The organism is Streptomyces sp. NPDC052036, from assembly GCF_040680495.1.
Lineage (GTDB): Bacteria > Actinomycetota > Actinomycetes > Streptomycetales > Streptomycetaceae > Streptomyces.
On record NZ_JBFAWW010000030.1, the window covers coordinates 1 to 55,920 of the forward strand.

At 70.7% G+C, this 55,920-nt stretch carries 52 protein-coding genes, 2 tRNA genes and 3 pseudogenes (1 of these 57 only partly in view); 11 read left to right on the plus strand and 46 right to left on the minus strand.

The window, feature by feature from the left end:
• Positions 1-240: 240 nt before the first annotated feature.
• The 16 genes from nusB to AB0L95_RS30820 form a co-directional block, all read right to left on the minus strand.
• Positions 241-669, minus strand: a complete 429-nt coding sequence (gene nusB / locus AB0L95_RS30745; protein ID WP_365167142.1) for a transcription antitermination factor NusB — start codon at positions 667-669, stop codon at positions 241-243.
• A 2-nt stretch (positions 670-671) separates the two neighbouring features.
• On the minus strand, positions 672-1,238 hold the full coding sequence (efp, locus tag AB0L95_RS30750; protein ID WP_365167144.1) for an elongation factor P: 567 nt from the start codon (positions 1,236-1,238) through the stop codon (positions 672-674).
• A gap of 45 nt (positions 1,239-1,283) precedes the next feature.
• Positions 1,284-2,390, minus strand: coding sequence for an aminopeptidase P family protein (locus tag AB0L95_RS30755; RefSeq protein WP_365167146.1), 1,107 nt, complete (start codon positions 2,388-2,390; stop codon positions 1,284-1,286).
• A 238-nt stretch (positions 2,391-2,628) separates the two neighbouring features.
• The gene (locus tag AB0L95_RS30760) at positions 2,629-3,495 is read right to left on the minus strand and encodes a Pro-rich N-terminal domain-containing protein (RefSeq protein ID WP_365167148.1); all 867 of its coding nucleotides are present in this window, start codon (positions 3,493-3,495) and stop codon (positions 2,629-2,631) included.
• A 175-nt stretch (positions 3,496-3,670) separates the two neighbouring features.
• Complete coding sequence (aroB, locus tag AB0L95_RS30765; protein ID WP_365167150.1) at positions 3,671-4,762, minus strand: 3-dehydroquinate synthase; 1,092 nt, start codon at positions 4,760-4,762, stop codon at positions 3,671-3,673.
• Positions 4,759-5,241, minus strand: coding sequence for a shikimate kinase (locus AB0L95_RS30770; protein ID WP_365167324.1), 483 nt, complete (start codon positions 5,239-5,241; stop codon positions 4,759-4,761). The genes aroB and AB0L95_RS30770 overlap by 4 nt, the downstream gene beginning before the upstream one ends.
• Before the next feature lie 32 nt (positions 5,242-5,273).
• Positions 5,274-6,458, minus strand: a complete 1,185-nt coding sequence (gene aroC / locus AB0L95_RS30775; protein ID WP_365167152.1) for a chorismate synthase — start codon at positions 6,456-6,458, stop codon at positions 5,274-5,276.
• A gap of 275 nt (positions 6,459-6,733) precedes the next feature.
• On the minus strand, positions 6,734-7,570 hold the full coding sequence (locus AB0L95_RS30780) for a shikimate dehydrogenase (RefSeq protein ID WP_365167154.1): 837 nt from the start codon (positions 7,568-7,570) through the stop codon (positions 6,734-6,736).
• Positions 7,567-9,333 (minus strand): endolytic transglycosylase MltG, encoded by a 1,767-nt coding sequence (gene mltG, locus AB0L95_RS30785; protein WP_365167156.1) that lies wholly within the window; start codon positions 9,331-9,333, stop codon positions 7,567-7,569. Before mltG ends, AB0L95_RS30780 begins: the two co-directional genes overlap by 4 nt.
• Before the next feature lie 123 nt (positions 9,334-9,456).
• The gene (ruvX, locus tag AB0L95_RS30790) at positions 9,457-9,921 is read right to left on the minus strand and encodes a Holliday junction resolvase RuvX (protein ID WP_365167158.1); all 465 of its coding nucleotides are present in this window, start codon (positions 9,919-9,921) and stop codon (positions 9,457-9,459) included.
• A gap of 13 nt (positions 9,922-9,934) precedes the next feature.
• Complete coding sequence (alaS, locus tag AB0L95_RS30795) at positions 9,935-12,607, minus strand: alanine--tRNA ligase (RefSeq protein ID WP_365167160.1); 2,673 nt, start codon at positions 12,605-12,607, stop codon at positions 9,935-9,937.
• Positions 12,607-12,954 (minus strand): hypothetical protein, encoded by a 348-nt coding sequence (locus tag AB0L95_RS30800; RefSeq protein ID WP_365167163.1) that lies wholly within the window; start codon positions 12,952-12,954, stop codon positions 12,607-12,609. The genes alaS and AB0L95_RS30800 overlap by 1 nt, the downstream gene beginning before the upstream one ends.
• 7 nt (positions 12,955-12,961) lie before the next feature.
• Positions 12,962-13,429: a DUF948 domain-containing protein gene (locus AB0L95_RS30805; protein ID WP_365167165.1), complete on the minus strand. Its 468-nt coding sequence runs from the start codon at positions 13,427-13,429 to the stop codon at positions 12,962-12,964.
• 292 nt (positions 13,430-13,721) lie between these two features.
• Complete coding sequence (gene rpsD / locus AB0L95_RS30810) at positions 13,722-14,336, minus strand: 30S ribosomal protein S4 (protein ID WP_365167168.1); 615 nt, start codon at positions 14,334-14,336, stop codon at positions 13,722-13,724.
• A 387-nt stretch (positions 14,337-14,723) separates the two neighbouring features.
• Positions 14,724-16,079, minus strand: coding sequence for a replication-associated recombination protein A (locus AB0L95_RS30815; protein ID WP_365167170.1), 1,356 nt, complete (start codon positions 16,077-16,079; stop codon positions 14,724-14,726).
• Between the two features lie 75 nt (positions 16,080-16,154).
• Positions 16,155-16,811: a vitamin K epoxide reductase family protein gene (locus AB0L95_RS30820; protein WP_365167173.1), complete on the minus strand. Its 657-nt coding sequence runs from the start codon at positions 16,809-16,811 to the stop codon at positions 16,155-16,157.
• 140 nt (positions 16,812-16,951) lie between these two features.
• On the opposite strand from AB0L95_RS30820, the pseudogene AB0L95_RS30825 reads away from it, so the two are divergent.
• The 3 pseudogenes from AB0L95_RS30825 to AB0L95_RS30835 form a co-directional block, all read left to right on the plus strand.
• Positions 16,952-17,443, plus strand: a pseudogene (locus AB0L95_RS30825) (ABC transporter ATP-binding protein); the annotation flags it as partial.
• 1 nt (position 17,444) lies between these two features.
• Positions 17,445-18,289, plus strand: a pseudogene (locus AB0L95_RS30830) (ABC transporter permease).
• A gap of 44 nt (positions 18,290-18,333) precedes the next feature.
• Positions 18,334-18,474: pseudogene (locus AB0L95_RS30835) on the plus strand (DNA-binding response regulator); the annotation flags it as partial.
• A gap of 106 nt (positions 18,475-18,580) precedes the next feature.
• Here AB0L95_RS30835 and hisS read toward each other — a convergent pair.
• The gene (hisS, locus tag AB0L95_RS30840; protein WP_365167176.1) at positions 18,581-19,843 is read right to left on the minus strand and encodes a histidine--tRNA ligase; all 1,263 of its coding nucleotides are present in this window, start codon (positions 19,841-19,843) and stop codon (positions 18,581-18,583) included.
• Between the two features lie 10 nt (positions 19,844-19,853).
• Entirely contained in the window at positions 19,854-20,564 is a 711-nt protein-coding gene (locus AB0L95_RS30845; RefSeq protein ID WP_365167178.1) for an MBL fold metallo-hydrolase, read from the minus strand.
• Positions 20,565-20,732: 168 nt separating this feature from the next.
• Here AB0L95_RS30845 and AB0L95_RS30850 point away from each other — a divergent pair, with 168 nt between their 5' ends.
• Both AB0L95_RS30850 and AB0L95_RS30855 read left to right on the plus strand, forming a co-directional pair.
• Positions 20,733-21,581 carry a peptidylprolyl isomerase gene (locus AB0L95_RS30850; protein WP_365167180.1) on the plus strand — a complete coding sequence of 283 codons (849 nt, stop codon included), beginning with the start codon at positions 20,733-20,735 and terminating at the stop codon, positions 21,579-21,581.
• 135 nt (positions 21,582-21,716) lie between these two features.
• A complete protein-coding gene (locus tag AB0L95_RS30855) occupies positions 21,717-22,946 on the plus strand; it encodes a DUF349 domain-containing protein (RefSeq protein ID WP_365167182.1) in 1,230 nt (409 codons plus the stop codon).
• A gap of 99 nt (positions 22,947-23,045) precedes the next feature.
• On the opposite strand, the gene AB0L95_RS30860 is transcribed toward AB0L95_RS30855, so the two are convergent.
• The 15 genes from AB0L95_RS30860 to pgsA all read right to left on the minus strand — a co-directional run bounded on the left by AB0L95_RS30860 (position 23,046) and on the right by pgsA (position 38,624).
• Complete coding sequence (locus tag AB0L95_RS30860) at positions 23,046-25,577, minus strand: RelA/SpoT family protein (protein ID WP_365167185.1); 2,532 nt, start codon at positions 25,575-25,577, stop codon at positions 23,046-23,048.
• A gap of 238 nt (positions 25,578-25,815) precedes the next feature.
• Positions 25,816-26,364, minus strand: a complete 549-nt coding sequence (locus AB0L95_RS30865) for an adenine phosphoribosyltransferase (RefSeq protein ID WP_365167188.1) — start codon at positions 26,362-26,364, stop codon at positions 25,816-25,818.
• A complete protein-coding gene (secF, locus tag AB0L95_RS30870) occupies positions 26,361-27,461 on the minus strand; it encodes a protein translocase subunit SecF (RefSeq protein ID WP_365167191.1) in 1,101 nt (366 codons plus the stop codon). Before secF ends, AB0L95_RS30865 begins: the two co-directional genes overlap by 4 nt.
• Positions 27,462-27,464: 3 nt before the next feature.
• Entirely contained in the window at positions 27,465-29,300 is a 1,836-nt protein-coding gene (gene secD / locus AB0L95_RS30875; protein ID WP_365167326.1) for a protein translocase subunit SecD, read from the minus strand.
• A gap of 141 nt (positions 29,301-29,441) precedes the next feature.
• Entirely contained in the window at positions 29,442-29,993 is a 552-nt protein-coding gene (gene yajC / locus AB0L95_RS30880; RefSeq protein WP_365167194.1) for a preprotein translocase subunit YajC, read from the minus strand.
• 162 nt (positions 29,994-30,155) lie between these two features.
• Complete coding sequence (ruvB, locus tag AB0L95_RS30885; protein WP_365167196.1) at positions 30,156-31,265, minus strand: Holliday junction branch migration DNA helicase RuvB; 1,110 nt, start codon at positions 31,263-31,265, stop codon at positions 30,156-30,158.
• A gap of 37 nt (positions 31,266-31,302) precedes the next feature.
• Complete coding sequence (ruvA, locus tag AB0L95_RS30890; RefSeq protein WP_365167198.1) at positions 31,303-31,908, minus strand: Holliday junction branch migration protein RuvA; 606 nt, start codon at positions 31,906-31,908, stop codon at positions 31,303-31,305.
• The gene (gene ruvC / locus AB0L95_RS30895) at positions 31,905-32,435 is read right to left on the minus strand and encodes a crossover junction endodeoxyribonuclease RuvC (RefSeq protein ID WP_365167200.1); all 531 of its coding nucleotides are present in this window, start codon (positions 32,433-32,435) and stop codon (positions 31,905-31,907) included. Before ruvC ends, ruvA begins: the two co-directional genes overlap by 4 nt.
• 148 nt (positions 32,436-32,583) lie before the next feature.
• Positions 32,584-33,336, minus strand: a complete 753-nt coding sequence (locus AB0L95_RS30900; RefSeq protein WP_365167202.1) for a YebC/PmpR family DNA-binding transcriptional regulator — start codon at positions 33,334-33,336, stop codon at positions 32,584-32,586.
• Positions 33,337-33,384: 48 nt separating this feature from the next.
• The gene (gene pdxT, locus AB0L95_RS30905) at positions 33,385-33,993 is read right to left on the minus strand and encodes a pyridoxal 5'-phosphate synthase glutaminase subunit PdxT (RefSeq protein ID WP_365167204.1); all 609 of its coding nucleotides are present in this window, start codon (positions 33,991-33,993) and stop codon (positions 33,385-33,387) included.
• A 55-nt stretch (positions 33,994-34,048) separates the two neighbouring features.
• Positions 34,049-34,960, minus strand: coding sequence for a pyridoxal 5'-phosphate synthase lyase subunit PdxS (pdxS, locus tag AB0L95_RS30910; RefSeq protein WP_365167206.1), 912 nt, complete (start codon positions 34,958-34,960; stop codon positions 34,049-34,051).
• A 210-nt stretch (positions 34,961-35,170) separates the two neighbouring features.
• Positions 35,171-35,716, minus strand: a complete 546-nt coding sequence (locus AB0L95_RS30915) for a hypothetical protein (RefSeq protein WP_365167208.1) — start codon at positions 35,714-35,716, stop codon at positions 35,171-35,173.
• Positions 35,717-35,765: 49 nt separating this feature from the next.
• Complete coding sequence (locus AB0L95_RS30920) at positions 35,766-36,974, minus strand: glycosyltransferase family 4 protein (RefSeq protein ID WP_365167210.1); 1,209 nt, start codon at positions 36,972-36,974, stop codon at positions 35,766-35,768.
• Complete coding sequence (locus AB0L95_RS30925) at positions 36,971-37,909, minus strand: phosphatidylinositol mannoside acyltransferase (RefSeq protein WP_365167212.1); 939 nt, start codon at positions 37,907-37,909, stop codon at positions 36,971-36,973. The genes AB0L95_RS30920 and AB0L95_RS30925 overlap by 4 nt, the downstream gene beginning before the upstream one ends.
• 28 nt (positions 37,910-37,937) lie before the next feature.
• The gene (pgsA, locus tag AB0L95_RS30930; protein ID WP_365167214.1) at positions 37,938-38,624 is read right to left on the minus strand and encodes a phosphatidylinositol phosphate synthase; all 687 of its coding nucleotides are present in this window, start codon (positions 38,622-38,624) and stop codon (positions 37,938-37,940) included.
• A 309-nt stretch (positions 38,625-38,933) separates the two neighbouring features.
• Here pgsA and AB0L95_RS30935 point away from each other — a divergent pair, with 309 nt between their 5' ends.
• Entirely contained in the window at positions 38,934-41,132 is a 2,199-nt protein-coding gene (locus AB0L95_RS30935) for an elongation factor G-like protein EF-G2 (protein WP_365167328.1), read from the plus strand.
• A gap of 195 nt (positions 41,133-41,327) precedes the next feature.
• On the plus strand, positions 41,328-42,986 hold the full coding sequence (locus AB0L95_RS30940) for a hypothetical protein (protein ID WP_365167216.1): 1,659 nt from the start codon (positions 41,328-41,330) through the stop codon (positions 42,984-42,986).
• A gap of 90 nt (positions 42,987-43,076) precedes the next feature.
• Here the strand turns inward: AB0L95_RS30940 and AB0L95_RS30945 are convergent, their stop codons facing one another.
• From AB0L95_RS30945 to AB0L95_RS30960, 4 genes are all read right to left on the minus strand, one after another.
• Positions 43,077-43,637, minus strand: a complete 561-nt coding sequence (locus AB0L95_RS30945; RefSeq protein WP_365167218.1) for an HIT domain-containing protein — start codon at positions 43,635-43,637, stop codon at positions 43,077-43,079.
• A 216-nt stretch (positions 43,638-43,853) separates the two neighbouring features.
• Positions 43,854-45,830 (minus strand): threonine--tRNA ligase, encoded by a 1,977-nt coding sequence (gene thrS / locus AB0L95_RS30950; protein ID WP_365167221.1) that lies wholly within the window; start codon positions 45,828-45,830, stop codon positions 43,854-43,856.
• Between the two features lie 100 nt (positions 45,831-45,930).
• Positions 45,931-47,157, minus strand: coding sequence for a hypothetical protein (locus AB0L95_RS30955; RefSeq protein WP_365167224.1), 1,227 nt, complete (start codon positions 47,155-47,157; stop codon positions 45,931-45,933).
• The gene (locus AB0L95_RS30960) at positions 47,154-47,720 is read right to left on the minus strand and encodes a DUF4365 domain-containing protein (RefSeq protein ID WP_365167226.1); all 567 of its coding nucleotides are present in this window, start codon (positions 47,718-47,720) and stop codon (positions 47,154-47,156) included. The genes AB0L95_RS30955 and AB0L95_RS30960 overlap by 4 nt, the downstream gene beginning before the upstream one ends.
• Positions 47,721-47,888: 168 nt before the next feature.
• Between AB0L95_RS30960 and AB0L95_RS30965 the strand changes: the two genes are divergently transcribed.
• On the plus strand, positions 47,889-48,614 hold the full coding sequence (locus tag AB0L95_RS30965; RefSeq protein WP_365167228.1) for a 3'-5' exonuclease: 726 nt from the start codon (positions 47,889-47,891) through the stop codon (positions 48,612-48,614).
• 92 nt (positions 48,615-48,706) lie between these two features.
• Here AB0L95_RS30965 and AB0L95_RS30970 read toward each other — a convergent pair.
• The 4 genes from AB0L95_RS30970 to AB0L95_RS30985 all read right to left on the minus strand — a co-directional run bounded on the left by AB0L95_RS30970 (position 48,707) and on the right by AB0L95_RS30985 (position 50,425).
• Positions 48,707-48,778 (minus strand) — tRNA-Val (locus tag AB0L95_RS30970).
• Between the two features lie 39 nt (positions 48,779-48,817).
• Positions 48,818-49,264: an SRPBCC family protein gene (locus AB0L95_RS30975; RefSeq protein WP_365167231.1), complete on the minus strand. Its 447-nt coding sequence runs from the start codon at positions 49,262-49,264 to the stop codon at positions 48,818-48,820.
• 597 nt (positions 49,265-49,861) lie between these two features.
• A tRNA-Val gene (locus AB0L95_RS30980) sits at positions 49,862-49,933 on the minus strand.
• Positions 49,934-49,987: 54 nt separating this feature from the next.
• Positions 49,988-50,425, minus strand: coding sequence for a TIGR02611 family protein (locus tag AB0L95_RS30985; protein WP_365167234.1), 438 nt, complete (start codon positions 50,423-50,425; stop codon positions 49,988-49,990).
• 191 nt (positions 50,426-50,616) lie between these two features.
• On the opposite strand from AB0L95_RS30985, the gene AB0L95_RS30990 reads away from it, so the two are divergent.
• Both AB0L95_RS30990 and AB0L95_RS30995 read left to right on the plus strand, forming a co-directional pair.
• Positions 50,617-51,030, plus strand: coding sequence for an SsgA family sporulation/cell division regulator (locus AB0L95_RS30990; RefSeq protein WP_003959770.1), 414 nt, complete (start codon positions 50,617-50,619; stop codon positions 51,028-51,030).
• A 294-nt stretch (positions 51,031-51,324) separates the two neighbouring features.
• Positions 51,325-51,882 carry a CGNR zinc finger domain-containing protein gene (locus AB0L95_RS30995; RefSeq protein WP_365167236.1) on the plus strand — a complete coding sequence of 186 codons (558 nt, stop codon included), beginning with the start codon at positions 51,325-51,327 and terminating at the stop codon, positions 51,880-51,882.
• 145 nt (positions 51,883-52,027) lie between these two features.
• On the opposite strand, the gene AB0L95_RS31000 is transcribed toward AB0L95_RS30995, so the two are convergent.
• Together AB0L95_RS31000 and AB0L95_RS31005 are read right to left on the minus strand one after the other, a co-directional pair.
• Positions 52,028-52,180: a hypothetical protein gene (locus tag AB0L95_RS31000; protein ID WP_311699471.1), complete on the minus strand. Its 153-nt coding sequence runs from the start codon at positions 52,178-52,180 to the stop codon at positions 52,028-52,030.
• A 162-nt stretch (positions 52,181-52,342) separates the two neighbouring features.
• Positions 52,343-52,783, minus strand: coding sequence for a hypothetical protein (locus tag AB0L95_RS31005; protein ID WP_365167239.1), 441 nt, complete (start codon positions 52,781-52,783; stop codon positions 52,343-52,345).
• A gap of 271 nt (positions 52,784-53,054) precedes the next feature.
• Here AB0L95_RS31005 and AB0L95_RS31010 point away from each other — a divergent pair, with 271 nt between their 5' ends.
• Positions 53,055-53,579, plus strand: a complete 525-nt coding sequence (locus tag AB0L95_RS31010) for a DsbA family protein (protein WP_365167242.1) — start codon at positions 53,055-53,057, stop codon at positions 53,577-53,579.
• A gap of 16 nt (positions 53,580-53,595) precedes the next feature.
• On the opposite strand, the gene AB0L95_RS31015 is transcribed toward AB0L95_RS31010, so the two are convergent.
• From AB0L95_RS31015 to AB0L95_RS31025, 3 genes are all read right to left on the minus strand, one after another.
• Positions 53,596-54,420 carry a GNAT family N-acetyltransferase gene (locus AB0L95_RS31015; protein ID WP_365167244.1) on the minus strand — a complete coding sequence of 275 codons (825 nt, stop codon included), beginning with the start codon at positions 54,418-54,420 and terminating at the stop codon, positions 53,596-53,598.
• Positions 54,421-54,472: 52 nt separating this feature from the next.
• A complete protein-coding gene (locus AB0L95_RS31020) occupies positions 54,473-55,294 on the minus strand; it encodes an aminodeoxychorismate lyase (protein WP_365167246.1) in 822 nt (273 codons plus the stop codon).
• Between the two features lie 127 nt (positions 55,295-55,421).
• On the minus strand, positions 55,422-55,920 hold the 3' portion of the coding sequence (locus tag AB0L95_RS31025) for a chorismate-binding protein (protein ID WP_365167249.1). 548 nt of this gene lie beyond the right edge of the window; 499 of the gene's 1,047 nt are visible here — the last part of the coding sequence; its start codon lies off the right edge, out of view; the stop codon is at positions 55,422-55,424.

Consider the following 55,920-nt stretch of genomic DNA (forward strand, 5'->3'; position numbering starts at 1 on the left):
GGCCCGGGGGGGGGGCGCCCCCGCGGCCGCCCGCCCCCCCCCGGCGGCGTTCTCGGGGCCCGTGACGGCCGCCCCGGGACCGGATACGCCGGAGGGCCCGCAGCACGCGTGCTGCGGGCCCTCCGGCGTATGTGGGGCGTCTTCGCTCCGGGGTGCGGCCACGCGCGAGGGAACGCACGGGACCGCGCGGCCCGCGGACACCTCCGCGCCCCGGGCGGGCGGCGCGGCGCGTCCGCGGAACTACTCGCGGCGCAGCGAGGGCTTCAGGTCCTTCAGCCGGCCGAGCAGCCCGTTGACGAACGCGGGCGACTCGTCCGTGGAGAACTCCTTGGCGAGCTGCACCATCTCGTCGAGCACCACGGCGTCCGGCGTCTCGTCGACCCAGATCAGCTCGTAGGCACCGAGGCGCAGGATGTTGCGGTCGACGACCGGCATCCGGTCGAGGGTCCAGCCGACCGCGTACTGCGCGATCAGCTCGTCGATGCGCCGCACGTGCTCCGCATATCCCTCGACCAGCTGCATCGTGTACTCGCTCACCGGCGGCTGCCGGGTGTCGGTCCGCGAGAGCCGGATCCAGTCCGCGAGGACCGTGAGGACGTCGGCCCCGCGCTGGTCGCCCTCGAAGAGGATCTGGAAGGCGCGCTTGCGGGCCGTGTTACGAGCAGCCACGGTTAGCTGTTCACCCGGCCGAGGTAGTCGCTGGTACGGGTGTCGACCTTGATCTTCTCACCGGTGGTGATGAAGAGCGGGACCTGGATCTGGTGGCCGGTCTCCAGGGTGGCGGGCTTGGTGCCACCGGTGGAGCGGTCGCCCTGGACGCCCGGCTCCGTCTCGGCGATGATCAGCTCGACAGCGGCGGGCAGCTCGACGAAGAGCACTTCGCCCTCGTGCTGCGCGACGACGGCCGTGAAGCCCTCGATGAGGAAGTTCGCGGCGTCGCCGACGGCCTTCGGGTCGATGTGCAGCTGGTCGTACGTCTCCATGTCCATGAAGACGAAGTACTCGCCGTCCTTGTACGAGAACTGCATGTCGCGCTTGTCGACGGTGGCCGTCTCGACCTTGACACCGGCGTTGAAGGTCTTGTCGACGACCTTGCCGGAGAGCACGTTCTTGAGCTTGGTGCGCACGAAGGCCGGGCCCTTGCCGGGCTTGACGTGCTGGAACTCGACGACGGACCACAGCTGGCCGCCATCGAGCTTGAGCACCATGCCGTTCTTGAGGTCGTTCGTGGAAGCCACGGTTGCGGAATCTCCTGGACTGACGTGACGACCCCGGCGCTCGCGTCACAGCGCGAGCAGCTCCTTGGTCGTGATGGTGAGTAGCTCGGGTCCGCCGTCCGCCTCGGGGCGTACGACGAGCGTGTCATCGATCCTGACACCGCCCCGGCCCGGGAGGTGAACCCCGGGTTCGACGGTGACCGGCACGCAAGCGTCCAGTTTACCCATGGCTGCCGGGGCCAACTGCGGGTCCTCGTCGATTTCGAGTCCCACACCGTGCCCGGTCCCCGGCGCGAGACCGCTGCCGTAGCCCGCGGAGTCCAGTATCTGACGTGCGGCGCGGTCCACATCCCGGTACGCGACCCCGGGTGCCAGGGCCTGCCGGCCGGCGCGCTGAGCAGCGAAGACCAGATCGTACAACTCGATCTGCCAGTCCGCGGGCGAGGTGCCGATCACGAAGGTACGGCCGATCTCGCAGCGGTAGCCGCGGTAGGTGGCCCCGAGGCAGACGGAGAGGAAGTCGCCCTCCTCCACCCGCCGGTCGGTGGGGCGGTGACCTGGGCGGCCGGAGTTCGGGCCGGTCCCGACGGAGGTGGGGAAGGCGGGCCCGTCGGCGCCGTGGTCGATCAGACGGCGCTCCAGTTCGAGGGCGAGATGGCGTTCGGTGCGGCCGACGAGGATCGACTCCAGCAGCTCGCTCAGCGCCTGGTCGACGATCTCCGCCCCGATGCGCAGCAGGGAGATCTCGTCCTCGCCCTTGACCAGACGCAGTTGCTCGACCGCGCCACCGAGATCGAGCAGCCGCAGCCGGGGGGCGACCGAGGTCAGGGTGCGATGCCGGGCCACCGTGAGGTGGTGCTCCTCGATCGCCAGGGATTCGACGCCCTGCGCGGCGGCCAGATCGGCGCCGGCCACGGCGGGGTCGCCACCGGGCAGCGGCAGCACCTGGACCCGTACCGACTCGTCCGGCCGTCCGTCGATCAGCTCGTCGTCCGGCGGTCCGGCGCACAGCAGCACGTCCTCCCCCGTGCCGACCAGCAGGACGGCGCCCTGGGGCGCGGCGCCCGCGAGATAGCGGACATTGGCGGGGCGGGTGACCAGCGCCGCCGCACTGCCACCCGCGCTGCAGCGATCCCTCAACCGCTCCCGGCGGGCCGCGTACACCTCTGGCATGACCCGAGCCTACGAGCGGCGGCCGGATGTCGCCGTTCCAACGGGGCCGGACGGGCGGCCGGGCACGCTCCGGAGGCGACCCGAGAGCCCGCTGCGGCGGGCCGGGACGCCCCTGCCTCAGGGCCCCGAGCAGCCCGTGGAAGGGACCGGGAGCGGACGCTTCGGCTCGCGGTCACCGCTTCGTACCGCGTCACGGCCACGGCGGCCGACCTGTCACCCGGATGGCCGCCCGGACCGGTCACCACTGCGGCGGGCTGGCGATCGAGCGGGCCAGGACCTCGTCCAGCGCCCTGGCCGTTGCTGCCACGTCGAGCTGTGAGTTGTCGATGATCGGCAGCCCTGAGCCGTACCAGCCGGCCATCCGGCCGTGGATCCGGGCGACCTCCTCGTCGGTGAGGCGGCGGTTGCCGGTGCGCTCCGCGTTGCGCTCCAGGACTATCTCCAGGCCGGGCAGCAGGACGACCGGGAGCAGACCCGGTCCCACATGCCGCTTCCAGCCACCGAGACCCACGACCGGGCGGTCCGGGAAGACGGCGTCGTCGAGGATGCACGAGATGCCGTTGGCCAGGAAGTTGCGGGCCGCGAAGCCGCAGGTGCGGCGGGCGAGACGATACTGCGCCTCCGAGTGGTCGTTCCACCCCGACTGGGGGTCGGCGAAGCCGGAACGCACCCATTCGCGGACGTCGTCGAGGCTGATGTGGGCCGTGGGGACACGGCGGTGGTCGGCCCAGTACTTCGCGACGCTCGTCTTGCCCGCGCCCGCCGGGCCGATGAGCAGCACCGCGAGCGTGGCGCACGAAGGGTCCGGTGCGGGCGCGGCGGGGGGCGTGCCCGGCATGCCGTCCGGGGCGCCGGGCGGACGCCCGACCTGGCCCGTGGTGTCCGGCGCGGGCAGGACGGGCGCGTGGTGCGGGGGGACATGGGTGTGCGGGGAACCGGGCGGCACCGGGGGGCCCGCGAAGCCGGGCGCGGGCGGGATGTGCGGTGCGGGACCCGGGTGGGCGCCCGGCTGTCCCGGGTGGTGTGCGACCGGTGACCAGGCGGTCGCCGGTTCCTGCCCCGGCTGGTGGGGCGGCGGCAGCGGAGCTCCCACTGCGTGCTGCATCCGGTGCCACTCCGTCTCGTCGTCTCGGGCTCGCTCCCCACCGAACCGTACCTTCCCCGGCCGTTGTTGTGTGAACGGCCGGGGACGGCCCGAAGTGCCCGTCGTCGCAGGCGAATCGGGGGCAACCGGTGCCCGGCGGAGCGAGTCGCCCGCCGATCGGACCCGGGAGCGCGGGCTACTGACCCACTTCGCCGTACGCGGCCAGCAGCACCGCCGGGTCCGGGCCCTCCAGCACGGTCGGCCTGGCCAGACCGTCCAGCACGATGAAGCGGAGCAGATCGCCACGGGACTTCTTGTCGACCTTCATGGTCTCCAGCAGCCTGGGCCACTGGTCGTAGCGGTAGTGCAGCGGCAGCCCGACGGCCTCTAGAACCGTACGGTGGCGATCGGCCGTGGCGTCGTCCAAGCGGCCCGCCAGCCGCCCGAGTTCGGCGGCGAAGTGCATGCCGACGGCGACGGCGGCGCCGTGGCGCCACTGGTAGCGCTCGTTCTTCTCGATCGCGTGGCCGAGCGTGTGTCCGTAGTTGAGGATCTCCCGCAGACCGGACTCCTTCAGGTCCGCCGAGACCACCTCGGCCTTGACCCTGATGGAGCGCTCGATCAGCTCGGCGGTGTGCGGGCCGGCCGGGGTGCGGGCGGCGCCCGGGTCCTCCTCGATCAGGTCCAGGATCACCGGGTCGGCGATGAAACCGGCCTTGATCACCTCGGCGAGCCCGGAGACGTAGTCGTGGACCGGCAGGGAGTCCAGGGCGGCGAGGTCGCACAGCACACCCGCGGGCGGGTGGAATGCGCCCACCAGGTTCTTGCCCTCGGCCGTGTTGATCCCGGTCTTGCCGCCGACCGCCGCGTCCACCATGGCCAGCACGGTGGTCGGGACGGCGATCCAGCGCACTCCGCGCAGCCAGGTCGCGGCCACGAACCCGGCCAGGTCGGTGGTCGCGCCGCCGCCCACGCCGACGATGACGTCGGTGCGGGTGAAGCCGGACTGGCCGAGCGCCTTCCAGCAGTAGGCGGCGACCTCGACGGTCTTGGCCTCCTCGGCGTTCGGGATCTGGATGGCGATCGCCTCGAAGCCCTGCCCGGCTAGGTCGGCGCGCAGCGCCTCGCCCGTCTCGGTCAGCGCCTCGGGGTGGATCACGGCGACCCGCTTGACCCGGTCACCGATCAAACCCGCCAGCTCGCCCAGGAGTTGACGGCCCACCAGGACCTCGTAGGGGTCGGTGCCCGCGGTGCCGCCGATCTGGATCCGCGTCACTGACTCGCTCATGCTTCCTTCAACTCCACTGCGTCCAGGACGGCTCGGGTCACCTCTTCGGGGCTCCGGGCGTCGGTGGGCACGACGGCCGTCGCGACCTCTTCGTACAGATGGCGGCGTGCCTCCATCAGCTCACGCCACTGGCGGCGCGGGTTGACGGCGAGCAGCGGGCGGGCCTTGTTGAGGCCGGTGCGCCGCACCGCCTCCTCGACGTCCATCGAGAGATAGACCACGCGCTGTCCGGCGAGCAGTGTGCGGGTGTCCTCGTCGAGGATCGCGCCGCCGCCCAGGGCCAGCACACCGGGGTGCTCGGCGACCGCCCGCCGTACGGCCTGCTTCTCGAGCGCGCGGAAGAAGGGCTCGCCCTCGTCCACGAAGATGTCCGCGATGCTGCGGCCCTGCTCGGCCACGATGTCGTCGTCCGTGTCGCGGTAGCCGACGCCCAGCTGCTCGGCCAGCAGCTGCCCGACGGTGGACTTTCCCACCCCCATCGGGCCGACGATGACGACCGCGGGCGCCGGGCTCACCGGATCTCCAGGGCGTCGAGGTAGGACCGCACGTTGCGGCGGGTCTCCGGCACGCTGTCGCCGCCGAACTTCTCCGCCACCGCGTCCGCGAGGACGAGGGCGACCATCGCCTCGGCGACGATGCCGGCCGCCGGGACCGCGCACACGTCGGAGCGCTGGTGGTGCGCCTGCGTCGACTCGCCCGTGGCGACGTCGACGGTCCGCAGCGCGCGGGGCACGGTCGCGATGGGCTTCATCGCGGCGCGGACGCGCAGCAGCTCACCGGTGGACAGTCCGCCCTCGGTGCCGCCGGAGCGGCCGGTCGCCCGCTTGATGCCCTCGGCCGTCGTGACGATCTCGTCGTGGGCCTTGGAACCCGGCACCCGGGCCAGCTCGAAGCCGTCGCCGACCTCGACGCCCTTGATCGCCTGGATGCCCATCAGAGCGGCCGCGAGCCGCGCGTCGAGCCGGCGGTCCCAGTGGACGTGCGAGCCGAGGCCGACGGGCACCCCGTAGGCGAGGACCTCGACCACGCCGCCGAGGGTGTCGCCGTCCTTGTGGGCCTGGTCGATCTCCGCGACCATCGCCTTCGACGCGTCCGCGTCCAGGCAGCGCACGGGGTCGGCGTCCAGCTTCTCCACGTCGGCCGGGGTCGGGTAGACGCCGTACGGGGCCTTCGCCGACGCCAGCTCGACGACGTGCGAGACGATCTCGATGCCCGCGGTCTCCTTCAGGTACGACCGGGCCACCGCGCCGAGCGCGACACGCGCAGCCGTCTCACGGGCCGACGCGCGCTCCAGGATCGGCCGCGCCTCGTCGAATCCGTACTTCTGCATGCCCGCGAGGTCGGCGTGCCCGGGCCGCGGCCGGGTCAGCGGCGCGTTGCGCGCCAGTCCCGCGAGCACCTCGGGGTCCACCGGGTCGGCCGCCATGACCTGTTCCCACTTGGGCCACTCGGTGTTCCCGACCATGACCGCCACCGGGGAGCCCAGGGTGAGGCCGTGCCGGACACCACCCAGGAAGGTGACCTCGTCACGCTCGAACTTCATGCGCGCACCGCGGCCATAGCCGAGCCGCCGCCGCGCCAGGTGATCCGCCACCATCTCCGTGGTGATCGGCACGCCGGCGGGAAGGCCCTCCAGCGTCGCGACAAGTGCGGGACCGTGGGACTCCCCCGCGGTCAGCCAGCGCAACCTGCTCAACGGTGCTCCTCAGTGCTCGCGCCTGGTACTGCCCTGCGTACGCGCGTCCTCGCGTACGGCGACAGCGCGACCGGGTGCGCGGCCCCGGCCCGCCACCACCGATCCTCCCACGTCCGGCCGTGTGAACCGGTCCCAGGTCCAGCAGACGGACGACGGCGCACGGGGTTCCCGCTCGCGGGGGCGGTCGGAGACGGGGGCCAAACGGGCTGTTCCGAGGGCCCTGGCTTAGTGCTGTGGCCGGAAAGGTCTGCCGGTGAACCTTTCCGGTCGCAGCACTAGCGAGCCGCCAGCGCGTGCTCCCCCGCCTTGCGCATGGCGTCCACCGGGACCGGGGAGCGGCCCGTCATCTGCTCGACCTGGAGCACCGCCTGGTGCACCAGCAGGTCGAGGCCGCTGACGACGGCGCCGCCATACGCGGACCAGCGTGCCGCGAGGGCGGTGGGCCAGGGGTCGTAGAGCACGTCGAAGAGGGTCGCGGGGCGCTCCGGTACGGCGGCGGCGAGCACGTCCGTGGTTCCGGCCGGGGTGGTGGCGACGACCAGCGGGGCGTGCAGCGCCCGCGCGGCCTCCGACCAGTCGGCCGTTCGGACGTCGATGCCGATCCGCTCGCCCCACTGCCGCATCTCGGCGGCCCGTGCCTCGCTGCGGACATAGGCGACGACCTCGCCGGTGCAGATGCGGGCGAGGGCGGCCAGCGCGGAGGACGCGGTCGCGCCCGCGCCGAGGATCGCGGCGGAGTCGACCTGCTCAACGCCTCGTTCGCGCAGCGCGGCGACCATCCCGGGGATGTCGGTGTTGTCACCGATGCGCCGCCCGTCCTCGGTGAACACCACCGTGTTCACCGCCTCGACACCGGCCGCGGTGTCGCTGATAGCGTCGAGCAGGGGGATGACGGCCCGCTTGAGCGGCATGGTCAGCGAGAGTCCGGCCCATTCGGGTCCGAGGTCCGCGAAGAACCCCGGCAGCGCCGCCTCGTCGATCTCGAACCGGTCGTAGGACCAGTTCGTCAGTCCCAGCTCGTCGTACGCGGCGCGGTGCAGCACCGGGGAGAGGGAGTGGGCGATCGGGGAGCCGAGGACGGCGGCCCGGCGCTTGCCGACAGTGCTTGTCATTGTCCCTTCTTCTGCTCTTCGAGGTACTTCTCGCGGTTGCGGTTCTGCTCTGCGTTGGTCTCGGCGAACAGCGTCTCGTTGTCGCTGATCGAGACGAAGTAGTACCAGTTGCCCTTGGCCGGGTTGAGCGCGGCCTTGATCGCCACTTCGCCGGGGTTGTCGATCGGGCCGGGGGGCAGGCCCTGGACCCGGTAGGTGTTGTACGGGTTGTCGATCTTCCGGAGATCGTCGACGGAACCGGTGGCGAGCTTGGACTGGCCACGCAGGTAGTTCACCGTCGAGTCGAAGTCGAGCCGACCGGCGGTCTCTGTGTTGTTCGGCTTGAGCCGGTTGTAGACGACCGTGGCGACCTTCTCGAAGTCGTGTTTGGACTTACCCTCGGCCTGGACGAGGCTCGCGACCGTCAGGACCTGTAGCGGGTTGTCCAGGTTGAGGCTCTTCGCCTTGGCCTGGAGGCCGTATTCGGCGTACTTCTCCTTGGCCATGTCGACCATCTGTTTGAGGACGTCCTCGGGCTTCATGCCCTTGGCGACCGGATAGCTGGACGGGTAGAGGAACCCTTCCAGCGGATCCTTGATGCTGCTGTTGCTGTCGGCCCAGTCGGGCAGCCCGAAGCTCTTCCACTTCTTCGCGGCGAGGGCCTCGGTGGTGCCCGCCTTGAGCTGCAGACGGCTGTCGATCGCCGCGTAGACCTTCGCGTTGCGCCAGCCCTCGGCGATGATCAGGTTGTTCTTGCTCGCCGGGCTGAGCATCAACTGCACGGCCGCCGCCGCGGACATGTGCTTCTTCAGCGTGTACGTGCCCGCCTGGAGGGTCTTGCCGTTCGGGTTCTGCTCCTGCGCCGCGACGAACGCGTCGACGCTCTTGACGACACCGGCCTGCTTGAGTACCTGGCCGATGGCATAACCGCCGGACCCCTTGGGGATGGTGACGGTGACCTGCTCGCCGCTGCCCTCACCGGCATAGTCGGGCGCCGCGCCGAAACGATTTTGGTAGAACTGCCATCCGAAGTAGCCGACTCCGCCGATACCGCCGCCGAAGACCAGGACGACGACCAGGCAGGCGCATCCGTTGCGGCGCTTCTTGCCCTTGCCCTTGCCGCCGCGCCCCCGGCGGTCGCCGCGGCCACGGCTGTCCTCGTCGTCATCGTCGTCCGCGTCGTCTCCCGCGAAGAAGGCGTGTTCGCCCTGGTCCGGGCCCGGGTCCCAGTCGGTCTCCGGCTCCGGCTCGGCCTTCCTGCGGTGCGGCGGCTCGGGCGGCGGATAGGCGTCCGGCGTCTGGTAGTGGTCGGGCTGCTCACCGCCGTAGGCACCGGCCTGGGCGCTGTACGGGTCCCCGGGGTCGGCGGCATAGGGGACATGACCCTGGCCCTGGCCGCCGCCCCAGTTCTCGTCGCCGTAGCCCTGCTGGTGCGGGCCGGGATAGGGCCCCGCGTTCTGCTGCGGCCCCTGCTGGTACTGCTGTCCGTCCGGCCCCTGCTGCTGGTACTGCTGCCCGTTCTGCTGCTGGTACCGGTCCGGGTACTGCTGCCCGCCGTGGCCGGGGTACTGCTGGTATCCCTGCTGCCCCTGGCCGTACGGGTCGGGCTCCGAGCCGTCCCAGCCGCCGTAGTGCTGCTGCGCCTGCTCCGGGTGCTGCTGCGGCTGGCCGCCGTAAGGGGACTGGCCGGCATGGGCCTGCTGTCCTCCCCATCCGCCGTCCCCGTACAACGGGTCCTCCGGATGCCACGGTGCGGGGCTTTGGCCCCGGCCATACTCAGTCATCGATCCCCTAGAGCCGCGAGGCGGCGGTCGCGGGCTCCGGTACCCCGGCTTCCGTTCCGCCTCTTTGCTGTGCGGTGGCTGTTCGAACACCATCGCATCGCGCGGAACGTTACCGTATCGCGATCAGATGACCACTTCGACGCCCTCGCCGGGTGCTTTGCCTGACACCCGTTCGGATTCGAGGGCCTGCTGAAGGATGATGACGGCCGCTGCCTGGTCGATCACGGACCGGCCCTTCTTGGACTTCACACCGGAGGCGCGCAGTCCCTGACTGGCCGTCACCGTCGTCATCCGCTCGTCCACGAGTCGCACCGGCACGGGTGCGATCGAACGGGCCAGCTCCTGCGTGAAGCCGCGGACCTTGACGGCGGCCGGGCCCTCGCCCCCCTTGAGGGAGCGAGGGAGGCCGACGACGACCTCGATCGGCTCGTACTCCTCGACGAGCTGCTTCAGCCGGCGCTGGGCCGCCGGCACGTCCCGTCCCGGAACCGTCTCCACCGGGGTGGCAAGGATCCCGTCGGGGTCGCACGAGGCGACCCCGATACGGGCGTCACCGACGTCGATCGCGAGTCGGCGTCCTCTTCTCATCTGTGTGGCCGTCCTACTTGGCGGTCTCGGCGACCAGGCGCTCGACGGCCTCGACGGCCTCGCCGACGGCGGCCGGGTTCTGGCCGCCGCCCTGGGCGACGTCCGGCTTGCCGCCACCGCCGCCACCGAGGGTCTTGGCGGCCGTACGGACCAGGTCGCCGGCCTTCAGACCACGCTCACGGGCGGCGTCGTTGGTGGCGATGACCGTGAGCGGCTTGCCGTTGTTCACGGTGAACAGGGCGACCACGGCGGCCCTTCCGCCCTGGATGCGGCCCCGCACGTCGAGGACCAGCTTGCGCAGGTCGTCCGGGGTGGTGCCGTCCGGAACCTGCCCGGTGACGACCGCGATCCCGCGGACGTCCCTGGCGGACTCGGCGAGCCCGGCGGCGGCCTGCAGCACCTTCTCGGCGCGGAACTTCTCGATCTCCTTCTCGGCGTCCTTCAGCTTGCCGAGCATTCCGGCGACCTTCTCCGGCAGTTCCTCCGGGCGGCCCTTGAGCAGCTCGGTGAGCTGGTTGACGACCGTGTGCTCCCGGGCGAGGAAGTGGTAGGCGTCGACGCCTACCAGGGCCTCGATACGGCGGACACCGGAGCCGATCGAGGACTCGCCGAGCAGCTTCACCAGGCCCAGCTGGGCGGTGTTGTGCACATGCGTGCCGCCGCACAGCTCCTTGGAGAAGTCGCCGATGGTCACGACGCGGACCCGCTCGCCGTACTTCTCGCCGAACTCGGCGATGGCGCCCTGCTTCTTGGCCTCGTCGATGCCCATGATCTCGGCGTGCACGTCGAGATCGCGGGCGAGCACCTCGTTGATCTTCTGCTCGACGTCGGTCATCACGGCCGTCGGGACGGATGACGGGGAGCCGAAGTCGAAGCGGAAGCGGCCGGGCTGGTTCTCGGAACCGGCCTGGGCGGCCGTCGGGCCGAGGGCGTCACGCAGGGCCTGGTGGGTGAGGTGGGTGGCCGAGTGGGCGCGGGCGATGGCCTTGCGGCGCCGGGAGTCGATCGAGGCGTGGGCCTTGGCGCCGACGGTGACCTCGCCGACCTGGACGATGCCCTTGTGGACATAGACGCCCGGGACCGGCTTCTGGGTGTCGCGGACCTCGATGACGGCACCGGAGTCCGTGCGGATACGGCCGGTGTCGCCGATCTGGCCGCCGCCCTCGGCGTAGAACGGGGTGCGGTCGAGCACGATCTCGACCTCGTCGCCCTCAGTGGCGGCCGGGGAGGAGGCACCGTCGACGAGGATGCCGACGACCGTGGACTCGGCCTCGGTGTCGGTGTAGCCGATGAAGTCGGTCCCGCCGGAGGAGTCGGCGATCTCGCGGTAGGCGCCGAGGTCGGCGTGGCCGGTCTTCTTGGCCTGGGCGTCGGCCTTGGCGCGCTCCCGCTGCTCCTTCATCAGGCGGCGGAAGCCGTCCTCGTCCACCGCCAGGCCCTGCTCGGCGGCCATCTCGAGGGTGAGGTCGATCGGGAAGCCCCAGGTGTCGTGGAGCAGGAAGGCCTTGTCGCCGGACAGGACCGTGCGGCCGGCGGCCTTGGTCTCGGTCACGGCGGTGTCGAGGATGTTGGTGCCGGCCTTCAGCGTCTTGAGGAAGGCGTTCTCCTCGGCGAGGGCGACCTTCTCGATGCGCTCGCGGTCGGTGACCAGCTCGGGGTACTGCCGGCCCATCATGGCGATGACGACGTCGATCAGGTCCTTGACGACCGGACCGGTGGCGCCGAGCAGACGCATGTTGCGGATGGCGCGGCGCATGATGCGGCGCAGGACGTAGCCGCGGCCCTCGTTGCCGGGGGTCACACCGTCGCCGATGAGCATGGTGGCGGTGCGCATATGGTCGGTGACCACGCGCAGGGAGACGTCCGAGCCGTGGGCGTCGCCGTAGGCGACACCGGTGAGCTCGGTGGCCTTCTTGATCACGGCCATGGAGGTGTCGATCTCGTACATGTTCTGCACGCCCTGCAGAATCATGGCGAGGCGTTCGAGACCGAGGCCGGTGTCGATGTTCTTGCTCGGCAGGTCGCCGAGGATCTCGAAGTTGTCCTTGCCGGTGCCCTCGCCGCGCTCGTACTGCATGAAGACGAGGTTCCAGATCTCCACGTACCGCTCGTCGTTGACGGCGGGGCCGCCCTCGACGCCGAACTCCGGGCCGCGGTCGTAGTTGATCTCGGAACACGGGCCGCAGGGGCCGGGAACGCCCATGGACCAGAAGTTGTCCTTCATGCCCAGGCGCTGGATGCGCTCGGCGGGGACGCCGACGACGTCGCGCCAGATCTGCTCGGCCTCGTCGTCGTCCTGGTAGACGGTGATCCACAGCCGCTCGGGGTCGAGGCCGTAACCGCCCTTGTCCTGGGCCGAGGTGAGCAGCTCCCAGGCGAGCTTGATGGCGTCTTCCTTGAAGTAGTCGCCGAAGGAGAAGTTGCCGCACATCTGGAAGAACGTGCCGTGGCGCGTGGTCTTGCCGACCTCTTCGATGTCGGGCGTGCGCACGCACTTCTGCACGCTGGTGGCACGCGGGAACGGCGGCTTGACCTCACCCAGGAAGTAGGGCTTGAAGGGCACCATGCCGGCCGGGACGAGCAGCAGAGTCGGGTCGTCCGCGATGAGCGACGCCGAAGGGACGACGGTGTGACCGCGCTCCTCGAAGAAGCTCAACCAGCGGCGGCGGATTTCAGCCGACTCCATCAGTGGTCCTCATTCCGGTTGTACGAGTACGTCGTGGTCTCGATGTACTTCGGGTTGGTGCTGTTCTCGATGGCGGTGTACCGCCGGGGTCCCGGGAGCTGCTCGGCGGGGGCGTCCAGGCCGAGCGCGTCGCCGAGTTCCGCCTCCCGCTGGACCATGCCCGCGCGCACGTCGGACGCGAAGTCCAGCGCGCGGTCCTTGAGCCGGTGACCGGTCTCGAGTGCCTTGTTCGCCGCCTGCGCGGCCAGGCCTTCGGGGGTCAGCTGCCTCAGCTTGCGGTTGACCTTGGTGGTGGCCCACACACCGGCGGCGACGCCTGTGGTGAACCAGAACGTACGGCGGAACATCGCTCCGTCAGAGCCCCTCTTCCCGGTTGTTTCCCCGGTTGTTCCGCTTCCCCCGTCGCTGAGACGGGACGGTGCGGCCCACGATCACGGTACGCCGGGGTGCCTTGGCAGGCACGTTCTCACGGCGGCCGGCGATCGCCCGGCGTACGCCGTAGCCGAACGCCGCGACCTTGACCAGGGGGCCGCCGAAGGTGGAGGCGACGGTCGTCGACAGTGCCGAGGCGTTCGACGTGACCTCCTGGACGTCCGACGCGATCGCGTCGACCCGGTCGATCTGGGTCTGTGCGGAGCGCACCGCCACGGAGGCGTCGGCCAGCAGCGGGACTGCCTGGTCGGTCACGTCCGCCACCAGCTTGGTGGTCGCCTTGAGCGTCTGGGCCAGTCTCGCCAGTGCGACGGCGAGGAAGGAGACCAGGATCGCCCAGAAGACGGCCACGAGAATCCCGGCCACCTCTCCACCGGACACCGTGTGCACCCGCTCCCTAGAACGTGCCTGAACATCGAAAAGTCGTCTCCCGAGCCTATCGCGCCGGGGCCGCCGGTCCGTACCGGATTAGGGGCCGAGCGCACCGGAGTTGCACGAGGCGTGCACACCGCGGGTGCACGGGCTCCGTACGCACCGGGTACGCGCGCGTGCGCGTCGCGTCAACTCCCGCTCCCCGCCGCCGAGTCCGGCCCGGACATGCGACGGCCCGCCGTCCCGGCCGCCCGAAGGGGCGGGGGACGACGGGCCGATGCGCTGTGGTGCTACGTCCGCCGAAGGAGGATCAACGGGCGTAGTACTCGACGACGAGCTGCTCGTCGCAGATCACCGGGATCTCCTTGCGGTTCGGCTCACGGTCCAGGCGGAACGCCAGGGCCTTGAGGTTCACCTGGAGGTAGCGCGGGGTCTCACCCTCGGGGGCGAAGCCACCCTCGCGGGCGATCTCGAACAGCGGCTTCTGACGGCTGCGCTCGCGGACCATCACGACGTCGTCGGGACGGACGCGGAACGACGGCTTGTCGACCTTCTGGCCGTTGACCTCGATGTGGCCGTGGACGACCATCTGGCGGGCCTGGTAGATCGTGCGGGCGATGCCCGAACGCAGGACCAGCGCGTCGAGACGACGCTCCAGCTCGATGATCAGGGCCTCACCGGTCTTGCCCTGCACCTTGGAGGCACGCTCGTAGGCACGGACCAGCTGACGCTCGGAGACGTCGTACTGAGCACGCAGACGCTGCTTCTCCAGCAGACGGACCTTGTAGTCCGAGTTCTGCTTGCGGCCACGGCCGTGCTCGCCCGGCGGGTAGGGGCGGGCCTCGAAGTACTTGACGGCCTTCGGGGTCAGCGCGATGCCGAGGGCACGCGACTTCTTGACCTTGGGGCGGGACTGGTTCGCCATGAACCAAACACCTCGTGTTTCTGGATGGAATCGGCTTCACCAGGGTTAGGGGAGGTCGCATCCGCAGCCGGGGAAACCCTGCGGGTCCGCGTGGGACCTGCCGGGCAGCCGCTCCCCTGGTCTGGGCACATACGTGCAGCACGCGAGTGGCCCACCGACCTGTCTCCGGGCTACCGGGAGGTGGTGGGCTGCCCGCGACACCGTTCGACGGTGCGCGACGCTCCTGGATCCCCGTGCCGTACGGCGATGGGGTTCCGGCTGGATGTCCCGCTCTGGTGGTGCCGGCCCCTCATTTCTGAGGTACCGGACACGGGACGCAGCGCTTCGCGTAAGTCTACAGGGTGCGGGGTAGCGCCCTCGACCCCCGCCCGGCCGCCCGCGCGGGCGTCAGGACTGTCGTCTGCCGAGGTGCTTGCGGGTCCACTCCACCGCGTCCGCGTAGCGCGTCTCCGCGCCGTGCCGGGTCGGGCTGTAGTACTCGCGGTCCTTGATGGCGTCCGGGGCGTACTGCTGGGCGGCGATGCCCTCCGGCAGGTCGTGCGGATACACATAGCCCTGGGCGTGGCCGAGCTTGGCCGCGCCCTTGTAGTGCCCGTCGCGCAGATGCGGGGGCACGGATCCGGCGAGGCCCGCCCGGACGTCCGCCATGGCAGCCCCGATCGCCGTGGTCGCCGAGTTGGACTTGGGGGCCAGCGCGAGGGCGATGGTGGCGTGGCTGAGGGTGAGGGCGGCCTCCGGGAAGCCGATCATGGCGACGGCCTGCGCGGCGGCGACGGCGATCGGCAGCGCGTTCGGATCGGCGAGACCGATGTCCTCGCTCGCGGAGATCATGAGGCGGCGGGCGATGAAGCGGGGGTCCTCACCGGCCTCGATCATCCGGGCCAGATAGTGCAGGGCCGCGTCCACGTCGGAGCCGCGGATCGACTTGATGAGGGCGCTCGCCACGTCGTAGTGCTGGTCGCCGTCCCGGTCGTACTTCACCGCTGCGCGGTCGACCGTCTCCTCCAGCGTGGTGAGAGCGATCTCCGTCTCGCCCTTGTCGAGGGCGGCGCCGGCCGCGGCCTCCAGGGCGGTCAGGGCGCGGCGGGCGTCGCCGCCCGCGATGCGCAGCAGATGGGACTCGGTGTCCTCGGGCACGGTGACGGCGCCGGTCAGGCCCCGCTCGTCGGTCAGGGCCCGACGCAGCAGACCGCGCACATCGTCGTCCGTGAGCGGTTCCAGGGTGAGCAGCAGGGAGCGGGACAGCAGCGGGGAGATCACCGAGAAGTACGGGTTCTCCGTGGTCGCCGCGATGAGCGTCACCCAGCGGTTCTCGACGGCCGGGAGCAGGGAGTCCTGCTGGGCCTTGCTGAAGCGGTGGATCTCGTCCAGGAAGAGGACGGTCTCCTTGCCGAAGCCGCCGCTCGCGCGCCGGGCGCCGTCGATGACCGCGCGGACCTCCTTCACGCCCGCGGTGATCGCCGACAGCTCGACGAAGCGCTTGTTGGTGGCCTTGGAGACGACATACGCCAGTGTCGTCTTGCCGGTGCCGGGCGGGCCCCAGAGGATCACCGAGGAGGGCCCGGCGGGCCCGCCGTTGCCCTCGCCCACCAGTCTGCGCAGCGGTGATCCCGGCTTGAGCAGGTGCTGCTGGCCCACCACCTCGTCGAGGGTGCGCGGGCGCATACGGACCGCCAGGGGACTCGCGGCCGGGTCCTTCTCCTGGCGTTCTTCTGCGGCGGCGGTGAACAGGTCGGGTTCCACGCTGAAACCCTATGTCACGCCACTGACAATGCCGCCGCGCCCGGGGGCGGTGCGGACCCCGGCCAGGAACCCGGGTCAGGCCCAGAGCTGGCTGCCCCACCGGGTCAGGATGAGCATCGCGATGATGCCGACGTGGGTGACCGGCAGGATCCAGGTGAACTCGCCGAGGAAGTTCTTCACGGGGCGCGGCGCGGGCAGGAAGTCGTTGCGGACGTTGAACGAGGTGACGTACCAGAACATGGTGATCGTGGCGACCCAGGCCAGCGAGCACCACAGGCACAGCGCGTTGATCCGGTACAGCGACTGGAACTGCAGCCAGGTGCAGAAACCCACGCCGAACAGCGTGCCGAAGTTGAAGGTCAGCCAGTACCAGCGGGGGAAGCGGACCCGGGTGAGCAGGCTCATGCCGACGCAGATGACGATGCCGTAGCAGACGAGGCCGAGCATCGGGTTGGGGAAGCCGAACGCGCCGGCCTGCTTGCTCTCCATGACGCTGCCGCAGGAGATGATCGGGTTGATGCTGCAGCTGGGGGTGAACGTGTTACCGCTCACCTTGCCCTCGAGGATCTTGAACTTGTCGAGCGTGATGACCCACGCGGCGAGCAGGCCGGCCGCGCCGGTGATCACGAGCAGCAGGGCGAACGCGCGGCTGCCGCCGACCGTCCGGGGGGCGTCCGCACGTTCCGGCTCGATGTGTCCGGTGGAGACGTCCTGCACTGTCGTCTTGGTCATCACGCCGATTCCGATGCTCGGGGTTGGATCTGCGGGCTCAGGTCATTGTGCCGCACACGGCCTGTGTCCACCGTTCGATGGACATAAGGAAGTACGCACGGTCGTCGCGGAACGTTCGGTTCAGGCCGAGGCTCTTGGCCATGACCAGAAACACGAACGGACTCGCGGTGGAGGTACGCGGGCTGCGCAAGCAGTACGGGGACGTCACCGCGGTCGACGGGATCGATCTCGCGATCCGCCGGGGCGAGGTGTTCGGCCTGCCCGGGCCCAATGGGGCGGGCAAGACCACCACCGTGGAGATCCTCCAGGGCAATCGTGACCGGGACGGGGGCGAGGTGTCCGTGCTCGGGGCGGACCCGGCGAGCGCCCCGCGCGCGTGGCGCTCGAAAATAGGCATCGTCTGGCAGGACGAATCGGCGCCTGCTGAGTTGACGGTCCGCGAGACCGTACGGCATTTCGCCCGCTACTATCCCCGGCCGCGCGACCCCGAGAAGGTCATCGGGCAGGTGGGACTCCAGGAGAAGGCGGACAGCCGGATCAAGGGGCTGTCGGGCGGGCAGCGCCGCCGTCTCGACGTGGCGCTCGGCGTGATCGGCGACCCGGAGCTGCTGCTCCTGGACGAACCGACGACCGATGACCACGACGGCCGTACGGACCCGGACGGCAGACACCGCCGGGCGGCTGCCCGGGGCCTGGGTGCTCGGACTGCACCGGGGCGCCCTGGAGATCAAGCAGTTCTTCCGGCAGCGCGAGCAGGTGGTGTTCACCTTCGCCTTCCCGGTCGTGTTCCTGTTCCTCTTCGCGTCGATCTTCCACGACGCCCTGCGCGGCTCCGGGGTCACCGCCTCCCAGCTGTATGTGCCCGCGATGATGGCCTCGGGCATCATGCCGACGAGTTTCCAGTCCCTGGGGATCTCCATCGCGGTGGAACGCGACGAGAAGGTCCTGCGCAGGCTGCGCGGCACCCCCATGCCCCGACGGCGTACTTCCTGGGGAAGATCTGGCCCGTCCTGTTCACCGGTGTGCTGGAGACGGCGATCCTGCTGCTGGTCGGGACCACCCTGTACGGCGTCGATCTGCCGTCGGACGCCGGGAAGTGGTTCGACTTCGGCTGGATCTTCGTGCTCGGGCTGACCGCGTGCGCACTGCTCGGCATCGCGATCAGCTCCGTACCCAGGTCCGCCAGGAGCGCCAGTTCGGTGGTCGTCCTGCCCTTCCTGGTGGTGCAGTTCATCTCCGGGGTGTACATCTCCGTCGACAACATCCCCGACTGGATGCTGAACATCGGCGCCCTGTTCCCGTTGAAGTGGCTGTGCCAGGGACTGCGGGGGGTGTTCCTGCCCGACTCGGCGAAGGTGCTGGAGCAGGCGGGGAGCTGGGAGTTCGGGCGGATCGCCCTGGTGCTCGCCGCCTGGTGCGTCGGAGGATTGGCGCTGTGTCTGCTGACGTTCCGCTGGAAGGACGGGCGCGGGGGATGACCGAGCCCGGCACGGCCCGAGAGAGAACCGATCCGGGCGCCGCGCACGCCGGGATCGGACGGCGCCTGTTCACCGAGGAGTCGACGGTGAAGACCCGTCTGCTGCGGGTCTTCGGACGGCTCGGGGTGGACGACAGAAAGGCGGCGGTCACCAGCGCGATGCGGAACGGGCTGCTCGCCCCCTGACCACGCCAGGACGCCGACCGGCACGATGCCGCGCGGGGCGCGGCGGTGCGGGAAGGGCCCTGGGCAGCGCCTGCCCAGGGCCCTTGCGCGTCGGTGTCGTACCCGGTCAGCCCAGCCGGGACTCCAGCTCCGCCACGATCTCGTTCACCCCGACCGCCGTCTGCTCGCCGGACTCCATGTCCTTGAGCTGGACGACACCCTCGGCCAGATCGCGCTCGCCGGCCACGATCGTGTAGCGGGCGCCGCTGCGGTTGGCGTTCTTCATCGCGCCCTTGAGGCCCTTGCCACCGTACGCGAAGTCCGCCGCGACACCGAGCTTGCGCAGCTCGGTGATCTTGCCGAAGAGGATCCGGCGGGCCTCCTCGCCCAGCGGGACCGCGAACACGCTGGTGGACGCGGGCAGTTGGAGCTCGATGCCCTCGGCCTCCAGCGCGAGCACCGTACGGTCGACGCCCAGCGCCCAGCCCACGGACGGCAGCGCGGGACCGCCGATCATCTCCGAGAGGCCGTCGTAGCGTCCGCCGCCGCCCACCGCGGACTGGGAGCCCAGACCGTCGTGGACGAACTCGAAGGTGGTCCGCGTGTAGTAGTCCAGGCCACGCACCAGCTTCGGGTCGTCCTCGAAGGACACGCCCGCCGCGGTGATCAGCTCACGGACCTCCTCGTGGTACGCCTTGCACGCGTCGCACAGGTAGTCACGCAGCAGCGGGGCACCGGTCAGCTGCTTCTGGACCGACTCGCGCTTGTCGTCGAGAACCCGCAGCGGGTTGATGTCGACGCGGCGGCGCGTGTCCTCGTCCAGGTCCAGGCCGCGCAGGAAGTCCTGGAGGGCCGCGCGGTAGACCGGGCGGCACTCCTTGTCGCCCAGGCTGTTGAGCAGGATGCGGAAGTCGCGCAGGCCGAGCGAACGGTAGGCCTGGTCGGCCAGGATGATCAGCTCGGCGTCCAGGGCCGGATCCTCGGCGCCGATCGCCTCGGCGCCCACCTGCGAGAAGTGGCGGTAACGCCCCTTCTGCGGGCGCTCGTAGCGGTAGTACGAGCCCGAGTACCAGAGCTTGACCGGGAGGTTGCCCGTCTTGTGCAGGTTGGCCTCCAGGGCGGCGCGCAGCACGGAGGCCGTGCCCTCGGGGCGCAGGGCGAGCCTGTCGCCGCCCTTGGTCTCGAAGGCGTACATCTCCTTCGTCACGATGTCGGTGGACTCACCCACGCCGCGCGCGAACAGCTCCACGCTCTCGAAGCCGGGGGTCTCGATGTAGCCGTAGCCGGAGTTGCGCAGCGGAGCGGCGATCGCCTCGCGGACGGCGAGGTACTCGGCGGAATCCGGCGGGATCAGGTCGTACGTGCCCTTGGGGGCCTTGAAGGTGCTCACGAAGGTCTCGTCACATTCCTCGTCGGGGAGCGTCCACATCCGCTCCCGGGCCGGCGGCCACCTGCCGCAGATAGGGGTTGGTGGCGCGCTCCTGGCCGATGGTCGTCTGGGGGCCGTGGCCGGACAGCACCACGGTCGAGTCGTCGAGCGGCAGGCACACGCGAGCCAGCGAGTCGAGCATCTCGGCCATGTCACCGCCGGGCAGGTCGGTGCGTCCGATGGAGCCGGCGAACAGCAGGTCGCCCGAGAAGAAGATCGGCGGGATGTCCGCCGCCTCGGGCATGCCGAAGGTCACCGACCCCTTGGTATGGCCGGGCGCGTGCGCGACGGACAGCTCCAGACCGGCCAGTTCCAGCTTCGCGCCGTCGGTCAGCTCCTTGACGTCGCCGGGCTCGCCCACGGTCAGTTCGCCCATCAGCGGCATCCCGATGGACCGTCCGAGCGCCTTCTCCGGGTCGCTCATCATGTACCGGTCCTCGGGGTGGATCCAGGCCGGCACATCGTGCGCGCCGCACACCGGGACGACCGAGGCCACATGGTCGATGTGGCCATGAGTGAGGACGACGGCGACGGGCTTGAGCCGATGTTTCCGGAGCAGCTCCTCGACTCCCTGGGCGGCCTGGTGGCCCGGGTCGATGATCACGCACTCCTCACCCGCGGCGGGGGCGACCAGGTAACAGTTGGTCCCCCAGGCCCCGGCGGGGAACCCGGCAATCAGCACGATCGTCCTTAGTTGTGTCGTACGGAGAGTGACTGTTTCGCGGTCAGAGCCTACCGGCGCTGCCGATTCCTCAGCGAACCCATATACGGTACGGGGCACACGCACGCGGAGGACACACCAGACGCACGCGTACCGGTCGGCGTACGAGACGCATGAGGAGACAACCCCGTGGTCACCCAGGAACAGCGGCGGCGGCAGCTCGCCCGGGAGAAGTTCTTGCGGCAGCAGCAGCGACGTACGGACGCACGGCGCAAGTCGCGCGTGCGCAATTCGGTGGTGGGCGCCGTCCTCGGGGTGGTGGTGGTCGGCAGCCTGGTGTCCTACACGGCTGGGGTCTTCAGCAGTGACGACAAGAAGGCCAACGCGAGCGCGGAGGTGTCCCCGAGCGCCTCGGCGACCAGCAAGGCGCCGGACCCCTGCGCGAAGCCGGCGGCCGGCTCGGTGAAGAAGCTGAGCTGGAAGAAGGAGCCGGCGATGACGATCGACGCGTCGGCGAAGTACTCGATGAAGCTCGCCACGACGTGCGGCGACATCGACATCGATCTGAAGACGGCGGCGGCCCCGCACACGGTGAACTCGTTCGACTTCCTGGCGGGCAAGGGCTTCTTCGATCACACGAAGTGCCACCGCCTGGTCCCGAGCGGGATCTACGTGCTCCAGTGCGGCGACCCGACGGGCACCGGCACCGGCGGACCCGGCTACACGATCCCGGACGAGAACCTGAAGGACAAGAGCCTCAAGGGGAACGTGTACCCGGCGGGCACCGTGGCGATGGCCAACCAGTACAACGCGCAGACCCAGCAGGGCCGCAACAGCGGCAGCAGCCAGTTCTTCCTAGTCTACCAGGACAGTCCGCTGCCGCCGGACTACACGCCGTTCGGCACTGTCTCCAGTGCGGGCATGAAGGTACTGAAGAAGATTGCGGCCGCCGGTGCCCAGCCCGCGGATCCCACGACGGGCAACACCGCACCGAACGCAACTGTCGTGATCAACAAGGCGACGGTGACGAAATCCTGACCGCCAACTGCGGAATTTCGGTCGCGCGGGATGCGGACAGCCGCCCCGCCGGTCGCCTATGTTGGCGGTGACGAAACTGTGGACGATGCCCGGGGGTGCTGAGGCCCCCCGCAGGCATCATGTGGAGGAGGCGCTGTGAGCAGCGACCCGTGGGGCCGCGTCGACGAGACGGGGACCGTGTACGTGCGTACGGCCGACGGCGAGCAGGTTGTCGGATCGTGGGCGGCCGGCTCCCCCGAGGAGGCGCTTGCCTACTTCGAGCGCAAGTACGAGGGCCTGGTGGTCGAGATCGGCCTCCTCGAGAAGCGAGTGCAGACCACCGATCTGTCGGCGAAGGACGCCCAGGCTGCGATCGGCCATCTGCGGGAACAGGTGGACGCCCACCACGCGGTCGGCGACCTGGCGTCGCTGCGGACCCGTCTGGACAAGCTCGTGGAGACCGTCGAGACGCGCCGTGAGGAGCGCAAGGCACAGCGGGCCCGGCAGTCCGACGAGGCACGCCACTCGAAGGAGGCGCTGGTCGTCGAGGCCGAGGAGCTGGCCCAGTCCGACCAGTGGCGGGCCGCCGGTGAGCGGCTGCGGGCGCTGGTGGACACCTGGAAGGGGCTGCCGCGGCTCGACCGCAAGTCGGACGACGAGCTGTGGCACCGCTTCTCGCACGCCCGCTCGGCGTTCTCCAAGCGGCGCAAGGCACACTTCGCGCAGCTCGACGCGCAGCGCGAGGACGCCCGCAAGATCAAGGAGAAGCTGGTCGCCGAGGCCGAGGGGCTGTCGGCCTCGACGGACTGGGGTCCGACGGCGGCGCGCTACCGCGAGCTGATGGCCGACTGGAAGGCGGCGGGCCGCGCCCAGCGCGAGCACGAGGACGACCTGTGGAACCGCTTCCGCGGCGCCCAGGACGTGTTCTTCGCCGCCCGCAGCTCGGTCTTCGCGGAGCGCGACGCCGAGCAGGCCGAGAACCTCAAGCTCAAGGAGGAGCTGGCCGAGGAGGCGGAGAAGCTGCTGCCGATCACGGACCTCAAGGCCTCCCGTGCCGCCTTCCGCTCGATCAACGAGCGGTGGGAGGCCATCGGGCATGTGCCGCGCGACGCCCGGTCGCGGGTCGAGGGCCGGATGCACTCGGTCGAGCGGTCCATCCAGGAGGCCGAAGAGGCCGAGTGGCGGCGTACGAACCCGGAGGCCCGGGCGCGTGCCGAGGGCCTGACCGGTCAGCTGCAGGCCGCCGTGGACAAGCTGAGGGGCCAGATCGAGCAGGCTCGGGCCCAGGGCAACAACGCGAAGGCCGAGAAGCTGGAGCGGGAGCTGGAGGGCCGCCAGGCGCTCCTGGACCAGGCCCTGAAGGGTCTCCAGGAGTTCGGCGGCTGACACAGCCACGGAAAGGGGGCTCCCGTACGGTGCGTACGGGAGCCCCCTTTCCGTGTGCGGGGCCGGTTCTGCCGGTCCGTCCCGGTCGCTTTCGGCTGGTCAGTCCGACGGCCTGCGGGCCGACGTCACGCGGTAGACGTCGTACACGCCCTCGACGCCCCGTACGGCCTTCAGTACATGGCCCAGGTGTTTCGGGTCGCCCATCTCGAAGGTGAAGCGGGAGGTGGCGACCCGGTCGCGGGACGTCTGCACCGCGGCCGAGAGGATGTTGACGTGCTGGTCGGACAGGACCCGGGTCACGTCGGAGAGCAGCCGCGAGCGGTCCAGCGCCTCCACCTGGATCGCCACCAGGAAGACGGACGACTGGGTCGGGGCCCACTCCACGTCGAGGATGCGTTCGGGCTCGCGCGACAGTGACTCGACGTTCACACAGTCGGTGCGGTGAACCGATACGCCGCTGCCGCGGGTGACGAAGCCGATGATGGGGTCGCCGGGGACGGGCGTACAGCAGCGGGCCAGTTTGACCCAGACGTCCTCGACGCCCTTGACGACCACGCCGGGGTCCTGGCTGCGGCGCCGCTTGCGGCCGCGGCTGCGGGTCGGCGGGACGGCCTCGTCGATCTCCTCGGTGGCGGCCTCCTCGCCGCCGAGTGCCTGCACCAGCTTCTGCACGACGTTCTGCGCCGCGACATGGCCCTCGCCGATCGCCGCGTACAGCGACGAGATGTCGGGGTAGCGCATCTCGTGGGCGAGGGTCACGAGCGAGTCGCCGGTCAGGATGCGCTGGATGGGCAGGTTCTGCTTGCGCATGGCCCGCGCGATGGAGTCCTTGCCCTGCTCGATCGCCTCGTCGCGCCGCTCCTTGGAGAACCACGCCCGGATCTTGTTGCGGGCGCGCGGCGACTTCACGAAGCCGAGCCAGTCGCGGGACGGGCCCGCGCCGGGTGCCTTGGAGGTGAAGACCTCCACCAAGTCGCCGTTGTCCAGGGTGGATTCGAGCGGCACCAGGCGGCCGTTGACCCGGGCCCCGATCGTCCGGTGGCCGACCTCGGTGTGGACCGCGTACGCGAAGTCCACCGGGGTGGCCCCGGCCGGCAGCGCTATGACGTCGCCCTTCGGGGTGAAGACGAAGACCTCGTTGCGCGACAGGTCGAAGCGCAGGGACTCGAGGAACTCGCTCGGGTCCTCGGTCTCCTTCTGCCAGTCGAGCAACTGCCGCAGCCACGCCATGTCGTTGACGGCGTCGTGGTCCTTGGCGTTCTTGGTGCTCGAACGGGGCGCGTCTGTACGGACCTTGGAGGCGCCCGCGACGGCCTCCTGCTTGTACTTCCAGTGCGCGGCGATGCCGTACTCGGCGCGGCGGTGCATGTCGAACGTGCGGATCTGCAGTTCGACGGGCTTGCCGTTGGGACCGATCACCGTCGTGTGCAGCGACTGGTACATGTTGAACTTGGGCATCGCGATGTAGTCCTTGAACCGCCCCGGAACCGGGTTCCAGCGGGCGTGGACCGTGCCCAGTGCCGCATAGCAGTCGCGGACGGTGTCGACGAGGACGCGGATCCCGACCAGGTCGTAGATCTCCGCGAAGTCACGGCCGCGGACGATCATCTTCTGGTAGACGCTGTAGTAGTGCTTGGGCCGGCCGGTGACCGTCGCCTTGATCCGGGCGGCGCGCAGATCGCCCTGGACCTCGTCGGTCACTATCGCCAGATACTCGTCGCGCTTGGGCGCGCGCTCGGCGACCAGCCGGACGATCTCGTCGTACATCTTGGGGTAGAGGATCGCGAAGGCGAGGTCCTCCAGCTCCCACTTGATGGTGTTCATGCCCAGGCGGTGGGCGAGCGGCGCGTAGATCTCCAGGGTCTCGCGCGCCTTCTTCTCCTGCTTCTCGCGCTTGAGATAGCGCATGGTGCGCATGTTGTGCAGACGGTCGGCCAGCTTGATGACCAGGACGCGGGGGTCCTTGGCCATGGCGACGACCATCTTGCGTACGGTCTCGGCCTGCGCGGCCTCGCCGAACTTGACCTTGTCGAGCTTGGTGACGCCGTCCACCAGGAGGGCCACGGTGTCGCCGAAGTCGCGGCGCAGCTGGTCCAGGCCGTACTCGGTGTCCTCGACGGTGTCGTGCAGCAGGCCCGCCATCAGGGTGGCCGGGTCCATGCCCAGCTCGGCGAGGATCGTGGTCACCGCGAGCGGGTGGGTGATGTAGGGGTCGCCGCTCTTGCGCTTCTGGCCGCGATGCCAGCGCTCGGCGACCTGGTAGGCGCGCTCGATCTGGCGGAGCGTCGAGTTCTCGATCTTCGGGTCGTTGCTGCGTACTATCCGCAGCAACGGCTCCAGGACCGGGTTGTACGGGTTGGCGCGCTGGACGCCGAGGCGGGCGAGGCGGGCGCGGACCCGGTTGGAGGAGCCGGAGCGGGCGGACGGGGCCGGAGCGGGACGGACCGCGGGAGTGCGCTCGGCGGGGGCCGGCTTGGGCCGCGGCCGCTCGGCGGCCGGCTCGACCGGCGCCGACTGGGCGTGCTCCACAGGCCCGTGCGGGGCGTCCTTCGCGCTGCGCGCGGGCTGGGCCGCGGCCTTCGACGACGGGTCGGGCTTGGCGGCGGTCAGGTGCTGGGCCTCGTCTGGCAAGAGGGCTCCTCGTGCGCGATCCGGGTCCCCCAGTCAGGCTCCGGAAACCCCATGGTAGCGATCCCGGGCTCCGGGCTCGCCCTCAGGCCGATGGGACGGCCTGACACCGGGGAAACGTATGAGGCGGGCGCCGGATTCCTCCGGGCCCGCCTCGCGGTGTACTGCGGCCTTCCACGGCCTTGCGCGGGGGTGTCCCGCACGGGTGCCGGACCTGACCGAGACCTGTCCTCGACGGGTCTCAGATCTGAAGGAGCGCCTCCAGGGGCGCACCGGCGAGGGCCGGTTCCAGCCGGGCACGGCCGCCCAGGAACCCCAGCTCCATGAGCACGGACACCCCGGCGACCTCGGCGCCCGCCCGGCGGATGAGCTGGAGCGAGGCCTCGGCAGTGCCGCCGGTGGCGAGAACGTCGTCGACGACCATCACGCGGTCGCCCGCGCTCAGGTCCTCGGCGTGTACCTCGATCTCCGCGGAGCCGTACTCCAGGTCGTAGGCCTGGCGCAGGGTGGCTCCGGGGAGCTTGCCCGCCTTGCGGACCGGGATGAAGCCGACGCCCGCGCGGACGGCGACCGGGGCGCCCAGGATGAACCCGCGGGCCTCCAGGCCGACGATCTTCGTCGCGCTGTGCCGCACCACGAGGTCCGCCAGGGCGTCGGTCAGCGCGGTGAAGGCCGCCGGATCCGACAGGAGCGGGGTGATGTCCTTGAACATCACGCCCGGCTCCGGGTGGTCGGGCACATCGCGGATGCGGCTGAGCAGAAGGTGCTTTATGTCGGTGGTGTCGGTCATCGACGCTTTCCTGAGGGTCGGCCGCGGCCGCGGCCACGGGACGCGGGCTGGTGGCGCTGGCCGACGACGGCGGGGGTGGCGTCCTGCGGCTCGTCGCCGCCCTGCGTCTCGCCGATCTCGTCCTCGGCGGCGGCCTGGGCGCGCTTGGCCAGGACCCGCTTCCTGAGGGCCTTCATCTGCGGCTCGCGCTCCTTGAGGTCGGCGACGAGCGGCGTGGCGATGAAGATCGACGAGTAGGCACCGGCCGCGAGGCCGACGAACAGCGACAGCGAGATGTCGTTCAGCGTGCCGGCGCCGAGGAAGCCGCCGCCGATGAACAACAGGCCGGCCACCGGCAGCAGCGCCACCACCGTGGTGTTGATGGAGCGGACCAGGGTGCTGTTGATCGAGCGGTTGGCGATGTCGCTGTAGGTCCAGCGGGTCTGCTTGGTGAGGTCCTTCGTCTGCTCCTTGAGGCTGTCGAAGACGACGACCGTGTCGTAGAGCGAGTAACCGAGGATCGTCAGCAGACCGATCACCGTACCGGGCGTCACCTCGAAGCCGACGAGGGCGTAGATACCGGTCGTGATGGTGATGTCGTGGATCAGCGCGACCAGGGCCGCCAGCGCCATCCGCCACTCGAAGGCGATCGCCAGATAGATCACCACAAGCACCATGAAGATCCCGAGGCCCTGCCAGGCCTTGCTGGCGATCTGCTCACCCCAGCTGGGGCCGACCAGGTCGGCGTTGATCTGCTCGGAGCCGACCTTCAGGTCCTTGGCCAGCGTGTCCTTGATCTGGTCGGACTTGTCGGTGTCGATCCCCGCGACCTGGATGCGCAGGCCGCCCGTGCCGAGCTTCTGCACGACGGCGGGGTGACCGGAGGCGTCCTGGGCGTAGGTCTCGGCCTGGGCCACCGAGACGCTCGTCTTCGGGGTGGTGAAGATCGCTCCACCCTGGAACTCGATGCCCATGTTCAGACCGCGCACCGTCAGGCCCAGGATGGCCGTGATGGTGATCAGGATCGAGATGCCGTACCAGAGCTTGCGGTTGGCGACGAAGTCGTAACCGACCTCGCCTCGGTGGAGCCGGGCGCCGAGGTTGCCGAGCTTCGACATCTCTCACGCCTCCTTCGGGTCGACGGGGGCGGAGGGACGACGGGTGCGCCGCAGCGGCGGCTTGGCGCCGAGGCGCTTGGGGTCGAGGCCGGACCAGCTGTGTCCGCTCGCGAAGAAGGTACGGCGGGCGAGGATCGTCATCAGCGGCTTGGTGAACAGGAAGACGACGACGACGTCGAGGACCGTGGTCAGACCCAGCGTGAACGCGAAGCCCTGGACCTTGCCGACGGTGACGATGAACAGCACCGCGGCGGCAAGGAACGACACGAAGTCGGAGACCAGGATCGTGCGCCGGGCACGCGGCCAGGCACGCTCGACGGCGGGCCGCAGCGAGCGGCCCTCGCGGATCTCGTCCCGGATGCGTTCGAAGAACACGATGAAGGAGTCCGCGGTGATACCGATCGCGACGATGGCACCGCACACGGCGGGCAGGTTCAACGCGAAGTGGATCGTGGGGCCGAGCAGCGCCATGATCACGTACGTCAGGGTCGCGGACACCAGCAGGGACGCGACGGCCACGAGCGACAGACCGCGGTAGTAGACGACCAGGTAGATCACGACCAGGGCCAGACCGATCGCACCGGCGATGAGACCCGCCTGGAGCTGCTCGCCGCCGAGCGCCGCCGTCACCGTGGTCACGCTCGACTCCTTGAAGGTGAGCGGGAGCGCGCCGTAGGACAGCATGTTGGACAGGCTCTGGGCCTCGGTCTGGGTGAAGCTGCCGGAGATCTCCGCGTTGCCCCCGGTGATCGCCGTCTGGACGAACGGGTGGGAGACGACCTCGTCGTCCAGGACGATCGCGAACTCGTTCTGCGGGGAGCTGTTCTTGGACAGCTGGCTGGTGACGTCGGCGAACTTCTTCGAACCGGTGGAGTTGAAGTTCATCTGGACCTGCCAGCCGGCGGCACCCTGGGTGTCGAAGGCGGCCTGGGCCTTGCTGACCTCCGTGCCGTCGACCGCGACCGGACCGAGGATGAACTTGTTCCAGGTGTTGCCGTCCTTGCCGCAGGCGACGGTGGCGTCGCCGGGCTTGGCGCCCTTGCCGGCGGTGGCGCGCTGCTCGGGCTTGCTGCAGTCGAGGGCGGCGTACTGGGCCTGGAGCTTGCTCGCGTCACCGGACCCGCCGCTCGCGGACGGCGAGGGGCTGGCGGCGTTGGCGGCCGCGGAACCCGCGGCGGAGGGGGTGGCGGAGCCGGCCGACGATGTGGCGGAGCCGGTCGCCGACGGGGTGGCCGAGCCGGCCTTCAGCGCGTCGGTGACGGGGCGGCCCTGCGTGGTGGCGGAGGCCGACGGAGAGGTGGTGGAGCCCGCCGTCGGGGTGGCGGCCTTGCCCGTGCTGGTGCTGCCCGCCTTGGCGCTGCTCGACGCGCTCGGCTTGGCGCTGCCGCCCGTGCTCGGGCTGGCGCTCGGGCTTGCCGGGGTGGGGGCGCCGGAGGCCTCACGCTGCAGGACCGGGCGGAAGTAGAGCTTCGCCGTGGTGCCGACCTGCTCCCGGGCCTCCGTGGAGTTCATCCCCCGGGGGATGTTGACGATGATGTTGCGATCGCCCTGGGTCTGCACCTCCGCCTCGGACACGCCCAGACCGTTGACACGGCGGTTCATGATCTCGACCGCGGTGTCCATGTTGGTCTTGTTGATCGCGTTGGGCTGCCCGGGTTCGTTGACCGCCGTCAGCGTGATGCTGGTGCCGCCGGCGAGGTCGATGCCGAGACGCGGAGTGGTGTGCCCGGAGGCGAACATTCCCCCGGTGAGCGCCGCGATGGCGATCAGGATGAGGGCCAGCGAGCGCCCCGGCCTGCTCTGGGCGCTCGCGCTCCGGCCCTTCTTCGGTGCTGCCACCTTCTCGTACTCCCTCTCGGGCCGGCCGGCGCCGGTCGGGCGCGCGGTCGGCCATGACATGGTGTCGGGACTCCGTGCGGGAACGACACGTCCCGGGAGGCATGCGGCGCGCGGGCTGCGCGCCGTGCTCCCGGGGCGTGACTACTTCGCGTCGGACTCGCCGTCGGTCTTCTTCGGCTCTGCTTCGTCGGCCTTCACGCCGGGCGTCTCGTCGGCAGCGTCGTCGGCCTTCGCGCCGGGCGTCTCGTCGGCAGCGTCGTCGGCCTTCGCGCCGGGCGTCTCGTCGGCAGCGTCCTTCTTGCCGAGGTCGACGGGCTTGTCGGCGGGGGCGTCGGCGGCGGGCTCGTCCGTCTCGGTGAGGGAGGAGACGTCGTCCGGCACGACGGCGCCGTCAGCCTTGAGGTCGTGCTCGATGCCGTGGACGATGCGGTTGTACTCGTCATCGGTCAGGACGGCGCCGATGGCGTTCTTCGCGAAGAGCAGATCCACCCCGGGGCCCGCGTCAACGAGGACCGTGTCCTCGTTGACCTCCTTGACCGTTGCGTACATGCCCCCGATGGTGCGGATGCCGGAGCCGGGCTGCATCTCGTTCCGCATGGTCGCGGCCTGCTGCTGCTTCTTCTTGGCCGAGCGCGTCATCAGGAACATGGCCGCGATGAGCACAATGAACGGGAGAAGGGTCAAGGTATTCACGGGACGGAAATCCTTCGCACGACCGCTCTGGCGGCGGCCTGGTGGATGGGAGTGGTCGGCACCGCCCGCGAGGGCGGCATCGGCGGAGTCTAAGCGAGTCCGCATGCATGGAACAACGCCCAGCATGGCACCCGGGTTCCTGCCCGCGCGAGTCCCGCGCCGTCACGCACCGAACAGGTCATGTTGTCCGTTTGACCCGGTCCTCGTCCCGGTTCCGCCGCCCGTCGGGGCGGTGAGGCCGAGGTGGGCCCAGGCGGCCGGCGTGGCCACTCGCCCCCGCGGGGTCCGGGCGAGCAGTCCCTCCCTGACCAGGAAGGGCTCGGCGACCTCCTCCACGGTCTCACGTTCCTCCCCCACTGCGACGGCGAGTGTGGAGAGTCCCACAGGACCCCCGCCGAACAGTTTGAGCAGGGCCTCCAGGACGGCCCGGTCCAGGCGGTCGAGGCCCCGCTCGTCCACCTCGTACACCCTGAGCGCCGCCGCGGAGATCTCGCGGGTGATCGCTCCGTCGGCCTTGACCTGCGCATAGTCCCGCACGCGGCGCAGCAGCCGGTTGGCGATACGGGGGGTGCCGCGGGAGCGTCCGGCGATCTCCGCCGCCCCGTCGGGGTCGATCTCGACGTCCAGCAGGCTCGCCGAACGGTGGATCACGCGCCGCAGCTCGGCGGGCTCGTAGTACTCCATGTGTGCCGTGAAGCCGAAGCGGTCGCGCAGCGGGGGCGGCAGCAGGCCCGCGCGCGTGGTGGCGCCGACCAGGGTGAACGGCGGCAGATCCAGGGGAATGGCGGTGGCGCCGGGGCCTTTGCCGACGATCACGTCGACCCGGAAGTCCTCCATCGCCATGTAGAGCATCTCCTCGGCGGGCCGGGACATGCGGTGAATCTCGTCGAGGAAGAGAACCTCGCCCTCCTGGAGGGAGGAGAGGATCGCGGCGAGGTCGCCGGCGTGCTGGATGGCGGGACCGCTGGTGATGCGGATGGGAGCGCCCATCTCGGCCGCGATGATCATCGAGAGCGTGGTCTTGCCGAGACCGGGGGCGCCGGACAGCAGGACATGGTCGGCGGTGGCTCCCCGGGCGCGTGCCGCGCGCAGCACGAGGTCGAGCTGCTCACGAACCTTCTCCTGGCCGATGAACTCGTCCAGGTCCTTGGGGCGCAGGGCGGCCTCGACGGCCTGGTCGTCACGGTCGGCGACAGAGCCCACCAGCCGCTCCGCGGCGGGGCCGGCGGACCCCTCGGCGGCGGGGGTGTCGGTCGTGTCGTCCCAGTTCATGGAGTGTGCCTCGCGGTCTCGTGGGGGCGCGGATGGGTCAGCGGGCGCGGTTCAGGGTCTGCAGGGCCGCCTTCAGGAGCGCGCCCACCTGGGGTGTGCCCGGGCCGGCCTCGGCCTGCGGGGCGACGGCGGCCACGGCCTCGTCCGCCTCGCGGGTCGCGTAGCCGAGGCCGATCAGGGCGCCGTGCAGCTGGTCGCGCCAGCCGGCGGTGACCGGCGCGCCGACCACGGGGGCGCCGATCGGCTCGCCCAGCCGGTCCCTCAGCTCCAGCAGCAGCTTCTGGGCACCCTTCTTGCCGATGCCGGGCACGGCCGTGAGGGCCTTCTCGTCGCCGGTGGCCACGGCGCGGCGCAGGGCGTCCGGGGTGTGGACGGCCAGCATCGCCTGGGCCAGGCGGGGGCCGACGCCGCTCGCGGTCTGGAGCAGCTCGAAGACCTGGCGCTCGTCGTCGTCCGCGAAGCCGTACAGCGTCAGCGAGTCCTCCCGGACGACCAGGGAGGTGGCGAGCCTGGTCGGCTGGCCCGTGCGGAGCCCGGAGAGGGTGTTCGGCGTGCATTGGACGGCGAGGCCGATGCCGCCCACCTCGACCACGGCGGAGTCCGGAGCGAGGGCGGCGACCGGGCCGCTGACGAAGGCGATCATGCGGTACGGCCTTTCGAGGCGTGCAGGGCTACGGCCTGCTGGAGTCGGTTCTGGGCGGGGGCGCGCCAGATGTGGCAGATGGCGAGCGCGAGGGCGTCCGCGGCGTCGGCGGGCTTCGGCGGCGCGTCCAGCCGCAGCAGCCTGGTGACCATGGCGCCGACCTGGGCCTTGTCGGCGCGTCCGGTGCCGGTGACGGCGGCCTTGACCTCGCTGGGGGTGTGCAGGGCGACGGGGATGCCGCGGCGGGTGGCACAGAGGATGGCGACGGCGCTGGCCTGGGCGGTGCCCATGACCGTCCGCACGTTGTGCTGGCTGAAGACGCGCTCCACGGCGACGAATTCCGGCCGGTGCTCGTCCAGCCAGTGCTCGATGCCCTGCTCGACGGCGACGAGGCGATGACCGAGGTCGGCGTCCGCCGGCGTACGCACGACACCGACGCCGAGCATCGTCAGCGGCCGACCGGGCACGCCCTCGACGACGGCGATGCCGCACCGCGTCAGTCCCGGGTCCACCCCCAGTACGCGCACCCCCGTGCCTCCCTTCGCTTCGCTCTCCCCAGGCCGCCGCCGGGCACTGCCCCCAGTTCGTGCAGGCTATCGGGTGCCACTGACAACGCCCGGCAAAGCGACGGGCCGACGGGTGGTGTCCCGTCGGCCCGGTCGGTTCGCGGCGGCTCTAGGCGTCGACCTTCTCCATGATCTCGTCGCTGACGTCGAAGTTGGCGAAGACGTTCTGCACGTCGTCGCTGTCCTCGAGCGCGTCGATCAGCTTGAAGATCTTCTTGGCGCCCTCTTCGTCGAGCTGGACCTGCATGGTCGGCACGAAGTCGGCCTCGGCGGAGTCGTAGTCGATCCCGGTGTCCTGGAGGGCACGGCGGACCGCCACCAGGTCGGTGGCCTCGCTGATCACCTCGAAGGACTCACCGAGGTCGTTGACCTCCTCGGCGCCCGCGTCGAGGACGGCACCCAGGACGTCGTCCTCGGTCAGCTCGCCCTTGGGGACCATCACGACGCCCTTGCGGTTGAACAGGTACGACACGGAGCCCGGGTCGGCCATGGAGCCGCCGTTGCGGGTCATGGCGACACGGACGTCCGAGGCGGCACGGTTGCGGTTGTCGGTGAGACACTCGATCAGCACCGCGACACCGTTCGGGCCGTAGCCCTCGTACATGATCGTCTCGTAGTCGGCACCGCCGGCCTCCAGGCCCGCGCCTCGCTTGACCGCCGAGTCGATGTTCTTGTTCGGGACCGACTGCTTCTTGGCCTTCTGGATGGCGTCGTAGAGAGTCGGGTTGCCCTCGGGGTCCGAGCCTCCCGTCCGGGCCGCGACCTCGATGTTCTTGATCAGCTTCGCGAAGAGCTTGCCGCGCTTGGCATCGATGACGGCCTTCTTGTGCTTCGTCGTGGCCCATTTAGAGTGGCCGGACATCTGCCTGTCTCCTTCGCGTAACCCATCTCTGTACGAACCCCAGAGATCCTACAAGGACTCCGGTGTCCGGTTGGCGCGCACCATATCGACGAACAGAGCGTGCACGCGGTGATCGCCGGTCAGCTCCGGGTGGAACGACGTTGCGAGTGCGTTTCCCTGACGTACGGCCACGATGTGACCGTCGTGCACGGCGAGCACCTCGGCCTGGGCACCCACGGACTCGACCCAGGGGGCCCGGATGAAGACGCCCTCTACAGGATCGCCCGCCACGCCCTCGACGTCGACCGCCGCCTCGAAGGACTCGTTCTGCCGTCCGAAGGCGTTGCGGCGCACGATCATGTCGATGCCGCCGATGGTCTCCTGACCGGAGCGCGGGTCGAGGATCTTGTCGGCGAGCATGATCATGCCCGCGCAGGTGCCGTAGACCGGCATGCCTCCGCGCACGCGCGCGCGGAGGGGTTCCATCACCCCGAAGAGGACGGCCAGCTTGGAGATGGTGGTGGACTCGCCGCCGGGGATGACGAGGCCGTCGACCTCGGCGAGTTCTTCGGGGCGCCGCACCGGCCTGGCCACGGCGTCGGCCGCGGCCAGGGCGATGAGGTGCTCCCGTACGTCGCCCTGGAGAGCCAGGACGCCTATGACGGGTGCGTCGGTCATGTACGTGGTGTCCTAAGTGAGGTCGGGCTGTGTCGTGCCGGGGTGCGGGTGCGTCTTACCAGCCGCGGTTGGCGTAGCGCTCGTTCTCCGGGAGGACGTCGCAGTTGATGCCGACCATGGCCTCACCGAGGTTGCGGGACGCGTCGGCGATGACCTTGGGGTCGTCGTAGAAGGTGGTGGCCTTCACGATGGCGGCGGCACGCTTGGCCGGGTCGCCGGACTTGAAGATGCCGGATCCGACGAACACGCCCTCGGCGCCGAGCTGGCGCATCAGCGCGGCGTCCGCGGGGGTGGCGACACCGCCGGCGGAGAACAGCACGACCGGGAGCTTGCCCAGCTCGGCGACCTCCTTGACCAGCTCGTACGGGGCGCGCAGCTCCTTGGCGGCGGCGTACAGCTCGTGGTTGTCGAAGCCGCGCAGCTTGGCGATCTCGTTCTTGATCTGACGCAGGTGGCGGACGGCCTCGACGACGTTGCCGGTGCCGGCCTCGCCCTTGGAGCGGATCATCGCGGCGCCCTCGGCGATGCGGCGCAGGGCCTCGCCCAGGTTGGTGGCGCCGCAGACGAACGGCGTGGTGAAGGCCCACTTGTCGGAGTGGTTGACCTCGTCGGCCGGGGTGAGGACCTCGGACTCGTCGATGTAGTCGACGCCGAGCGCCTGCAGCACCTGGGCCTCGACGAAGTGGCCGATCCGGGACTTGGCCATGACCGGGATGGACACGGCGTCGATGATGCCTTCGATCATGTCCGGGTCGGACATACGGGCCACGCCGCCGTCCTTGCGGATGTCGGCCGGGACCCGCTCCAGGGCCATGACGGCGACGGCGCCCGCGTCTTCGGCGATCTTCGCCTGCTCCGGCGTGACGACGTCCATGATCACGCCGCCCTTGAGCTGCTCGGCCATGCCGCGCTTGACGCGGGCCGTGCCGGTCTCGGGGGTCTGGGGGGTGGAGAGCGTGCTGGACACGGGTTCGACCTCACTCGGGAAAAAGGCTGATTTCTGCTGGACCGAGGAAACGCCGGGTGAACAGGCCACGGCAAGGGCCAATGGGGAGGCGGTGGATCGTTTTGGCTGACGGGGTGGGCCCGCGCCACCCCGTTCGGCGTGACCCGCAGGGCCCCGTACAGGACGGCCCACACCGCCCCCCTACGGCACGCGGGGCGCGCCCCCGGTCCCTCACACCGTCGAACGGTCCGTCAGCGCCACAGGGGGCTCGTCGTCCATCTCGAAGGCCATCGGGAAGGGGGCGTGACCGGCCAGCCGGAACCAGCGCACCTTGCGGTGGCGGCGCAACGCCCGGGCCGCGCGTACGGCATCGTTGTGGAACCTCCGGGCCATCGGCACCCGCCGCACAGCCTCGGTCAGCTCACGGGCCGCCGCCTCGCCGCCGGGCGCCTCCCGCACCGCCTCCACCTGCTGGGCCTCGCCGAACACGGCCCGCAGCGCCTGGCTGAGCTCGCTCTCGGCGACCTCCCGCTGCTCCTCCTCCGCCTGCCGGGCCGCGTGGGCGGCCTCGTACAGCACGATCGACGCGGCCGGGTCGAGCACCCCCGAGGTCGCCAGCTCCTGGGCGACGGAGGCCCGGCGCAGCAGCTGGGCGTCGAGCGCGGCGCGCGTCGCGTCGATGCGGGAGTGCAGCCGGTCGAGGCGGCCCGCGGTCCAGCTCAGATAGAGGCCGATCGCGACGAGGGCGACGAGGATCCAGATGAGGGTTGCGGTCACGGGCGGCAAGGCTACCGGGCGGCCCGCTCACCGGTGCCGTGTGCCGGACTCAGTCCCGGACCAGGCCCAGGCGGGCTCGCAGGCCCGTCCGCTCGTCCGTGGCCACCGCGGCCGTGCCGTCCGTCACCGTCTCGTAGACCGACAGGATGTCCGCACCGACCGTCGCCCAGTCGAAGCGCCGTACATGCGCGCTGCCGCGCGCCCGCAGCTCCGCGCGGCGCTCCGGGTCCGCGAGCAGTCGCAGGGCCGCGTCGGCGAGCGCGTCGGCGTCCTCGTTGGCGAACAGCTCACCGGCCGCCCCCTGGTCGAGCACCTGGGCGAAGGCGTCCAGATCGGAGGCGAGCACGGGCGCGCCCGCCGACATCGCCTCGACCAGGACGATCCCGAAGCTCTCGCCCCCGGTGTTGGGCGCCACGTACAGGTCGACGCTGCGCAGGAAGCGCGCCTTGTCCTCGTCGCTGATCATGCCGAGGAACTCAACGCGTGCACGCAGCTCGGCGGGGAGCGCCGCCACCGCCTCCTCCTCGTCACCGCGTCCGGCGACCAGAAGCCGGGTGTCCGGGCGCGCGGCCAGGATCTTCGGCAGGGCCTTCATGAGGACCGGCAGGCCCTTGCGGGGCTCGTCGATACGGCCTATGAAGCCGATGGTGTGGCCCGCGCCTCCCGCTCCGCCGGCCTCGACGGAGCCTCGCGCCTCGTCCGACCGCCATTCGGCCTTGGGTTCGGCCTTCGCGAAGAAGTCGACGTCCACGCCGTTCGGGATCACCACGGCGTCGCCGCCCAGGTGTTCGACGAGCGTGCGGCGCGCGTACTCGCTCACCGCGATGCGCGCGCTGATCTTCTCCAGGGCCGCCTGCAGGATCGAGTAGGCGGCGACCATCGCCCGCGAGCGCGGGTTGGAGGTGTGGAAGGTCGCCACGATCGGGCCCTGTGCCGCCCAGCAGGCCAGCAGGCCCAGCGACGGCGAGGCCGGCTCATGGATGTGGATCACGTCGAACGCGCCGTCGTGCAGCCAGCGCCGCACGCGGGCCGCGCTGAGGAAGCCGAAGTTCAGCCGGGCCACCGAGCCGTTGTACGGCACCGGGACCGCACGGCCGGCCGAGACGACGTAGGGCGGCAGCGGGGTCTCGTCGTCCGCCGGGGCGAGGACGGAGACCTCGTGCCCGAGGCGGATGAAGTACTCGGCCAGATCGCGGATGTGGAACTGGACGCCGCCCGGCACGTCCCAGGAGTACGGGCAGACGATGCCGATTCTCACTCCGCACCCTCCCGGGCGTCCTCGTTCCGGGGAGCCCCGCCGGGGTCCAGGTCCGCGAGCCACAAGCGCTGCAGCATGTGCCAGTCCTCCGGATGCTCGGCGATCCCCGTGGCGAAGGCGTCTGCCAGCGCCTGTGTCATGACAGACGCCTTCTCGGCCCGGGTACCTGTCTCGGGTACCTCGATCGGGGAATGCAGGCGGCCGCGCATCACGGGCGAGTCGTCGTACCAGAGCGTCACCGGCAGCAGCAGCGCACCGGTCTGCTGGGCGAGCAGTGCCGGTCCGGCCGGCATCCGCGCCGTCTCGCCGAAGAAGGTGACCTCGACGCCGGAGGCCGACAGATCGCGGTCGGCGACCAGACAGACGAGTCCGCCGTCGCGCAGCCGCCGGGCCAGGGTGCCGAACGCGGAGCCGCCGCTGTGCGGCAGCACCTCCATGCCGAGGCCCTCGCGGTACGCGACGAAGCGGTCGTAGAGCGTCTCGGGCTTGAGCCGCTCGGCGACCGTCGTGAACGGCGTGTTCAGCGCGGTGGTGACCCAGGCGCCCGCCAGGTCCCAGTTGGCCAGGTGCGGCAGCGCGAGGACGACGCCCTTGCCCGCGGCCAGTCCGTCGGTGAGGAAGTGCAGATCCTTGGGGTCGAAGCCGCCCCTGACGCGCTCCGGGCTCCAGGCCGGGAGCCGGAAGGACTCCATCCAGTAGCGCAGATACGAGCGCATGCCCGCCCGGGACAGTTCGGCGAGCCGCTCGGGGCTCGCGCCGGGCAGCACACGCGCGTAGTTGCTCTCGAGCCGCTGCACGCCCTTGCCGCGCTGTCTCCAGGCGGCGTCGGCAATGGTCCGGCCCAGCCGGGTGGCGACGGGCTCGGGCAGGGCCTTGACCGTGCCCCAGCCGAGTCCGTAGAGCCCGTCGGTGAGCCGTTCCCGCAGGCTGGTCACGTCGCCGCCTCGCTCTTGTGCACGTCGTTCACTGTGCCGCCCCGCTCCCGTGCGAGGCGCCCTGGTCCCGGTGGTCCTCCGCGGCCGCGTCCGCCTCGGCGGACTCCCGGCGGACCGTGACGACCCGCTGGACCAGCGTGATCAGGCTGCCGACGGCGACGATCCACAGCGCGATCGGCAGCAGCACCTGGATGCCCGGCACGCCGAACTTGTGCAGCCCCGCGAACCCGGCCGCGACCAGCGAGATGACCAGCCGCTCGGCGCGCTCGACGAGCCCGTTCACGGCGACGGGCAGACCGATCGACTCGCCTCGGGCCTTGGTGTACGACACCACCTGGCCGCTGGCCAGACAGAAGATCGAGACCGCGCACAGGACGTTGTCGTTGCCGTTGCCCGCGTACCACAGGGCGAAGCCGCCGAAGATCGCGCCGTCGGCGACCCGGTCGAGCGTGGAGTCCAGGAAGGCGCCCCAGCGGCTGGAGCGGCCGAGCTGGCGGGCCATGTTGCCGTCGACGAGGTCCGAGAACACGAACAGGGTGATGACGACCGTGCCCCAGAAGAACTCGCCCCGGGGGTAGAAGACCAGCGCGCCCGCGATCACCCCGGCGGTGCCGATGAGCGTGACCGTGTCGGGGCTCACGCCCCGGCGGATCAGAAACGCGGCGAACGGTGTGAGGACACGCGTGAAAAATGCACGCGCGTACTTGTTCAGCATGGCCTTCCCGACGGTCGGTGAGCCGCGCGGCCTCTGCTGGCCGCCGGCTGGCCCATCGTAGCCACGCGCGCGTGTGCGTGACGGCCGGGCACCCGCGGGCCCGTGTCACGTCCTGGTGGCACCGGGGCCACGGGGGCGCCGTGGGGGGCGCTCGCCTGCCCGGATGGCGGGATCCGGTCCTCCGTATGGACGCACCGTGACGGGAGTGCAAAGCTCGAAGACACCGCGGGCGTCACCGGAGCCGCCTACCGCACGCGGGTCCGCATGTCCGCGCCCACAGAGACCTCACCGTGCACGGGAGGCAAGGCCATGGGCGACAAGGCGAACGCGCACCCTGGAGCCGCCGGCAGGGCTACGGCGGCCGACCACCCCGCGTCCGTACGGAATGTGGTGCTGGTCGGCCACAGCGGATCCGGCAAGACGACATTGGTGGAGGCTCTCGCGCTGACCGCGGGAGCGGTGAACCGGGCGGGCCGCGTGGAGGACGGCGGCACCGTCTCCGACTACGACGAGATCGAGCACCGGCAGCAGCGGTCGGTGCAGCTCTCCCTGGTCCCCGTCGAGCGGGACGGGATCAAGATCAATCTGCTGGACACTCCCGGATACGCCGACTTCGTCGGGGAGCTGCGGGCCGGTCTGCGCGCGGCGGACGCGGCCCTCTTCGTGGTCTCGGCCGCGGACGGGGTGGACGGCTCCACCCGCATGGTCTGGGACGAGTGCGCGGCCGTCGGTATGCCGCGCGCCCTTGTGATCACGCACCTGGAGGCCGCCCGGGCCGACTTCGAGGAGATGACCCGGGTGTGCGCGCACGAGTTCGGCGGGGACGACCCCGACGCCGTACTGCCCCTGTACCTGCCGTTGCACAGCTCCCAGGGCTCCGACGGGCACACGCCCGTGACCGGGCTCGTCGGACTGCTGTCGCAGAAGCTGTTCGACTACGCCTCCGGCGAGCGCAAGGAAGCCGAGCCGGGGCCGGAACAGCTGCCGCTGATCGAGGACGCCCGTAACCGGCTCATCGAGGGGATCATCTCCGAGAGCGAGGACGAGACCCTCATGGACCGCTATCTGGGCGGCGAGGCGATCGAAGTCGACACGCTGGTGCAGGACCTGGAGCGGGCGGTCGCGCGCGGGGTCTTCTTCCCGGTGCTCGCCGCCGCGCCCGCGGTCGAGGGCGCCCGCCAGGGACTCGGCACCGTCGAACTGCTGGAACTGATCACGGGCGGCTTCCCCACCCCGCTGGAGCATGAGGCGGCCGCGGTGACCACCCCGGACGGCAAGCCCCGTGACCTCGCGCTCTGCGACCCGTCGGGGCCCCTGGTGGCGGAGGTCGTCAAGACGTCCTCCGACCCGTACGTGGGCCGTATCTCGCTGGTCCGCGTCTTCTCCGGCACCCTGCATCCCGACGACACGGTCCATGTCTCCGGGCACGGACTGGCCGACCGCGGCCATGAGGACCACGACGTCGACGAACGCATCGGCGCCCTGTCCGCCCCGTTCGGGAAGCAGCAGCGCCCGCTCTCGCAGTGCATCGCGGGTGATCTGGCGTGCGTGGCGAAACTGAACCGGGCCGAGACCGGCGACACGCTCTCGGCCAAGGACGACCCGCTGCTCATGGCGCCCTGGGAGATGCCGGACCCGCTGTTGCCGCTCGCCATCCAGGCGCACAGCAAGCCGGACGAGGACAAGCTCAGCCAGGGGCTCTCCCGGCTGGTCGCCGAGGATCCCACCATGCGGCTCGAACAGAACCAGGACACCCACCAGGTGGTGCTGTGGTGCCTGGGCGAGGCGCACGCGGACGTCGCCCTGGAGCGGCTGCGCAGCCGCTACGGAGTCCAGGTCGACGTGGTGCCGCACAAGGTCTCCCTCCGGGAGACGTTCGCGGGCACCTCCGGCGGGCGCGGGCGGCACGTCAAACAGTCGGGCGGGCACGGCCAGTACGCGATCTGCGAGATCGAGGTGGAACCGCTGCCCGGCGGCTCCGGCATCGAGTTCGTCGACAAGGTGGTCGGCGGGGCCGTGCCCCGGCAGTTCATCCCGTCCGTGGAGAAGGGTGTACGCGCCCAGGCCGCCAAGGGCGTGGCCACCGGGCACCCCCTCGTGGACGTCCGGATCACGCTTCTCGACGGCAAGGCGCATTCCGTGGACTCCTCGGACGCCGCCTTCCAGACGGCGGGCGCGCTCGCCCTGCGCGAGGCGGCGGCCGACGCGACGATCCACCTGCTGGAACCGGTCGCCGAGGTCTCGGTGCTCGTCGGCGACGACTACGTCGGTGCCGTGATGAGCGACCTGTCCACGCGGCGCGGCCGGGTCCTGGGCACCGAACAGACCAGCGGCGGCCGGACGTTGGTACGGGCCGAGGTGCCGGAGATCGAGATCGGCCGGTACGCGGTCGACCTCCGTTCCCTCTCGCACGGCACGGCACGCTTCAGCCGCTCCTACGCGCGGCACGAGCCGATGCCGCCGCAGCTGGCTCAGAAGATCCGCGAAGAGGCGCAGCGCACCGCGTAGTCGGGGCTGCGTGTCCGATTCCCCCCGGCGGGCGGCTTCTTGGCCGTCCGCCGACGAATGTCCGTGGCGGCGGATACGCTGATGACCTGATCAAGTTGACACGCGATCACCACGATGACCTGTTCAACAGGTGTGCGGGGCAAGGAAGTCGGGAAGGCCGCAGAAGCGGGTTCGGCGGCGAGGGGGCGGGCGGCAGTGACGGACGGATTCGATTTCAGCCCCGGGGCACAGGTGCCCCTCTCGGGCTCCGCGGGGCAGACGGCGGCGACCTACGCCCTGGCCTCGGCGGCCTACCGGGACGCGAAGGTCGAGACGATCCTCGACGCGAACAACGAATGGCACGAGTCGAAGGTCAGCCCTCCCCGTTCCTGGGCGAAGCTCTTCCGCCCCAACCTCGGCGAGGCCTTCTCGCTCGCGGTGCGCGACCGCATGCTGGGCGCCGGCCGCAAGGCGCTCATCCAGTCCTTCGGCACTGAGCCGCAGGTGGTCGTGGAGCACTGTCTGGCCGCCCATCGCATCCGCCGGGAGCGCGACAACTGGCTCGCTGCGGTGACGGTGCTGTGCGGGGTGCTGTTCCTGCCCGGGCTGCTGGTGTGGCTGCTGGTCTTCCAGATCCGCGCCACCATCGCCAAGCGGGACGCCAAGCGCGCGTCCGCCCTCGGCACCACGCTGCTGGTCGCGGTGGGCGCCCTCGCCGTGATCTTCCTGATCCGGATGCCGTTCACGGGCTTCTGGGCGTGGTACGGGCGCGCGACGGTGGTGCTGCCCGTGATCGGCTGGTACTGGGCGAAGCGGATCTGCGAGCGGACCGCCCGGGACCTGCGCGAGCGCTGGGGGAGCCTGCTCGCCGGCGGTGGCCTGGGCGCGAAGATCCCCGAAGCGGTGCCGGGCAGCCCCGGGGAGAACTCCGCCGAGCGGCTGCGCCAGGCGCTGGTCCGGCTGAGCGCCGAGCAGCGGTCCAACTCCGTCTTCTACGCGGGCCCCAAGGGCATCCTGGGCATGGGCACGCGCTGGGGCAGCTGGCAGCTCGCCGAGGACCTGGTGCCGCGTGACCCGGACAAGGAGATCCACCCGTTCCGCAGCTGGGACGTGGTCAGGGCCATCCACGACCAGCTGAGCCTGCTGGAGCGCGGCCCGCTGAACACCGGCGGCTTCCCGACCCCGTCGATCAAGCACTGGATCGTCAGCCCGATCGGCGAGAAGGCCTCGGAGGTGTCCCGGCCCGAGGGCACGGACGTGGACGCGTACCAGGTCAAGCCGCACGCGATACAGGAGATCTGCAACAAGCAGCAGTTCGGCGGCGGTGAGCGGCACTATCTCGGGGTCCAGTGGACGCTGTGGGACGGCCAGCTGGTCCTCACCATGCTGATCACGGTGACGGTGCTGCACGAGACGCTGCGCATCGAGGTCACCGGGCACGCCCTGGGGCCGGTGAACGCGCTGTTCACGACCAAGCCCTCGGCGCCGACCAAGAAGGTGCAGAAGCAGATCAGGTTCTGGGAGACCCGCGAGGTGAAGCTCCCGCTGGTCGACACGGACGAGGTGGTGCGCCTGGCGGTCCGCGCCCCGCTCACCTGGTATCCGCCGGTGCTGAACTGGCTGGGCGGCTCGCTGACCCTGCCGGAGCCCTTCGGTCTGCGGCACGCCTGGGCGGACCAGCCGTGGCGCCACCGCTTCATGGCGGACGACGCGCTGCGGGCGGCCACACCGGTGCTGCGCGTGGTGCACGCGGCGGCGCTCCGGGTGTTGGAGGAGAACGGCGTGGACACGGAGAAGTTCGGCACGCGGTCGTCGTTCCTCAGCTCGCAGGTGCAGGATCCGATGCCGCGCAAGGCCGACCTCTACGACGCCTAGTACTGAGGCGGTCCTGCCGGGCCGCCCGGTCGGTCGGGCGGCCCGGCAGGACCCGGAGGGGGTCGCCCCGGAGCTAGCCGGGCTTCGCGCTCACGCCGTGGGCCAGGCCTCCGCCAGCATCGTGCGGGTGTCGGCCAGCAGCTGCGGCAGCACCTTGGTGTGGCCGACCACGGGCATGAAGTTCGTGTCGCCGCCCCAGCGCGGGACGATGTGCTGGTGCAGATGGGCCGCGATGCCCGCGCCGGCGACCGTGCCCTGGTTCATGCCGATGTTGAAGCCGTGGGCCCCGGAGGCCCTGCGCAGGGCGGTCATGGCCTGCTTGGTCAGCTCGGCCAGCTCCGCGGTCTCCGGCTCCGTCAGGTCGGTGTAGTCGGCGACGTGGCGGTAGGGCACGACCATCAGATGGCCGCCGTTGTACGGGTACAGGTTGAGGACCGCGTACACCTGCTCGCCGCGCTTGACGATCAGCCCGTCCTCGTCGGACTTGGCCGGGATGGTGCAGAACGGGCAGCCGTCGTCGGCCCCCGGACCGGTCGGCTTGTTCTCGCCCTGGATGTAGGCCATCCGGTGGGGCGTCCACAGGCGCTGGAACGCGTCCTGCGTCCCCACTCCGATCTGCTGCTCCGGCTCACTCGTCATGCAGTGCAGCATATGGCTTCACCCGTGTGCGGCGTCGGGGCGGGCCTCGGAAGCAGCGGCCCGTGGGCGAAGCCGGGCCGCGGGAACGACGCGTCCGCAGGGGCCGGTGCGATCCGTGAGCGTGGTGAGGTCACCGAGAACGAGGCAGGGCCCCCGGGGCACTCGACTCCCCGGGGGCCCTGGCGTCCGTCGCCTACAGGTCGGACGCACATCTCACACAGGTGCGGATCAGACCTGCGCCCGCTCCTCGACGATCTTCACGATCTTCGCGATGGCCTCGTCGAACGGGATGGCGTTCTCCTGCGAGCCGTCCCGGTAGCGGAAGGACACCGATCCGTTCGACATGTCCTCGTCGCCAGCGATGACCATGAAGGGCACCTTCTGCTTCTGGGCGTTGCGGATCTTCTTCTGCATACGGTCCGAGGAGGAGTCGACCTCGACGCGCAGGCCCTTCTTGCGGGCGGCCTCGGCGAACCTCTGCAGATACTCGACGTGCGCGTCGCCGATCGGGATGCCGATGGCCTGGACCGGTGCCAGCCACGCCGGGAAGGCGCCCGCGTAGTGCTCCAGCAGCACCGCGAAGAACCGCTCGATGGAGCCGAAGAGGGCGCGGTGGATCATGACCGGGCGCTGCTTGGAGCCGTCCGCGGCCGTGTACTCCAGGTCGAAGCGCTCCGGCAGGTTGAAGTCCAGCTGGACCGTCGACATCTGCCAGGTGCGGCCGATCGCGTCCTTGGCCTGGACGGAGATCTTCGGGCCGTAGAAGGCGGCGCCGCCCGGGTCCGGGACCAGCGGCAGGCCCTGCTTCTCGGCGACCTGACGAAGGGTCTCGGTGGCCTCCTCCCAGGCCTCGTCGGAGCCGACGTACTTCTCCGGATCCTTGGTGGACAGCTCCAGGTAGAAGTCGGTCAGGCCGTAGTCGCGCAGCAGGTTCAGCACGAAGGTGAGCGTCTTGTCGAGCTCGTCGCCCATCTGCTCGCGCGTGCAGTAGATGTGCGCGTCGTCCTGGGTGAAGCCGCGGGCACGGGTCAGACCGTGCACGACGCCCGACTTCTCGTACCGGTACACGGTGCCGAACTCGAACAGGCGCAGCGGCAGTTCGCGGTAGGAGCGGCCGCGCGCATCGAAGATCAGGTTGTGCATCGGGCAGTTCATGGGCTTGAGGTAGTAGTCCACGCCCTCGTCGAGCTGCATGGGCGGGTACATGCCGTCGGCGTACCAGTCCAGGTGGCCCGACGTCTCGAAGAGCTTCCCCTTCGTCGCGTGCGGCGTGTAGACGAACTCGTAGCCCTCTTCCTCGTGGCGGCGCCGCGAGTAGTCCTCCATCACGCGGCGGACGATGCCGCCCTTGGGGTGGAAGACGGCGAGGCCGGAGCCGATCTGCTCCGGGATGGAGAACAGGTCCAGCTCGCTGCCCAGCTTGCGGTGGTCGCGCTTCTCGGCCTCGACGAGGAAGTCCAGGTAGGCCTTCAGTTCGTCCTTGGACGGCCAGGCCGTGCCGTAGATGCGCTGGAGCATCGGGTTCTTCTCGCTGCCGCGCCAGTAGGCGGCCGCGTTGCGCATCAGCTTGAACGCCGGGATCAGCCGGGTCGAGGGCAGGTGGGGACCGCGGCAGAGGTCCTTCCAGCACAGCTCGCCGGTCTTGGCGTCCAGGTTGTCGTAGATCGTCAGCTCGCCGGCGCCGACCTCGACGTCGGCGCCGTCCTCGCTGGACGCCGAGCCCTTGAGGCCGATCAGCTCCAGCTTGTAGGGCTCGTCCGCCAGCTCCTCGCGGGCGGCTTCGTCGGTGACGACACGGCGGGAGAAGCGCTGGCCGCGCTTCTGGATCTCCTGCATCTTCTTCTCGACGGCCTTGAGATCCTCGGGCGTGAACGGCCGCGCCACGTCGAAGTCGTAGTAGAAGCCGTCCTTGACCGGCGGGCCGATGCCCAGCTTGGCCTCGGGGAAGATCTCCTGCACGGCCTGCGCCATCACATGCGCGGTGGAGTGGCGCAGGATGTTGAGGCCGTCCTCGGAGGAGATCTCGACGCCCTCGACGGTCTCGCCGTCCTGGACCGCGTAGCTGAGGTCCCTCAGTTCGCCGGCCACGCGCGCGGCGATGATCGAGCGCTCGCCGGCGAAGAGGTCGGCGGCCGTAGTCCCCGTCGTCACCACGCGCTCTTCCCGCTCGGAATCGCGCTGGATGATCACACGGACGTCTGACACCGGTCTCTCCTGACTGCTGGCGGATGCGGCGCCATACCTGGAGCGCGCGCATGACTGGGATCGTACCGACCCACGGCCGCCCACCGCGAAACGGTCGCGGTCAGTCCTCCTCGCACGCCTCCTCGTAGAAGTCCGTGTCCTTCGCGTTCTCCTGGAGCGACTTCATCAGCCGGTCCCGCTCGGCCTCGTCCACCCGCACCGGGGCCACCCCGGACGCGTCCGCCAGGCGGCGGAAGCCGCCGCGGCTCTCCAGCCGCCCGTGCACCCGCACCGGCAGCCCGGCGAGATGAGCGTGGCCCGCTGTCCGGTACGCCTCCTCGTCGAGGGTCATCCGTACGTGCGGCACCTCGGCCCCGGCGATGACCCGCAGCCGGACCGTGCCCTCGCCGCCCGGCGCCGACCGGCGCAGTCGTACGACGGTGCCCGTGATCCGCACCGGGACGGACGGCTCCTCGCGCAGATAGCGGGCCCCGGCCTCACGCAGAACAGGCAGGTCGCCCGGTGAGAACTCGACCGGCTCGACGGGCGTCGCACCGCCCTCGGGCACCCCGCCCGCGGGCGCCCACTCGACGGCGATACGGGCGCCCTCGGAGCCCCGCACAAGAGCCACCAGGGCCTCGGTCAGCTCACGGCTCACCCCGGCCTCGACAGCGGCGTCGAAGGCGTCCATGCCGCCGGTGGCGCGCTGGTAGTCGACGGCCTCCCGGGCCGCGTAGAGCGCCTGGTGCAGACGGAGGGCGAGCGGCCGGCCGGCGGCGACGGGCACGAAGGCGGTGAGCCTGCGGCCGCCGGGGGCGGCGCCGACCAGCACGTCGTCCAGGGACGCGACGGCGGGCCTGCGGTGCCGGGCACCGTAGTAGCCCGCCCGCGCGCGGGTGGCGAGCGCGCCGGCCAGCAGCATCCCGCGGGCGGCGGAGCGCAGCTCGTCCTCCACGGCCCAGGGCGCGGTACCCACGGGCCCGGTGGGCACGTCCCGCCACCAGTGGATCTCGTCGCTGGGCACGGAGAGTCCGACCAGCACGTCACGGGCGGAGGGCGAGCCGCTGCGGGAGAGGGCGACAAGGGCCTCGCCGAGCAGGTCGTCGCTGTCGGGGAAGGCCCGGCTCTCCGGCACCAGCAGGCTGGTGCCGCCGCTGCCCGGACCGGGCGGGGTCCACCGGCCGTAGCGTCCGGGGGCGCCGCCGCGGCGCTGCCAGCCGTGCCGGTGCAGGAGGGCGCCGAGCACGGCGGGATCGACCTGGTCGGGCGCGGGCGGCTGGTTCCACGGCTGCTCCGCCGGGTGTGGTCGGACGGCGCGCAGTGGCTCGTCGAGGGGACGGTGGGTCACGGTCTGCCTCCCGTTCCGACCCGGGTCATGATCTCGCACAGGGCACGGTCGTCGAAGATGCGCGCGGTGGGGATGCGCACGGTGGTGCGGTGCCGGCCGGTGATCGGGTGTCCGGCCAGATTGATCCAGTAGCAGCAGTGCCGCAGATCGAGGCGGTCATGGCCGGCCCGCAGCCACTGCTCCTGGGACCGGGGCACGATCATCACGACAAGGATCTTGTGCACGGAGACGGGGGTGCGGGCCAGCTTCGCCAGGTGCTCGTTGTCGAGCGTGAAGGAGAAGAAGCGGCCCGGCGGGTTCGGCGGGATCTGGTAGGTGCACTTGAGCTGCACCTTGATGGTGACCTCGTCGTCGACGGTGTGGCCGGGGGCGCTGTGGCTGACGTGCCAGTCGATGCCGTTGTCCGGAAAAGGCTGGGACAGCGAGCAGCCGGCCGCGGCGGCGACCGCGTGCAGATATCCCACCTGCAGTGTCTCCATGCAGGCGGTGGTGGCGAGTGTGCCGCGAAGAGGGCCCGTGCGTTCGGGCAGCAGCCCGCCCCGCTCGGGCTGCGCTATCGCCATGACCAACAGCCTTCCCCGTCGTGCCGATCCCCGTGACGGGCCGCTGAACTGCAAAGACCCGTACTCCTGTTGTGTCCTCCCGGCGTACGACGCAAACAGCCCGGGTATCACCAAACGGGCAGAAGACGGTACGTCAACTGCCGAAGGTGAACAAGGAGTTGAGTTCGTATGGCGTGCTGGTACGAGGGCCCCTTGGCCGCGTTCGACACGGAGACCACGGGTGTGGACGTCGAGACCGACCGGATCGTGTCGGCCGCCGTCGTCGTCCAGGACGCACCGGGCACCCGACCGAGGGTGTGCCGGTGGCTGGTGAACCCGGGTGTGCCGGTGCCCGCGGAGGCGACGGCGGTGCACGGGCTGACGGAGGAACATCTGCAGCGCAACGGCCGCTGGCCGTCGCCGGTGATGGAGGAGATAGCCAGGGAACTGGGCGAACAGGCCGCGCTGGGACGGCCGCTGGTGGTGATGAACGCGCCGTTCGATCTGACGCTCCTGGACCGGGAGTTGCGCCGCCACCGCGCCTCCTCACTGGACCGCTGGTTCGCGTCGCAGCCGCTGTGCGTGCTCGACCCGCGGGTCCTCGACAAGCACCTGGACCGCTACCGCAAGGGCCGCCGCACCCTCACCGATCTGAGCGCGCACTACGGCGTCGCCCTGGAGGGGGCGCACGACGCGGCGGCGGACGCACTGGCCGCGCTGGAGGTCGTACGGGCACTGGGGCGCCGTTACGCGGCCCGCCTGGAGCGGCTGACGCCGGTCGAACTGCACACCCTGCAGACGGGGTGGCATGCGGCGCAGGCGCGGGGGCTGCAGGCGTGGTTCGCGCGCAGCGGCTCGGAGGAGGTGGTGGACACGGCCTGGCCGCTGCGCCCGGAGCTGCCGGCGGCCGCCTGACCTGGGCCCACGGGGCGGGGTCAGCCCCGGCACCCCAGCACTTCGGCACACGAAAAAACCGGTCCGTCTCTGACGGACCGGCCTTCTCCGGGTGGGCGATACTGGGTTCGAACCAGTGACCTCTTCGGTGTGAACGAAGCGCTCTCCCACTGAGCTAATCGCCCGGGAACGCAGTGAACAATACAGGTCCGGGGCCGGTTCGTTCAAACCGCTCGGAGGTGCGCGAGCAGCCCCCTGTGTCCCGCCCGCATCATGAGCCAGTGGTTCACCCGGAAGACGGGCCGTCCGGGCACGGCCCAGCGCCTGAGCAACGGCTTGGTGACCTCGACCTCCTGGTCGTAGCGGGCGAGGGTGCCGGCGGCGGCCGCGGTGACCGTCCAGCGAGCCCAGCCCTCGAGATCGCCGGAGAGCGCGGCCTCAAGGACCCCGGCCGCCGGATCGCGCCGCACCTCCCGCGCGGTGAAGGTGATGTCGTACGGCAGCAGCGAGCGGACCCGGACGATGTCGGTGGTGTCGTCGAGCCGGATCACCTCCCGCACCTGACGCCACCACCTCGGGTACTCCTCGGCCCGCTCCAGGACCGCGTACACGGCGGCGGGGGGCGCGGGCAGCGGCCACAGGCTGCGGAGGCGGTAGTGGTTCGGATCCATGGGCAGAGTCTGCCCGGGAGTGCCCCGGGTATCTGAGTAGGCGTACTCATGCCGTGCGCGGTACGGCGGGACCACACTTGCGGGGCGAGCGCCGTCGCCCGTGCGGCGGCGCTCCACGTCCCGGCCCGTCGTCGAATTCCCGCCGCTCACCTGGGACTTGAGACCGAGTGGAACGCCCCGTCCGCCGTACTGCCGAGGAATCCGGGGGCGTTGTGGAATACGTCCACGGATTTCCGCCGGGCGTCCGGCCCGGGGCTTCTCCCAAAAGGCACGCAATACCGGACGTCTATCTTCCGCTCGATCTCCGGGGACTTCTTTTCGAAGAGGTCGCGAACTGATTGATCCGGACTGATTGATCCAGGCTGATCGATCGGGATCGGCTGATCCGGATGACTGGTCGATCCGGACCAGCTCAATCCTCTTCGCGCACGTCGGCGCCCACGGGACGTAGCGGATCGCGGCTGTTCCCCGCGCCGGCGCCCCGACAGCTGTGAATCGTTTCGGGAAAGCGCTTGCCGACACACGCCCGGAGGGGCGCATACGACGAGGGTGGCGGGTGCTCGCGTTGTCCGCGAGCACCCACCACCCTCGGTGCTGTGGGCGATACTGGGATCGAACCAGTGACCTCTTCGGTGTGAACGAAGCGCTCTCCCGCTGAGCTAATCGCCCGGGCGCAGGAAGAACATTACCCCATGTCAGGAGTGCCTCCGACCAGCGGCCGGGTCACTCCTCCCTGATGCTCCACGGCATCACGAGGCCGAACTTCCATACGTAGACCCCGGTAAGGGCCGCGGCGATCACCACGCCCGCCGACGTCAGGGCGATGTTCCGTCGGCGCACCTTGGGGTCGAGTGCCCGCTGCGTCGCCTCGGTGACCTTCCGCTTGGTCCAGCGCAGCACCAGCTGGGCCCAGACGAACTCCGTCGCCCAGAGCGCCAGGCCCGCGAAGATCACCAGCCAGCCCGGCCCGGGCAGCGGCAGCATGACCACGCCGGCGCCGACCACCGCCAGGCCGACCACGAAAACACCCACCTGCCAGCTCAGATGCAGAACCCGTCGCTCCCGGATGAATTCCGGCGCCCGGGATCCCAGGGCCCGCTGGGGCTTCGGTCGCTCCTCGAACACGGCGTTCTTGTCCGTCCCGTCACTCCCCGTATTCATACGACCAAACCCTACCGGAGAGAAACCCGTCACCGGAATGGACGTAACGCCCGAAGAGTGTCTCCGCCGGACGAGGTACGTAAAGGCAAGCAAAACACTCAGAGGGGTTTACAACGGCACCGTAGGTGGCATGTCGATTTCGCCGACGTGCGAATCCCCGAGCGCACACTGAGCGAAAGGCCCTGGCGCTTATGAACACCACGGTCAGCTGCGAGCTGCACCTGCGCCTCGTTGTGTCGAGCGAGTCCTCACTGCCTGTTCCCGCAGGACTGCGGTATGACACGGCCGATCCCTATGCCGTGCACGCCACCTTCCATACCGGAGCCGAGGAGACCGTCGAGTGGGTGTTCGCCCGCGACCTCCTCGCGGAGGGCCTGCACCGGCCCACCGGGACCGGCGACGTCCGCGTCTGGCCGTCCCGTAGTCACGGTCAGGGCGTCGTATGCATCGCCCTGAGCTCCCCGGAGGGCGAGGCCCTGCTCGAGGCCCCGGCGCGGGCACTGGAGTCGTTCCTGAAGCGGACGGACGCAGCCGTGCCGCCGGGCACGGAGCACCGCCACTTCGATCTCGACACCGAGCTCTCCCACATCCTGGCGGAGAGCTAGCGCACCACCCGTAGTCGCCCGGCGCCGTCCACTCGGGGAGACGGCTCGGGCCGGGACAACCGCATACGGCACACCTGGGCGCCGTCACCGCGAGCCCTCGCGGAGGCGGCGCCCCGGCGTGCGCACACAGAGTGAGCATCCGGTGCTGTACCGTGGCGCGTCCGCCCCGCGGAGCGTCATGGTGTTCGACCGGCGTCATGGCTTGCTGCGTGACGGCCCCACGGCGGCTTTGAGCCGCTAGGCTCGGCCAGCATCGGCGGGCGTCCGCCCGACCCCCAGGCCAGGGAGCGACTCGTGCTGATCACCCACGACACCCGGTGCGCGCTCGACCTAGTGGTGGATCTGGTGAACACCACACCCGACGGCGACGGGACGGACGGGCTTCCGGATGTCGCCACCCTCGGCCGTTTCGCGCGCGAGCACGATCTGAGCGATGTCGGTGTGCTGTCGGAGTTCGACCTCGCGGCGGTGCGCAGGATCCGCGGCCGGCTCGCCACGGTCTTCGCCGCGCCCGACGCCCGGAGCGCAGCCGGACTGATCAACGAACTGGTGGCGGCCGCCGGCACCACACCCCAGCTCACCGATCACGACGGCTACGACTGGCATGTGCACTACTTCGCACCCGGCGCCTCGATCGCCGACCACATCGCCGCGGACTGCGGGATGGCGCTGGCGTTCTTCGTGGTGGCCGGGGAGCAGGAGCGACTGCGGCACTGCGAGGCGCCCGACTGCCGGCGCGCCTTCGTCGACCTCTCCCGCAACCGCTCCCGCCGCTACTGCGACAGCCGCACCTGCGGAAACCGCCTCCACGTGGCGGCGTACCGGGCGCGCCGCAAGGAAGCGGCGGGCTGAGCCGAGCCCGGCCGCGGGGCGTCGGCGCGACTCCGCCACGCTCCGTGAGCACAGGCATGGCTGAAACACGGACCCCCCTTCGGCGCGTCCCCGTGGCGGGCCGACGGAGCCCTCAGCGGGTGGCGCCAGGGGCTCCGTATACGGCTCAGAGCAGCAGCAGGTCGTGCAGCGATGCCATGAGCAGCAGGCAGCCGATCACCGCTAGGAAGATCATCAGCGGTGGCTGGGAAAGCGCGAAGAGACAACCCCGGCGCTCCTCGGAAGGCACGCCGGTGTCGCTCTGGGTTCTGTCCAGCATCTCGCGGCGATGATGACGCAGCCCCCGCTCGCTTCGCGATCAACACGCCCGTAATGTCGGGGAGTTCGCCAATTTCTGCGACACCGGACCGAAGTTGATCTCCGCGTGGCCCCTCGTGATCGTCGCGCGCTCGCCGTCCGACCACTGTGTCGTTTCAATCCTTCAGATGCCGTGCTTCTTGAGGATGTCCTCGATGTCGCTGAAGTCGTCGGCGGAATCGCTTCTACGGGGGCTGCCCGCGGGCCGGGCCGCCGGGCGGGTCCCGGGGCCGAGGGCAGGCTCGGAGGAGGAGGGGGCGACCGCCTCGCGCCGCCCGCCCCGGGCCTCTCTGCGCTCCTTGCGCCCACCGCTTCGTCGCTCCACGGCGCGCGTCGTCAGGAAGAGGAGCCAGGCGACCCCGAGGACACCGAAGCCCGCCCAGGCCACGGGGTTGAACGCGGTGTGGGCCAGCCAGCCGACGATTCCCGTCATGACCAGGCCGATGGGCACCAGTGAGTAAGCGGCGATGCGGGCGGCGGAGAGGAAACGCTTGCGGTAGGCCGTCACGACTGCGACGCCCAGGCCGGCCACGGAGACGGCGGAGCAGACTGTCTCGGCGATCATCCGGTCCTCCAGGCACAGCTAGGTGGGGTTCGTCCCTTCCATCCTGCACCGCCTCGTGCCTCCTGGGCCACGGTCGGAGCGGACCTCAGGGAGATCTCCGGGTCGGCTCCTCCTCAGGGTGCGGACACGTCTCCACCCCTGACCGCACGGCCCCCACCCCCGTCTCCACCCCTGCCCACACGGACCCCGCCCTCTCCTTCACCCCGCTCTCCGGCCCGAGCCCGGCCGTCCCGTGTGGGGCCCGGTCCCCGGGGCTGGGAGACTGGTGACCATGAGCGACTCCTCCCCCGTATCCGCCGCCGCACCCGTCCTCGACGTCTGGTGCGAACTCCAGTGCCCCGACTGCCGCAGCGCCCTCGATGACCTCCGCGCGCTACGTGCCCGCTACGGCGACCGGCTGGAGCTGCGGCTGCGGCACTTCCCGCTGGAGAAGCACCGACACGCCTTCGCCGCCGCGCAGGCCGCCGAGGAGGCGCTGGAACAGGGACAGGGCTGGCCGTACGTCGAGGCCGTACTCGGCCGGGTCGAGGAACTGGACCGGGACGGAGAGGAGTTCCTCATCAAGGTGGCCCGCGAACTCGGGCTGGACGCCGAGGAGTTCGACACCGCGCTGATCGACGGCCGGCACATCCTGATCGTCGACGCCGACCAGGCCGAGGGCAAGGCGATCGGCGTGACCGGCACCCCGACCTACGTCATCGACGGCGAGCGCCTGGACGGCGGCAAGAGCCAGGAGGGGCTGCGCCGGCGGATCGAGGAGATCGTGGACCGGCTGCTGGCGGAGCAGGGGGCCTGATCGGGCGAGGCAGGCCCTACAGCAGGGGCTTGTACAACGCGTACTGCGTCGTCTCGTAGCCGAGCGATGCGTAGAGGCTTTCGGCCGGGGTGTTGCCCGCGAACACGTTCAGTCCGAGGACCCGCCGGCCGGCGGTGAGCGCCTGAGCCTCCGCCAGGAGCATCAGCGCCCGGCCGTGTCCGTGCCCACGGTGGGCCTCGTCGGCCTCGACGTCGTAGACGAACGCCTTGTCCTGCCGCACCGCCAGCCACAAAACGCCCACGCGCGTGCCCTCGTGCTCCAGCACGCTGAACGTGATGTTGTCGGTGCGCATGCCCTGCGGCAGCAGCTGCTCAAGGTCGCGCCGGGCCTTGGCGTACGCCTCGGCCTCGGGCACGCCCCGTTCGCTCCACGTACGGGCGTAGTGCTCCGATTCCTGCGCGCGCCAGGCCCCGAACTCCGCCTCGGTCATGGGCCGGGAGCGGCTGCCGGCCGGGAGCGGGGGCGGCGTGTCGCCGAGCCGCTTCTCCATGCCGCGGTTGCGCAGGACGTAACCGAGCACCCCGGTGAGCCGCAGCGCCGCCTCGGCCCCGGCGGGGACGATGGTCTCGATCTGCCGGCAGCCCCAGGCGCGCGCCACCTCCTCCGCGGCGAGCGCGGCCACGGTGCCCCGGCCCCGCCGACGGTCGGGCTCCGCGATGCGCAGATGGATGATGCGGGCCACCCCGTCGCCGAGGGACGGAGAGGTGCCGAGGTGTATCGCACCGACGGGGCGGCCGTTCACGCACACCTGGTAGCGACGCGAACGCGTCCCGTCGGCACGGTGCTGAAGCGGCTCGACCGGCCGCAGGGTCGTCGTCATCACGGCTGTTCTACCCGCGACGGTGTCCCTTGTCAGCCGGGTTTTCCAGGCCTCACGGATCCAGGTCGTCCCCGGACCGCTCGGTGAAGATCCGCATGGCCTTGGCGCTCACCGGTCCCGGCGCGCCCGGCAGTGCGCGGCCGTCCACCCGGTGCACGGCCTGGATGTCCCGCAGCGTGGAGGTCAGGAAGATCTCGTCCGCGCGCACCAGTGCATCCAGCGGCAGTTCGGTCTCCTTGGCACCGGCCCACTCGACGGTGAGCGCGCGGGTGATGCCCGCGAGGCAGCCGGAGGCGAGCGGCGGGGTGTGGATCTCGCCGTCGAGGACGACGAAGACGTTCGAGCCGGTGCCCTCGCAGAGCTGTCCGACGGTGTTGGCGAACAGCGCCTCGGAGGCGCCCTGTTCGGCGGCCCGGGCGAGGGCGACGACGTTCTCGGCGTAGGAGGTGGTCTTGAGGCCGGCCAGCGCGCCGCGTTCGTTGCGGGTCCACGGCACGGTGATCACGGCGGTGGAGTCGGGGCGCCGGGTGGTCTCGCCGAGGGCGACGACGAGGGTCGGGCCCCGGTCGCCGCGGTCGGAGCCGAGCGGGCCGTGACCGCCGGTGTAGGTGATGCGCAGCCGACCGAGCGGCATCGGGTTGGCCTCGAGGACGGCGAGGCAGGCGCGGCGGACCTCGTCGAGATCGGGGTCGGGAAGGCCGAGTCCACGGGCCGAGCGGGTGAGCCGGTCGAGGTGGCGGGTCAGGGCGAACGGCCGGCCGTCGGCGGCCTTGACGGTCTCGAAGATGCCGTCGCCGACGGTCAGTCCGTGGTCGAAGACGGAGACGCGGGCGGCGTCGATGTCCTGCAGCCCGCCGTCGAGCCAGAGCTTCACTGGTCTTTACCTCGCAAGATGGTGACGGAAGCGTCGTCCGACGCTCGGGGGCGGCCGGGTGTCCGGCCCGCGACCACGCCGCGCACGGAGGCGCCGTCCCCCGGATGGGCACGGCACGGGAAGTGGCTCATGCCGACCCCGTGTCCTCGTAGTGCCCCGACGCTACCGCGAGCAGCCTGGCGGCCTTCAGTTCGGTCTCGTGCCATTCCCCCTCGGGGTCGGAGCCCCAGGTGATGCCCGCGCCCGCGCCGAAGCGCAGCACGGGGGCGTCCCCGGCGGTCCGGTCGATCCAGAAGGTGCGGATGCCGACGGCCAGCTCGCCCACGCCCCGGTCCGCGTCGACCCAGCCGATGCCGCCGCAGTAGGGGCCGCGGGGGGCGGTCTCCAGGGCGTCGATGATCCGCAGGGCACTGGACTTGGGGGCGCCGGTGATCGACCCGGCCGGGAATGTGGCGGCGAGCAGCTCAGGCCAGCCCGCGTCCGCGCGCAGCTCACCGCGGACGGTGGAGACGAGATGGACCAGACCGGGGTGCTTCTCGACGGCGCACAGATCGGGGACGGCCACACTGCCCGTGGTGCAGACGCGCCCGAGGTCGTTGCGCACCAGGTCCACGATCATCACGTTC

Excerpts from the sequence above, each read along its gene's own strand:
- AB0L95_RS30755 (WP_365167146.1), bottom strand. The coding sequence starts at position 2,390 with ATGCCAGAGGTGTACGCGGCCCGCCGGGAGCGGTTGAGGGATCGCTGC.
- AB0L95_RS30760 (WP_365167148.1), bottom strand. The coding sequence starts at position 3,495 with ATGCAGCACGCAGTGGGAGCTCCGCTGCCGCCGCCCCACCAGCCGGGG.
- aroB (WP_365167150.1), bottom strand. The coding sequence starts at position 4,762 with ATGAGCGAGTCAGTGACGCGGATCCAGATCGGCGGCACCGCGGGCACC.
- AB0L95_RS30770 (WP_365167324.1), bottom strand. The coding sequence starts at position 5,241 with ATGGGGGTGGGAAAGTCCACCGTCGGGCAGCTGCTGGCCGAGCAGCTG.
- AB0L95_RS30780 (WP_365167154.1), bottom strand. The coding sequence starts at position 7,570 with ATGACAAGCACTGTCGGCAAGCGCCGGGCCGCCGTCCTCGGCTCCCCG.
- mltG (WP_365167156.1), bottom strand. The coding sequence starts at position 9,333 with ATGACTGAGTATGGCCGGGGCCAAAGCCCCGCACCGTGGCATCCGGAG.
- ruvX (WP_365167158.1), bottom strand. The coding sequence starts at position 9,921 with ATGAGAAGAGGACGCCGACTCGCGATCGACGTCGGTGACGCCCGTATC.
- alaS (WP_365167160.1), bottom strand. The coding sequence starts at position 12,607 with ATGGAGTCGGCTGAAATCCGCCGCCGCTGGTTGAGCTTCTTCGAGGAG.
- AB0L95_RS30800 (WP_365167163.1), bottom strand. The coding sequence starts at position 12,954 with ATGTTCCGCCGTACGTTCTGGTTCACCACAGGCGTCGCCGCCGGTGTG.
- rpsD (WP_365167168.1), bottom strand. The coding sequence starts at position 14,336 with ATGGCGAACCAGTCCCGCCCCAAGGTCAAGAAGTCGCGTGCCCTCGGC.
- AB0L95_RS30820 (WP_365167173.1), bottom strand. The coding sequence starts at position 16,811 with ATGACCAAGACGACAGTGCAGGACGTCTCCACCGGACACATCGAGCCG.
- AB0L95_RS30865 (WP_365167188.1), bottom strand. The coding sequence starts at position 26,364 with ATGACCGACACCACCGACATAAAGCACCTTCTGCTCAGCCGCATCCGC.
- secF (WP_365167191.1), bottom strand. The coding sequence starts at position 27,461 with ATGTCGAAGCTCGGCAACCTCGGCGCCCGGCTCCACCGAGGCGAGGTC.
- ruvB (WP_365167196.1), bottom strand. The coding sequence starts at position 31,265 with ATGAACTGGGACGACACGACCGACACCCCCGCCGCCGAGGGGTCCGCC.
- ruvA (WP_365167198.1), bottom strand. The coding sequence starts at position 31,908 with ATGATCGCCTTCGTCAGCGGCCCGGTCGCCGCCCTCGCTCCGGACTCC.
- AB0L95_RS30900 (WP_365167202.1), bottom strand. The coding sequence starts at position 33,336 with ATGTCCGGCCACTCTAAATGGGCCACGACGAAGCACAAGAAGGCCGTC.
- pdxT (WP_365167204.1), bottom strand. The coding sequence starts at position 33,993 with ATGACCGACGCACCCGTCATAGGCGTCCTGGCTCTCCAGGGCGACGTA.
- pgsA (WP_365167214.1), bottom strand. The coding sequence starts at position 38,624 with ATGCTGAACAAGTACGCGCGTGCATTTTTCACGCGTGTCCTCACACCG.
- AB0L95_RS30935 (WP_365167328.1), top strand. The coding sequence starts at position 38,934 with ATGGGCGACAAGGCGAACGCGCACCCTGGAGCCGCCGGCAGGGCTACG.
- AB0L95_RS30945 (WP_365167218.1), bottom strand. The coding sequence starts at position 43,637 with ATGCTGCACTGCATGACGAGTGAGCCGGAGCAGCAGATCGGAGTGGGG.
- AB0L95_RS30960 (WP_365167226.1), bottom strand. The coding sequence starts at position 47,720 with ATGGCGATAGCGCAGCCCGAGCGGGGCGGGCTGCTGCCCGAACGCACG.
- AB0L95_RS30965 (WP_365167228.1), top strand. The coding sequence starts at position 47,889 with ATGGCGTGCTGGTACGAGGGCCCCTTGGCCGCGTTCGACACGGAGACC.
- AB0L95_RS30975 (WP_365167231.1), bottom strand. The coding sequence starts at position 49,264 with ATGGATCCGAACCACTACCGCCTCCGCAGCCTGTGGCCGCTGCCCGCG.
- AB0L95_RS30985 (WP_365167234.1), bottom strand. The coding sequence starts at position 50,425 with ATGAATACGGGGAGTGACGGGACGGACAAGAACGCCGTGTTCGAGGAG.
- AB0L95_RS30990 (WP_003959770.1), top strand. The coding sequence starts at position 50,617 with ATGAACACCACGGTCAGCTGCGAGCTGCACCTGCGCCTCGTTGTGTCG.
- AB0L95_RS31000 (WP_311699471.1), bottom strand. The coding sequence starts at position 52,180 with ATGCTGGACAGAACCCAGAGCGACACCGGCGTGCCTTCCGAGGAGCGC.
- AB0L95_RS31005 (WP_365167239.1), bottom strand. The coding sequence starts at position 52,783 with ATGATCGCCGAGACAGTCTGCTCCGCCGTCTCCGTGGCCGGCCTGGGC.
- AB0L95_RS31010 (WP_365167242.1), top strand. The coding sequence starts at position 53,055 with ATGAGCGACTCCTCCCCCGTATCCGCCGCCGCACCCGTCCTCGACGTC.
- AB0L95_RS31015 (WP_365167244.1), bottom strand. The coding sequence starts at position 54,420 with ATGACGACGACCCTGCGGCCGGTCGAGCCGCTTCAGCACCGTGCCGAC.